The 57,333-nt window shown below is 60.5% G+C and carries 49 protein-coding genes and 2 tRNA genes (2 of these 51 only partly in view); 32 read left to right on the top strand and 19 right to left on the bottom strand.

All coding sequences use genetic code 11. From position 1 onward, the window contains the following. From carA to ACP7E3_RS22235, 4 genes are all read left to right on the top strand, one after another. On the top strand, positions 1-500 hold the 3' end of the coding sequence (carA, locus tag ACP7E3_RS22220; RefSeq protein WP_108525435.1) for a glutamine-hydrolyzing carbamoyl-phosphate synthase small subunit. It extends 637 nt beyond the left edge of the window; only the last 500 of its 1,137 coding nucleotides appear in the window; its start codon lies off the left edge, out of view; the stop codon is at positions 498-500. A gap of 105 nt (positions 501-605) precedes the next feature. Beyond that, positions 606-3,827, top strand: coding sequence for a carbamoyl-phosphate synthase large subunit (gene carB / locus ACP7E3_RS22225; protein ID WP_017847414.1), 3,222 nt, complete (start codon positions 606-608; stop codon positions 3,825-3,827). Further along, positions 3,824-4,300 (top strand): transcription elongation factor GreA, encoded by a 477-nt coding sequence (gene greA, locus ACP7E3_RS22230; RefSeq protein ID WP_017847415.1) that lies wholly within the window; start codon positions 3,824-3,826, stop codon positions 4,298-4,300. Before carB ends, greA begins: the two co-directional genes overlap by 4 nt. Before the next feature lie 28 nt (positions 4,301-4,328). Beyond that, positions 4,329-4,733 carry a hypothetical protein gene (locus tag ACP7E3_RS22235; protein WP_017847416.1) on the top strand — a complete coding sequence of 135 codons (405 nt, stop codon included), beginning with the start codon at positions 4,329-4,331 and terminating at the stop codon, positions 4,731-4,733. Between the two features lie 9 nt (positions 4,734-4,742). Here ACP7E3_RS22235 and ACP7E3_RS22240 read toward each other — a convergent pair whose 3' ends face one another. Continuing rightward, positions 4,743-5,051 (bottom strand): YhbY family RNA-binding protein, encoded by a 309-nt coding sequence (locus tag ACP7E3_RS22240; protein WP_017139256.1) that lies wholly within the window; start codon positions 5,049-5,051, stop codon positions 4,743-4,745. Positions 5,052-5,156: 105 nt separating this feature from the next. Here ACP7E3_RS22240 and rlmE point away from each other — a divergent pair, with 105 nt between their 5' ends. The 16 genes from rlmE to ACP7E3_RS22320 all read left to right on the top strand — a co-directional run bounded on the left by rlmE (position 5,157) and on the right by ACP7E3_RS22320 (position 21,412). Next, a complete protein-coding gene (gene rlmE / locus ACP7E3_RS22245; protein ID WP_017847417.1) occupies positions 5,157-5,807 on the top strand; it encodes a 23S rRNA (uridine(2552)-2'-O)-methyltransferase RlmE in 651 nt (216 codons plus the stop codon). Positions 5,808-6,007: 200 nt separating this feature from the next. Then, the gene (gene ftsH, locus ACP7E3_RS22250) at positions 6,008-7,918 is read left to right on the top strand and encodes an ATP-dependent zinc metalloprotease FtsH (RefSeq protein ID WP_017847418.1); all 1,911 of its coding nucleotides are present in this window, start codon (positions 6,008-6,010) and stop codon (positions 7,916-7,918) included. An 8-nt stretch (positions 7,919-7,926) separates the two neighbouring features. Then, the gene (gene folP / locus ACP7E3_RS22255; RefSeq protein ID WP_026140085.1) at positions 7,927-8,778 is read left to right on the top strand and encodes a dihydropteroate synthase; all 852 of its coding nucleotides are present in this window, start codon (positions 7,927-7,929) and stop codon (positions 8,776-8,778) included. Positions 8,779-8,794: 16 nt separating this feature from the next. After that, complete coding sequence (glmM, locus tag ACP7E3_RS22260; RefSeq protein ID WP_017847420.1) at positions 8,795-10,132, top strand: phosphoglucosamine mutase; 1,338 nt, start codon at positions 8,795-8,797, stop codon at positions 10,130-10,132. 66 nt (positions 10,133-10,198) lie between these two features. Further along, positions 10,199-10,954 carry a triose-phosphate isomerase gene (gene tpiA / locus ACP7E3_RS22265; RefSeq protein ID WP_046382042.1) on the top strand — a complete coding sequence of 252 codons (756 nt, stop codon included), beginning with the start codon at positions 10,199-10,201 and terminating at the stop codon, positions 10,952-10,954. 4 nt (positions 10,955-10,958) lie between these two features. Next, entirely contained in the window at positions 10,959-11,342 is a 384-nt protein-coding gene (secG, locus tag ACP7E3_RS22270; protein WP_010206600.1) for a preprotein translocase subunit SecG, read from the top strand. A 22-nt stretch (positions 11,343-11,364) separates the two neighbouring features. Beyond that, a tRNA-Leu gene (locus tag ACP7E3_RS22275) sits at positions 11,365-11,450 on the top strand. Positions 11,451-11,546: 96 nt separating this feature from the next. Then, positions 11,547-11,623: transfer RNA gene (locus ACP7E3_RS22280), tRNA-Met, on the top strand. 141 nt (positions 11,624-11,764) lie between these two features. Continuing rightward, positions 11,765-12,223 carry a ribosome maturation factor RimP gene (rimP, locus tag ACP7E3_RS22285; RefSeq protein WP_026140087.1) on the top strand — a complete coding sequence of 153 codons (459 nt, stop codon included), beginning with the start codon at positions 11,765-11,767 and terminating at the stop codon, positions 12,221-12,223. Between the two features lie 47 nt (positions 12,224-12,270). Next, positions 12,271-13,752 (top strand): transcription termination factor NusA, encoded by a 1,482-nt coding sequence (gene nusA, locus ACP7E3_RS22290; protein WP_008057419.1) that lies wholly within the window; start codon positions 12,271-12,273, stop codon positions 13,750-13,752. A 27-nt stretch (positions 13,753-13,779) separates the two neighbouring features. After that, a complete protein-coding gene (gene infB / locus ACP7E3_RS22295) occupies positions 13,780-16,308 on the top strand; it encodes a translation initiation factor IF-2 (RefSeq protein WP_046382043.1) in 2,529 nt (842 codons plus the stop codon). Between the two features lie 159 nt (positions 16,309-16,467). Next, positions 16,468-16,863 (top strand): 30S ribosome-binding factor RbfA, encoded by a 396-nt coding sequence (rbfA, locus tag ACP7E3_RS22300; RefSeq protein WP_017847424.1) that lies wholly within the window; start codon positions 16,468-16,470, stop codon positions 16,861-16,863. A 3-nt stretch (positions 16,864-16,866) separates the two neighbouring features. Continuing rightward, entirely contained in the window at positions 16,867-17,784 is a 918-nt protein-coding gene (gene truB / locus ACP7E3_RS22305) for a tRNA pseudouridine(55) synthase TruB (protein WP_014719950.1), read from the top strand. 159 nt (positions 17,785-17,943) lie between these two features. Beyond that, a complete protein-coding gene (gene rpsO / locus ACP7E3_RS22310; protein WP_003176135.1) occupies positions 17,944-18,213 on the top strand; it encodes a 30S ribosomal protein S15 in 270 nt (89 codons plus the stop codon). A gap of 195 nt (positions 18,214-18,408) precedes the next feature. Then, on the top strand, positions 18,409-20,514 hold the full coding sequence (pnp, locus tag ACP7E3_RS22315; RefSeq protein ID WP_017847425.1) for a polyribonucleotide nucleotidyltransferase: 2,106 nt from the start codon (positions 18,409-18,411) through the stop codon (positions 20,512-20,514). 295 nt (positions 20,515-20,809) lie between these two features. Continuing rightward, positions 20,810-21,412 carry a BON domain-containing protein gene (locus tag ACP7E3_RS22320; protein WP_046382044.1) on the top strand — a complete coding sequence of 201 codons (603 nt, stop codon included), beginning with the start codon at positions 20,810-20,812 and terminating at the stop codon, positions 21,410-21,412. A 194-nt stretch (positions 21,413-21,606) separates the two neighbouring features. Here the strand turns inward: ACP7E3_RS22320 and ACP7E3_RS22325 are convergent, their stop codons facing one another. From ACP7E3_RS22325 to dksA, 14 genes are all read right to left on the bottom strand, one after another. After that, positions 21,607-24,540, bottom strand: a complete 2,934-nt coding sequence (locus ACP7E3_RS22325; RefSeq protein ID WP_057005458.1) for a DUF748 domain-containing protein — start codon at positions 24,538-24,540, stop codon at positions 21,607-21,609. 88 nt (positions 24,541-24,628) lie between these two features. Continuing rightward, positions 24,629-25,645, bottom strand: a complete 1,017-nt coding sequence (locus tag ACP7E3_RS22330; RefSeq protein ID WP_046382046.1) for a class I SAM-dependent rRNA methyltransferase — start codon at positions 25,643-25,645, stop codon at positions 24,629-24,631. A 57-nt stretch (positions 25,646-25,702) separates the two neighbouring features. After that, on the bottom strand, positions 25,703-26,572 hold the full coding sequence (locus tag ACP7E3_RS22335) for an oxygenase MpaB family protein (RefSeq protein ID WP_046382047.1): 870 nt from the start codon (positions 26,570-26,572) through the stop codon (positions 25,703-25,705). Between the two features lie 16 nt (positions 26,573-26,588). Then, positions 26,589-28,526 carry an acetate--CoA ligase gene (gene acs, locus ACP7E3_RS22340; protein WP_177030499.1) on the bottom strand — a complete coding sequence of 646 codons (1,938 nt, stop codon included), beginning with the start codon at positions 28,524-28,526 and terminating at the stop codon, positions 26,589-26,591. A gap of 105 nt (positions 28,527-28,631) precedes the next feature. Continuing rightward, positions 28,632-30,296 carry a glucose-6-phosphate isomerase gene (pgi, locus tag ACP7E3_RS22345; protein WP_017847431.1) on the bottom strand — a complete coding sequence of 555 codons (1,665 nt, stop codon included), beginning with the start codon at positions 30,294-30,296 and terminating at the stop codon, positions 28,632-28,634. Positions 30,297-30,509: 213 nt separating this feature from the next. Continuing rightward, positions 30,510-31,361 carry a pantoate--beta-alanine ligase gene (panC, locus tag ACP7E3_RS22350; protein ID WP_057005455.1) on the bottom strand — a complete coding sequence of 284 codons (852 nt, stop codon included), beginning with the start codon at positions 31,359-31,361 and terminating at the stop codon, positions 30,510-30,512. After that, positions 31,358-32,158: a 3-methyl-2-oxobutanoate hydroxymethyltransferase gene (panB, locus tag ACP7E3_RS22355; protein ID WP_046382049.1), complete on the bottom strand. Its 801-nt coding sequence runs from the start codon at positions 32,156-32,158 to the stop codon at positions 31,358-31,360. The genes panC and panB overlap by 4 nt, the downstream gene beginning before the upstream one ends. Positions 32,159-32,398: 240 nt before the next feature. After that, positions 32,399-32,896: a 2-amino-4-hydroxy-6-hydroxymethyldihydropteridine diphosphokinase gene (gene folK, locus ACP7E3_RS22360; RefSeq protein ID WP_017847434.1), complete on the bottom strand. Its 498-nt coding sequence runs from the start codon at positions 32,894-32,896 to the stop codon at positions 32,399-32,401. A 2-nt stretch (positions 32,897-32,898) separates the two neighbouring features. Continuing rightward, positions 32,899-34,302 carry a polynucleotide adenylyltransferase PcnB gene (locus ACP7E3_RS22365; RefSeq protein WP_046382050.1) on the bottom strand — a complete coding sequence of 468 codons (1,404 nt, stop codon included), beginning with the start codon at positions 34,300-34,302 and terminating at the stop codon, positions 32,899-32,901. Positions 34,303-34,999: 697 nt separating this feature from the next. Beyond that, the gene (locus ACP7E3_RS22370) at positions 35,000-36,439 is read right to left on the bottom strand and encodes a sigma-54-dependent transcriptional regulator (RefSeq protein ID WP_017847436.1); all 1,440 of its coding nucleotides are present in this window, start codon (positions 36,437-36,439) and stop codon (positions 35,000-35,002) included. Between the two features lie 22 nt (positions 36,440-36,461). Continuing rightward, positions 36,462-39,416, bottom strand: coding sequence for a sensor histidine kinase (locus ACP7E3_RS22375; RefSeq protein ID WP_164887002.1), 2,955 nt, complete (start codon positions 39,414-39,416; stop codon positions 36,462-36,464). Then, on the bottom strand, positions 39,400-39,576 hold the full coding sequence (locus tag ACP7E3_RS22380; protein WP_003176118.1) for a hypothetical protein: 177 nt from the start codon (positions 39,574-39,576) through the stop codon (positions 39,400-39,402). Before ACP7E3_RS22380 ends, ACP7E3_RS22375 begins: the two co-directional genes overlap by 17 nt. 62 nt (positions 39,577-39,638) lie before the next feature. Beyond that, positions 39,639-40,526 (bottom strand): tRNA glutamyl-Q(34) synthetase GluQRS, encoded by an 888-nt coding sequence (gluQRS, locus tag ACP7E3_RS22385; protein WP_017847438.1) that lies wholly within the window; start codon positions 40,524-40,526, stop codon positions 39,639-39,641. Positions 40,527-40,610: 84 nt separating this feature from the next. Further along, positions 40,611-41,054 (bottom strand): RNA polymerase-binding protein DksA, encoded by a 444-nt coding sequence (dksA, locus tag ACP7E3_RS22390; protein ID WP_017847439.1) that lies wholly within the window; start codon positions 41,052-41,054, stop codon positions 40,611-40,613. Positions 41,055-41,375: 321 nt separating this feature from the next. On the opposite strand from dksA, the gene ACP7E3_RS22395 reads away from it, so the two are divergent. Both ACP7E3_RS22395 and sfsA read left to right on the top strand, forming a co-directional pair. Next, positions 41,376-42,548, top strand: a complete 1,173-nt coding sequence (locus ACP7E3_RS22395) for a pyridoxal phosphate-dependent aminotransferase (RefSeq protein WP_426124410.1) — start codon at positions 41,376-41,378, stop codon at positions 42,546-42,548. Beyond that, complete coding sequence (gene sfsA / locus ACP7E3_RS22400; protein WP_017847441.1) at positions 42,548-43,261, top strand: DNA/RNA nuclease SfsA; 714 nt, start codon at positions 42,548-42,550, stop codon at positions 43,259-43,261. Before ACP7E3_RS22395 ends, sfsA begins: the two co-directional genes overlap by 1 nt. On the opposite strand, the gene ACP7E3_RS22405 is transcribed toward sfsA, so the two are convergent. Further along, positions 43,258-43,575: a Rieske (2Fe-2S) protein gene (locus tag ACP7E3_RS22405; protein WP_046382054.1), complete on the bottom strand. Its 318-nt coding sequence runs from the start codon at positions 43,573-43,575 to the stop codon at positions 43,258-43,260. The genes sfsA and ACP7E3_RS22405 overlap by 4 nt on opposite strands. A gap of 156 nt (positions 43,576-43,731) precedes the next feature. Here ACP7E3_RS22405 and ACP7E3_RS22410 point away from each other — a divergent pair, with 156 nt between their 5' ends. The 3 genes from ACP7E3_RS22410 to ACP7E3_RS22420 are packed head-to-tail and all read left to right on the top strand — an operon-like array spanning position 43,732 to position 46,411. Next, positions 43,732-44,610: a heme/hemin ABC transporter substrate-binding protein gene (locus tag ACP7E3_RS22410; protein WP_426124413.1), complete on the top strand. Its 879-nt coding sequence runs from the start codon at positions 43,732-43,734 to the stop codon at positions 44,608-44,610. Positions 44,611-44,660: 50 nt separating this feature from the next. Then, entirely contained in the window at positions 44,661-45,644 is a 984-nt protein-coding gene (locus ACP7E3_RS22415; RefSeq protein WP_164887008.1) for a FecCD family ABC transporter permease, read from the top strand. Continuing rightward, a complete protein-coding gene (locus ACP7E3_RS22420) occupies positions 45,644-46,411 on the top strand; it encodes a heme ABC transporter ATP-binding protein (protein ID WP_046382057.1) in 768 nt (255 codons plus the stop codon). Before ACP7E3_RS22415 ends, ACP7E3_RS22420 begins: the two co-directional genes overlap by 1 nt. 220 nt (positions 46,412-46,631) lie before the next feature. On the opposite strand, the gene ACP7E3_RS22425 is transcribed toward ACP7E3_RS22420, so the two are convergent. From ACP7E3_RS22425 to ACP7E3_RS22435, 3 genes are all read right to left on the bottom strand, one after another. Further along, complete coding sequence (locus ACP7E3_RS22425; protein ID WP_017847446.1) at positions 46,632-46,904, bottom strand: TfoX/Sxy family protein; 273 nt, start codon at positions 46,902-46,904, stop codon at positions 46,632-46,634. 204 nt (positions 46,905-47,108) lie between these two features. Continuing rightward, complete coding sequence (locus ACP7E3_RS22430; RefSeq protein ID WP_017847447.1) at positions 47,109-47,453, bottom strand: pentapeptide repeat-containing protein; 345 nt, start codon at positions 47,451-47,453, stop codon at positions 47,109-47,111. A 92-nt stretch (positions 47,454-47,545) separates the two neighbouring features. Then, a complete protein-coding gene (locus tag ACP7E3_RS22435) occupies positions 47,546-49,102 on the bottom strand; it encodes an AAA family ATPase (protein WP_017847448.1) in 1,557 nt (518 codons plus the stop codon). A gap of 117 nt (positions 49,103-49,219) precedes the next feature. Here ACP7E3_RS22435 and mrcB point away from each other — a divergent pair, with 117 nt between their 5' ends. The 7 genes from mrcB to pssA form a co-directional block, all read left to right on the top strand. Beyond that, positions 49,220-51,544, top strand: a complete 2,325-nt coding sequence (mrcB, locus tag ACP7E3_RS22440; protein WP_026140090.1) for a penicillin-binding protein 1B — start codon at positions 49,220-49,222, stop codon at positions 51,542-51,544. A gap of 16 nt (positions 51,545-51,560) precedes the next feature. Next, complete coding sequence (locus ACP7E3_RS22445) at positions 51,561-52,295, top strand: tetratricopeptide repeat protein (RefSeq protein WP_046382058.1); 735 nt, start codon at positions 51,561-51,563, stop codon at positions 52,293-52,295. Then, a complete protein-coding gene (locus tag ACP7E3_RS22450; protein ID WP_128191749.1) occupies positions 52,295-52,624 on the top strand; it encodes a YqcC family protein in 330 nt (109 codons plus the stop codon). Before ACP7E3_RS22445 ends, ACP7E3_RS22450 begins: the two co-directional genes overlap by 1 nt. Positions 52,625-53,055: 431 nt before the next feature. Beyond that, positions 53,056-54,780 (top strand): acetolactate synthase 3 large subunit, encoded by a 1,725-nt coding sequence (locus tag ACP7E3_RS22455; protein ID WP_046385175.1) that lies wholly within the window; start codon positions 53,056-53,058, stop codon positions 54,778-54,780. Between the two features lie 2 nt (positions 54,781-54,782). Further along, a complete protein-coding gene (gene ilvN / locus ACP7E3_RS22460; protein WP_003176102.1) occupies positions 54,783-55,274 on the top strand; it encodes an acetolactate synthase small subunit in 492 nt (163 codons plus the stop codon). A gap of 47 nt (positions 55,275-55,321) precedes the next feature. Beyond that, on the top strand, positions 55,322-56,338 hold the full coding sequence (gene ilvC, locus ACP7E3_RS22465; protein WP_003212125.1) for a ketol-acid reductoisomerase: 1,017 nt from the start codon (positions 55,322-55,324) through the stop codon (positions 56,336-56,338). Between the two features lie 144 nt (positions 56,339-56,482). After that, on the top strand, positions 56,483-57,333 hold the 5' portion of the coding sequence (pssA, locus tag ACP7E3_RS22470; protein ID WP_017847454.1) for a CDP-diacylglycerol--serine O-phosphatidyltransferase. 7 nt of this gene lie beyond the right edge of the window; the window shows 851 of its 858 coding nt (coding positions 1-851); it begins with the start codon at positions 56,483-56,485; the stop codon falls past the right edge of the window.

Consider the following 57,333-nt stretch of genomic DNA (forward strand, 5'->3'; position numbering starts at 1 on the left):
GTTGCCGCGTGACCGTGGTGCCGGCGCAAACCCCTGCCAGCGACGTCCTGGCGTTGCAGCCGGACGGCGTGTTCCTGTCCAACGGCCCGGGTGACCCTGAGCCATGCGACTACGCCATCAAGGCGATCAAGGACGTGCTGGAGACCGAGATCCCGGTGTTCGGTATCTGCCTGGGCCACCAACTGCTCGCTCTGGCCTCCGGCGCCAAGACCCTGAAAATGGGGCACGGCCACCACGGCGCGAACCACCCTGTACAGGACCTGGACACCGGCGTAGTGATGATCACCAGCCAGAACCACGGTTTTGCGGTGGATGAAACGACCTTGCCAGCCAACGTCCGTGCGACCCACAAGTCGCTGTTCGACGGTTCCCTGCAAGGCATCGAGCGCACCGACAAGAGCGCGTTCAGCTTCCAGGGCCACCCTGAAGCCAGCCCGGGCCCGAACGACGTAGCGCCGCTGTTCGACCGTTTCATCAATGAGATGGCCAAGCGACGCTGACTGAGCGGCCTGCGGGCGGCCCCGACTGTCGGTGGCCCCCGCAGGCTCTTCAAAGATTGTTCAAGACGGCTTGCCGACTGACCTGCGGATTTGAGTGACAAACCCATGCCAAAACGTACAGACATAAAAAGCATCCTGATTCTCGGCGCTGGCCCGATCGTGATCGGCCAGGCCTGCGAATTCGACTACTCCGGCGCCCAGGCCTGTAAAGCCCTGCGCGAGGAGGGTTACCGCGTCATCCTGGTGAACTCCAACCCGGCCACCATCATGACCGACCCGGCCATGGCCGACGCCACCTACATCGAGCCGATCAAGTGGCAGACCGTTGCCAAGATCATCGAGAAAGAGCGTCCGGACGCACTGCTGCCGACCATGGGCGGCCAGACCGCCCTGAACTGCGCCCTCGACCTGGAGCGCGAAGGCATTCTGGAAAAATTCGGCGTTGAGATGATCGGTGCCAACGCCGACACCATCGACAAGGCCGAAGACCGTTCGCGCTTCGACAAGGCGATGAAATCCATCGGCCTGGCGTGCCCGCGTTCCGGTATCGCCCACAGCATGGAAGAAGCCAATGCGGTTCTCGAGACCCTGGGCTTCCCGTGCATCATCCGTCCGTCCTTCACCATGGGCGGTACCGGTGGCGGTATTGCGTACAACCGTGAAGAGTTCGAAGAAATCTGCGCCCGCGGCCTGGACCTGTCGCCGACCAAAGAGCTGCTGATCGACGAATCCCTGATCGGCTGGAAAGAATATGAGATGGAGGTTGTCCGCGATAAGAAGGACAACTGCATCATCGTCTGCTCCATCGAGAACTTCGACCCGATGGGCGTGCACACCGGTGACTCGATCACCGTTGCTCCGGCACAGACCCTGACCGACAAGGAATACCAGATCCTGCGTGACGCCTCCCTGGCGGTACTGCGCGAGATCGGCGTGGAGACTGGCGGTTCCAACGTGCAGTTCGGTATCTGCCCGAACACCGGCCGCATGGTCGTGATCGAGATGAACCCGCGTGTGTCCCGTTCGTCGGCCCTGGCCTCGAAAGCCACCGGTTTCCCGATAGCCAAGGTCGCGGCCAAGCTGGCTGTGGGTTACACCCTGGACGAACTGTCGAACGACATCACCGGCGGCAAGACCCCGGCGTCCTTCGAGCCGTCCATCGACTACGTCGTGACCAAGCTGCCACGTTTCGCCTTCGAGAAGTTCCCCAAGGCTGACGCGCGCCTGACCACCCAGATGAAGTCGGTCGGCGAAGTCATGGCCATTGGCCGGACCTTCCAGGAATCCCTGCAGAAAGCCCTGCGCGGCCTCGAAGTCGGCGTTTGCGGCCTGGACGAGAAGCTCGACCTGAGCAATCCGGAAAGCATGAGCGTGCTCAAGCGCGAGCTGACCGTGCCGGGTGCCGAGCGTATCTGGTACGTTGCTGACGCGTTCCGCGCCGGCATGACCGTCGAAGACATCTTCGGCATGAACATGATCGATCCGTGGTTCCTGGTGCAGATCGAAGATCTGATCAAGGAAGAAGAGAAGGTCAAGACCCTGGGTCTGGCCAGCATCGACCGCGACACCATGTTCCGCCTCAAGCGCAAAGGTTTCTCCGACCAGCGCCTGGCCAAGTTGCTGGGTGTGACTGAGAAAAACCTGCGCACTCATCGCCACAAGTTGGACATCTTCCCGGTCTACAAGCGCGTTGACACCTGCGCCGCCGAGTTTTCCACCGACACCGCCTACCTGTACTCCACCTACGAGGAAGAGTGCGAAGCTGCACCGTCGGGTCGCGACAAGATCATGATCCTGGGGGGCGGTCCGAACCGTATCGGCCAGGGCATCGAGTTCGACTACTGCTGCGTACACGCCGCCCTCGCCCTGCGCGAAGACGGGTACGAGACCATCATGGTCAACTGCAACCCGGAAACCGTTTCCACCGACTACGACACTTCCGACCGCCTGTACTTCGAGCCGGTCACCCTGGAAGACGTGCTGGAAATCGTGCGCGTCGAGAAGCCTAAAGGCGTGATCGTCCAGTACGGCGGCCAAACCCCGCTGAAACTGGCCCGTGCCCTGGAAGCCGCTGGCGTGCCGATCATCGGCACCAGCCCAGACGCCATCGACCGTGCCGAAGACCGTGAGCGCTTCCAGCAAATGGTCGAGCGCCTGAACCTGCGTCAGCCGCCGAACGCTACCGTGCGCAGCGAAGACGAAGCCCTGCGTGCGGCCAGCAAGATCGGCTACCCGCTGGTGGTGCGTCCGTCCTACGTACTGGGCGGCCGGGCGATGGAAATCGTCTACGAAGAAGAAGAACTCAAGCGTTACCTGCGTGATGCGGTGAAAGTGTCCAACGACAGCCCGGTGCTGCTGGACCACTTCCTCAACTGCGCCATCGAGATGGACGTGGATGCGGTTTGCGACGGTACTGACGTGGTCATCGGCGCAATCATGCAGCACATCGAACAGGCGGGCGTTCACTCCGGTGACTCCGCGTGCTCGCTGCCGCCTTACTCGCTGCCGCTGCACATCCAGGACGAGATGCGCGAACAGGTCAAGAAAATGGCCCTGGAACTGGGTGTGGTCGGCCTGATGAACGTACAGTTGGCGCTGCAAGGCGAAGACATCTACGTCATCGAAGTCAACCCGCGCGCCTCGCGTACCGTGCCGTTCGTGTCCAAGTGCATCGGTGTGTCCCTGGCCATGATCGCTGCCCGCGTGATGGCCGGTAAGACCCTGAAGGAAATCGGCTTTACCAAAGAAATCATTCCGAACTTCTACAGCGTGAAAGAGGCGGTGTTCCCATTCGCCAAATTCCCTGGCGTGGACCCGATCCTGGGCCCAGAGATGAAGTCCACCGGTGAAGTGATGGGCGTGGGCGATACCTTCGGTGAAGCGTTCGCCAAGGCCCAGATGGGCGCCAGCGAAGTGCTGCCGACCGGCGGTACTGCTTTCATCAGCGTGCGCGACGATGACAAGCCACTGGTTGCAGGCGTGGCCCGTGATCTGATCAACTTGGGCTTCGAGATCGTGGCCACCGCCGGGACCGCCAGGCTGATTGAGGCGGCGGGTCTGAAAGTGCGTCGCGTGAACAAGGTGACGGAAGGCCGTCCGCATGTGGTCGATATGATCAAGAATGACGAAGTCACACTGATCATCAACACCACTGAGGGTCGTCAGTCGATTGCGGATTCTTACTCCATTCGTCGTAATGCCTTGCAGCACAAGATCTACTGCACCACGACCATTGCTGCTGGCGAAGCTATCTGCGAAGCGCTCAAGTTCGGTCCGGAAAAGACCGTGCGTCGCTTGCAGGATCTACACGCAGGATTGAAGGCATGATCAAATACCCAATGACCGTTCGGGGCGCCAAGGCCCTGGAAGAGGAGCACGCCCATCTGACCAAGGTCGTACGTCCAAAGCTGAGCCAGGACATCGGTACGGCCCGCGAGCTGGGTGACTTGAAGGAAAACGCCGAATACCACGCTGCCCGCGAGCAGCAGGGTATGGTCGAGGCGCGGATCCGTGACATCGAAGGCCGTATGCAGAATGCGGTCATCATCGACGTCACGACCATCCCGCACACCGGCAAAGTGATTTTCGGCACCACGGTGGAAATCGCCAATGTCGAAACCGACGAAAGCGTGGTGTACCACATCGTCGGTGAAGACGAAGCTGACTTCAAACTCGGCAAGATCTCCGTCGGTTCGCCACTCGCCCGTGCCTTGATTGCCAAGGAAGAGGGTGATGTGGTGGTTGTGAAAACGCCCGGTGGCGTGATCGAGTACGAGATTGTTGAAGTTCGCCATGTCTGAAAGGCGGCGCCCGCTTCGTGCGGGCGCCATGCTTTGGCAGTTTGCCCAGATGCTGTGGGTGGGCGGCCTGTGGTTGTTGCATATTGGCGTGTTACCGGCGTTGGGCCTGATTGGCCTGGCGCCGTTGTTGATCGATGAGATCGATGGATTACTGAGTGCGCTGCTGGTGGGTTTTGCGGCGGCGTGCGTGACGCTTCAGGCGCTGGTGCTGATCAAGGCCGAAGGCTTGGGGAGTTTGTGGCGGGATATTCGCGGCCAACTGCTGTTGATGGCGCTGTATGCGTGTGCAATGTATTGCATCGTGCATGTGTGGCTGCCGGAAGCGTTGCGCTGGCAGCTATTCAGCTATCTTGTGCTAGGGTTTTCCGGCCTGGTGCTGGTGATGCAACCGGCGCCTGGGTGGAGTGGCGGGGCGCGCGAAGCACGCCCGTGACCCTTGTTGTCATTTGAAGCGATGAACGTTCGACAGTTGCTTGTTGACGCTGAAGTTCTTGCGATACAGCAGTGCCATCTTGCCGATGACCTGAACCAGGTCTGCCTTGCCAACCTTGCACAGTTCTGCAATGGCGGCCAGGCGCGCTTCGCGGTCAAGGATGTTGACCTTGATCTTGATCAGTTCGTGATCGCCCAATGCGCGTTCAAGTTCGGCTAACACACCTTCAGTCAAACCGTTGTCGGCCACGATCAAAACTGGTTTCAGATGGTGGCCAATGGATTTGTACTGTTTCTTCTGCTCTTGAGTGAGCGGCATAATCTGACCCCTGCGTCTGATCTTGTAAAAAGCGGCGGCCAGTTTACCCGAGCGAGTCCGGGACCGCCCAGTTAATCACGACCCGTTTTATTTTCGAGGTGGCCCGTGGCCCGTTCCAAAACTAGCCTTAAGTGGCTGCAAGAGCATTTCAACGACCCTTACGTCAAAAAGGCGCAAAAGGACGGCTACCGTTCCCGGGCCAGCTACAAGCTGCTGGAGCTTCAGGACAAGGACAAACTGTTCCGTCCCGGCATGAGCGTGATCGACCTGGGCGCCGCCCCGGGTGGCTGGTCCCAGGTGGCCAGTCGTCTGATTGGCGGGCAAGGCCGGTTGATCGCTTCCGACATCCTGGAGATGGACAGCATCCCGGATGTGACCTTCGTCCATGGTGACTTTACCCAGGATGCGGTGTTAGCTGAGATCCTGCAGGCTGTGGGAAATTCGCAGGTGGACCTTGTGATTTCCGACATGGCCCCCAATATGAGTGGATTACCGGCTGTTGATATGCCGCGAGCCATGTTCCTGTGCGAGTTGGCGCTGGATCTGGCGGGGCGGGTATTGCGTCCGGGTGGTGATTTCCTGGTCAAGGTCTTCCAGGGCGAAGGTTTCGACGAGTACCACAAGAACATCCGCAAGCTGTTCGATAAGGTGCAGATGCGTAAACCGGACTCCTCACGGGACCGGTCTCGCGAGCAATATCTGCTGGCGCGGGGGTTCCGCGGTATCGAAGGTGCAGCGAGTGATGAGCGCCTTTGAAGGTTTGAGGGGAGTCGATAGGTTTTTTTATATCGCTTTCGTCACGAAGCTTTACGAATATTGTGTAGTCAAAGTTTCACAAAGGGTTACAGACGGCGCCTGCCAGAGTTGTAGGTAATGTAGTAAGTTAGGCCGGTGAATATCATGCGAAGCGCGCGCCAGTAGCGGAGCTTGCTTCAGAGGGTAGTTAATTGAACGATATGGCAAAGAATCTGATCCTGTGGTTGATCATCGCGGCTGTCCTGGTGACGGTGATGAACAACTTCTCCAGCCCTAACGAGCCGCAGACCCTCAACTATTCCGACTTCATCCAGCAAGTTAAGGATGGCAAGGTCGAGCGCGTAGCGGTTGATGGCTACGTGATTACCGGCAAGCGCAACGATGGCGACGGCTTCAAGACCATTCGTCCGGCAATCCAGGACAACGGTCTGATCGGCGACCTGGTGGATAACCACGTGATTGTCGAAGGCAAGCTGCCTGAGCAGCAGAGCATCTGGACTCAACTCCTGGTGGCAAGCTTCCCGATCCTGGTTATCATCGCCGTGTTCATGTTCTTCATGCGCCAGATGCAAGGTGGTGCAGGAGGCAAGGGCGGGCCGATGAGTTTCGGCAAGAGCAAGGCGCGCCTGCTCTCTGAAGATCAGGTGAAGACCACCCTGGCTGACGTCGCCGGTTGCGACGAAGCCAAGGAAGAAGTGGGTGAGCTGGTCGAGTTCCTGCGTGATCCGGGCAAGTTCCAGCGCCTGGGTGGCCGCATTCCACGCGGTGTGCTGATGGTCGGCCCGCCGGGCACCGGTAAAACCTTGCTGGCCAAGGCGATTGCCGGTGAAGCCAAGGTGCCGTTCTTCACCATTTCCGGTTCGGACTTCGTCGAAATGTTTGTCGGCGTCGGTGCCAGCCGTGTTCGCGACATGTTCGAGCAGGCCAAGAAGCACGCGCCATGCATCATCTTCATCGATGAAATCGACGCCGTTGGTCGCCATCGTGGTGCTGGCATGGGCGGTGGTCACGATGAACGTGAGCAGACCCTCAACCAGTTGCTGGTGGAGATGGACGGCTTTGAAATGAATGACGGCATCATCGTCATTGCCGCAACCAACCGTCCGGATGTGTTGGACCCTGCATTGCTGCGTCCAGGCCGTTTCGACCGTCAGGTTGTGGTGGGCTTGCCGGATATCCGTGGTCGTGAACAGATCCTGAAAGTCCACATGCGTAAAGTACCCATGGGCGACGACGTGGCTCCGGCCGTGATTGCCCGCGGTACGCCTGGCTTCTCCGGTGCCGACCTGGCCAACCTGGTGAACGAGGCTTCGCTGTTTGCGGCCCGCACCGGCAAGCGCATCGTGGAAATGAAAGAGTTCGAACTGGCCAAAGACAAGATCATGATGGGCGCCGAGCGCAAATCCATGGTCATGTCCGAGAAAGAGAAGCAGAACACCGCTTATCACGAAGCCGGTCACGCTATCGTAGGGCGCGTCGTGCCTGAGCATGACCCGGTCTACAAAGTGTCGATCATTCCTCGTGGTCGGGCGCTGGGTGTGACCATGTTCCTGCCGGAAGAGGATCGCTACAGCCTCTCCAAGCGTGCGTTGATCAGTCAGATCTGCTCGCTGTACGGCGGCCGGATTGCTGAAGAGATGACCCTGGGCTTCGACGGTGTCACCACCGGCGCTTCCAACGACATCATGCGTGCCAGCCAGATTGCGCGGAACATGGTGACCAAGTGGGGCCTGTCGGAAAAACTCGGTCCTTTGATGTACGCCGAGGAAGAAGGCGAAGTGTTCCTGGGACGTGGTGGTGGCGGTCAAAGTGCCAGCTTCTCAGGTGAGACAGCCAAGCTGATCGACTCCGAAGTGCGCAGCATCATTGACCAGTGCTACGGCACGGCCAAGCAGATCCTCACCGACAACCGCGACAAGCTGGATGCCATGGCGGATGCGCTGATGAAGTACGAAACCATTGATGCCGATCAGATCGACGACATCATGGCGGGCCGTACACCGCGTGAACCTCGCGATTGGGAAGGTGGTTCGGGCACCTCTGGCACGCCGCCAGTGGTTCAGAACGAACGCCCTGAAAACCCGATCGGCGGTCCTGCAGCTGACCACTAAGGTTTGAAATGACTTTTGCGTCGTCCTCCACCCGGTTGCCTTGCGGCAGCCGGGTTCTTGATTTGGCCCATACGCATGTCATGGGCATTCTTAATGTAACCCCCGATTCCTTTTCCGATGGTGGTCGCTTCAATCAGCTCGATGCTGCGTTGCGTCACGCCGAGGCGATGGTGGCGGCGGGTGCGACCTTGATCGATGTCGGCGGCGAGTCGACCCGGCCCGGTGCTCGCGTGGTTTCTCCCGTGGAGGAACTGGAGCGGGTGGCGCCGATCGTCGAGCGCATCGCTCGCGAGCTGGATGTGATCATTTCCGTGGATACATCGACCCCGGCGGTGATGCGCGAAACGGCGCGCCTGGGTGCGGGGCTGATCAACGATGTGCGTTCGTTGCAGCGTGATGGCGCGCTGGACGCCGCCGCAGCGACCGGCCTGCCGGTGTGCCTGATGCATATGCTGGGCGAGCCCGGCACCATGCAGGACAATCCGCACTACGATGATCTGGTTGGCGAAGTGAGCGGGTTCCTGGCTGATCGCATTGCTCAATGCGCCGCCGTAGGGATCGCTGCCGACAAGATCATCCTCGATCCGGGGTTTGGTTTCGCCAAGACCCTGCAGCACAATCTAAGTCTGTTCAAGCATATGGAAGCCTTGCATGCCCTGGGTCGACCTTTGTTGGTCGGCGTTTCGCGCAAGAGCATGATAGGTCTGGCGCTGAATCGCCCGGTGGGCGAGCGGCTTTATGGTGGGTTGGCGCTGGCGGCACTTGCTGTGACCAAGGGTGCGCGTATCTTGCGTGTGCATGATGTCGCTGAGACCGTGGATGTTGTCCGCATGATTGCCGCAGTAGAATCGGCCGAATAAGAATGATGGAGCACTTATGACAAAGAAATACTTTGGCACCGACGGTATCCGTGGTCGGGTCGGCGAGTTTCCGATTACCCCCGATTTCATGCTCAAGCTGGGTTGGGCGGCAGGCATGGCGTTCCGCAGCATGGGCGCGTGCCGCATCCTGGTGGGCAAGGACACGCGTATCTCAGGCTATATGTTTGAGTCTGCGCTGGAGGCCGGTTTGTCCGCCGCCGGTGCCGATGTAATGCTGCTGGGCCCGATGCCGACCCCGGCGATCGCTTACCTGACGCGTACCTTCCATGCCGAAGCCGGCATTGTGATCAGTGCTTCGCACAATCCTCATGATGACAACGGCATCAAGTTCTTCTCGGGGCAGGGCACCAAGCTGCCGGATGAGATCGAGCTGATGATCGAAGAGCTGCTGGATGCGCCGATGACGGTGGTCGAGTCCAGCAAGCTGGGCAAGGTGTCGCGGATCAACGACGCCTCTGGCCGTTATATCGAATTCTGTAAGAGCAGTGTGCCAAGCAGCACCAATTTCGCCGGGCTGAAGATCGTCGTCGACTGTGCCCATGGTGCGACCTATAAAGTGGCGCCGAGCGTATTCAAGGAGCTGGGTGCGGAAGTGACGGTGCTGTCGGCCCAGCCTAACGGGTTGAACATCAACGAAAACTGCGGCTCCACGCATATGGAGCAATTGCAGGCTGCCGTCCTGGCCGAGCATGCCGACCTGGGTATTGCCTTTGATGGCGACGGCGACCGCGTGCTGATGGTGGATCACACCGGCGCCGTGGTTGATGGCGATGACTTGATGTTCATCATTGCCCGCGACCTGCATGAGCGTAACCGCTTGCAGGGTGGTGTCGTCGGTACGCTGATGAGCAATCTCGGGCTGGAGTTGGCACTGGGCGAGCTGGGCATTCCTTTTGTGCGTGCCAATGTCGGGGATCGTTATGTGATTGCGGAACTGCTGGAGCGCAATTGGCAGATCGGTGGCGAGAACTCCGGGCATGTCGTGTGCTTCCAGCACACCACCACGGGCGACGCGATCATCGCCGCGCTGCAGGTGCTGTTGGCGTTGCGCCGTCGCCAGGAAAGCCTGGCCCAGGCGCGTCAAGCCCTGCGTAAGTGCCCGCAAGTGCTGCTCAATGTGCGCTTTGCCGGTGGCGACAACCCGATCGAACACCCGGCTGTCAAAGCGGCCTGCGAGCGCGTGACCCTGGCAATGGCGGGGCGTGGGCGCGTGTTGCTGCGCAAGTCCGGCACAGAGCCGCTGGTGCGCGTCATGGTCGAAGGTGAGGACGAAACCCTGGTTCGCGGGCATGCCGAAGACCTGGCAAAACTAGTAACTGAAGTTTGCTCCTGAATTCGGCTTGCCAGTGATGGTGTGGTTGGGTAACATCTGCGCCCACTTTGACCGACGAGGTACAGCATGCGTCGCACTATGGTAGCTGGTAACTGGAAGATGCACGGTACCCGCGCCAGTGTCGCTGAGCTGATCAATGGCCTTCGTCACTTGGCCTTGCCGAGCGGTGTTGATGTCGCGGTTTTTCCATCTTGCTTGCATATCAACCAAGTGGTTGATGGCTTGAAAGGTAAGTCGATTCAGGTCGGCGCGCAGAATTGCGCAATGGAACCCATGCAAGGTGCGCTGACAGGTGAGATTTCGCCAAGTCAGTTGGTTGATGCGGGTTGTTCCTACGTGCTTGTCGGGCACTCCGAGCGCCGTCAGTTGATGGGCGAGCGGGATGGGACACTCAATCGCAAGTTCGCAGCGGCACAGGCTTGTGGCTTGATTCCGGTGTTGTGCATAGGGGAGACCCTTGAACAGCGCGAATCGGGCAAGACTCTTGAAGTTGTCTCGCGTCAGCTGGGCAGCATCATCGAGGAGCTGGGTGTTGGTGCGTTTGCGAAGGCAGTCATCGCTTACGAGCCGGTCTGGGCCATTGGCACCGGGCTGACTGCAACACCGCAACAGGCGCAGGATGTGCATGCAGCTATCCGCGCGCAGTTGGCGGCAGAGAATTCTGAGGTCGCACAAGGTGTGCGGCTTCTATACGGCGGCAGCGTGAAGGCGGCCAATGCGGTCGAACTGTTCGGCATGCCGGATATCGATGGGGGGCTCATTGGTGGAGCTTCCCTGAATGCAGATGAGTTCGGTGCGATTTGTCGCGCCGCGGGAAACTGAAAAAATGCTGGAAACAGTCGTAGTCGTTTTTCATCTGTTGGCTGCCCTGGGCGTAGTTGCCCTGGTTTTGTTGCAACAGGGTAAAGGTGCGGATGCTGGTGCGTCTTTCGGTGCAGGTGCTTCAAATACTGTGTTCGGAAGCCAAGGTTCCTCTACCTTTCTTAGTAAGTTTACTGCTATACTTGCCGCAGGTTTCTTCATAACCAGCTTAGGGTTAGGTTACTTTGCTAAAGAGAAAGCTCATGTGCTGACTCAAGTAGGTTTGCCAAACCCAGCAGTGTTGGAAGTACCAAAAGCAAAACCGGCTTCTGATGATGTCCCGGTGCTTCAAGAGCAAAAGTCGGCTACTCCAGCGACTGACGTGCCTCCAGCTCAAGAGCAGAAGTAAGAAGGGTTGTAAACGCTGTATTGCCGAGGTGGTGGAATTGGTAGACACGCAACCTTGAGGTGGTTGTGCCCATAGGGTGTAGGGGTTCGAGTCCCCTTCTCGGTACCAATTATCAGGAGAGCCCGCTGTTGCGGGCTTTCTTGTAGGTGGAAGGTTACATTGACCCTGTAAGGGATCGGTCGTATACTTCCGCCCCAGCTTTGTCGCGGGGTGGAGCAGTCTGGTAGCTCGTCGGGCTCATAACCCGAAGGTCGTCGGTTCAAATCCGGCCCCCGCAACCAGTTTTAGCGGAGCCCCTTATTAAGGGGCTTTTTGTTAGCTGGACACTTTCAACGCCGCTATTCGACGGCGTTTCAAGGATGGGCGTTTCGCCCATTTTTTTATTTTGCACAGCATGCACATACATGCACGAGGGGGTTCAGGTGTCGAGCAAGCTAGAAGAGTTGCAGGCCTTGCTGGCCCCGGTGGTCGTGGCCCTGGGCTATGAATGCTGGGGTATTGAGTTTTCGGCTCAAGGTCGCCACTCAATGTTGCGCGTTTATATTGATAAAGAGGGCGGCGTGCTGGTGGACGATTGTGCCATTGTCAGCCGTCAGATCAGTGGTGTCCTGGATGTTGAAGATCCAATCGCCGTTGAGTACACCCTCGAAGTTTCCTCGCCTGGCATGGAACGCCCACTGTTCACTCTCGAGCAGTTTGCAAAATTTGCCGGTGGACAAGTGAAAATCAAGCTGCGATCTCCCTTTGAAGGGCGACGCAATTTTCAGGGCCTTCTGCGCGGTGTAGAAGAGCAGGATGTCGTGGTGCAAGTAGAAGACCATGAGTTCCTGTTGCCGATCGATATGATCGACAAGGCCAACATTATTCCCAGTTTTGACTGAGACGCGGATCCCGCGGATCCAATGGCTTGCGAAAGGCGAGGCGTACGATGAGCAAAGAAGTACTGCTGGTTGTTGAGTCGGTATCCAATGAAAAGGGCGTACCGGCAAACGTGATTTTTGAAGCGCTGGAGCTGGCCCTGGCCACTGCGACCAAAAAGCGTTTTGAAGACGAAGTTGATCTGCGTGTGGAAATCAACCGCCACACCGGTGCCTATGAAACTTTCCGTCGCTGGACGGTCGTTGAAGAAGCCGATCTTGATGATCCGGCCATCGAAACCTGGCCGAGCAAGGTCGCTGAAACGCACCCTGGCGCCAAGGTCGGTGATGTTGTCGAAGAAAAGATCGAATCGATCGAGTTCGGCCGTATTGCTGCACAAACTGCCAAGCAGGTCATTGTGCAGAAGGTTCGCGAGGCCGAGCGCGCTCAAGTCGTTGACGCCTATCGCGAGCGCCTGGGTGAAATCATCTCCGGCACCGTGAAAAAAGTTACCCGCGACAACGTGATCGTCGACCTGGGCAACAACGCCGAAGCGTTGCTGGCCCGCGAAGACATCATTTCTCGCGAAACCTTCCGTGTCGGCGTGCGTCTGCGTGCGCTGCTCAAGGAAATCCGCACCGAGAACCGCGGTCCTCAGTTGATCCTGTCGCGTACCGCGCCGGAAATGCTGATCGAACTGTTCCGCATCGAAGTGCCGGAAATCGCCGAAGGCCTGATCGAAGTCATGGCTGCGTCCCGCGACCCGGGTTCGCGCGCCAAGATCGCGGTCCGTTCCAAGGACAAACGCATCGACCCGCAGGGCGCTTGCATTGGTATGCGCGGTTCGCGCGTCCAGGCAGTGTCGGGCGAGTTGGGCGGTGAGCGTGTGGATATCGTCCTGTGGGACGATAACCCGGCGCAGTTCGTGATCAACGCCATGTCGCCGGCTGAAGTGGCGGCAATTATCGTTGACGAAGATGCCCATGCCATGGACATCGCCGTTGGCGCAGACAATCTGGCTCAGGCCATTGGTCGTGGTGGTCAGAACGTGCGTCTGGCCAGCCAACTGACCGGCTGGACCCTGAACGTGATGACCGAATCGGACATCCAGGCTAAGCAGCAAGCTGAAACCGGTGACATCCTGCGCAACTTCATCGACGAGCTGGAAGTCGACGAAGACCTGGCGCAGGTGCTGGTAGATGAAGGCTTCACCAGCCTGGAAGAGATTGCCTACGTACCGTTGGAAGAAATGCTCAACATCGATGGCTTTGACGAAGACACCGTCAACGAGCTTCGCGCTCGGGCCAAGGATCGTTTGTTGACTAAAGCCATCGCTACTGAGGAAAAGCTGGCAGACGCCCATCCGGCCGAAGACCTGCTCTCGCTTGAGGGTATGGACAAGGATTTGGCGATGGAACTGGCGGTGCGCGGCGTAATTACCCGCGAAGACCTGGCCGAGCAGTCTATTGACGATCTGCTCGACATCGACGGCATTGACGATGATCGTGCCGGCAAGTTGATCATGGCCGCCCGAGCCCATTGGTTCGAGTAATTAGGCGCGGCCTGAGGAGAGAAGTGCATGACGCAAGTCACGGTGAAACAACTGGCCGATGAGGTCAAAACACCGGTAGAGCGCCTGTTGCAGCAGATGCGTGAGGCAGGTCTGCCGCACACCGCCGCCGATGAAGGTGTGAGCGATAGTGAGAAGCAGTCTTTGCTGACTCACTTGAAGAGCAGCCACAAGGCGAAAGTGGAAGAACCGCGCAAGATTACATTGCAGCGCAAAACCACCAGCACCCTGCGTGTTGCTGGTAGCAAGAGCATCAGCGTTGAAGTACGCAAGAAGAAAGTCTTCGTACAGCGCAGCCCGGAAGAAATCGAAGCCGAGCGCAAACGCGAACTGGAAGAACGTCGCGCAGTAGAAAATGCTGCTCGTCAGAAGGCTGAAGAAGAAGCCAAGCGTCGCGCCGAAGAAGAAGCGCGTCGCCAGCCTGCTGCTGCGCAACCTGCTGCCACTGATGCGGTCGCTGCTCCTGCTGCCGCGCCTGTAGAAGCTGTGCGTGAGGCCGCTCCGGTGGCCGCTGCACCAGCACCTGCTGCTGATGCGCGTAAACGCGACGAACCTCGTCGTCCGGACAAACCACGTGCCGACGATAACAGTCGTCGCGGTGGCGGCGGTGATGGTGAGCGCAAAAACGCTCCGCATCGTGCTTCGGTCAAAGAGAAAGCGCCTGCGCCACGCGTTGCCCCACGTACCACCGACGAAGAAAGCGACAGCTTCCGTCGTGGTGGTCGCGGCAAGGCCAAGCTGAAAAAACGCAACGCCCACGGTTTCCAGAGCCCAACCGGCCCTGTCGTGCGTGAAGTGAAGATCGGCGAGACCATCACTGTGGGCGATCTCGCCCAGCAGATGTCGGTCAAGGCAGCTGAAATCATCAAGTTCATGTTCAAGCTGGGCACTCCGGCCACCATCAACCAGGTACTGGATCAGGAAACTGCCCAACTGGTTGCCGAAGAGCTGGGCCACAAAGTGACCCTGGTCAGCGACACCGCCCTGGAAGATTCCCTGGCCGAGTCCCTGAAGTTCGAAGGTGAAGCCGTTTCCCGTGCGCCGGTCGTGACCGTAATGGGCCACGTTGACCACGGTAAGACTTCCCTGCTCGACTACATCCGTCGTGCCAAGGTTGCGGCAGGCGAGGCTGGCGGTATTACCCAGCACATCGGCGCCTACCACGTTGAAACCGATCGCGGCATGGTGACGTTCCTCGACACCCCTGGTCACGCCGCGTTTACCGCGATGCGTGCCCGTGGTGCCAAGGCGACCGACATCGTGATCCTGGTCGTTGCGGCAGACGACGGCGTGATGCCACAAACCATCGAAGCCGTTCAGCATGCCAAGGCAGCTGGCGTACCGTTGGTGGTTGCGGTGAACAAAATCGACAAGCCGGGCGCCGATCTCGATCGCATCCGTAGCGAACTGTCGGTTCACGGCGTGACTTCCGAAGAATGGGGTGGCGACACTCCATTCGTACCGGTTTCGGCGAAAGTCGGTACTGGCGTTGACGAGCTGCTCGAAGCTGTTCTGTTGCAAGCCGAAGTCCTGGAACTGACCGCTACGCCATCGGCTCCTGGCCGTGGTGTTGTGGTTGAGTCCCGCCTCGACAAGGGCCGTGGCCCGGTGGCGACCGTTCTGGTTCAAGACGGTACCCTGCGCCAAGGCGACATGGTGCTGGTCGGTTCGAACTATGGCCGTGTACGTGCCATGCTCGACGAGAACGGCAAGTCCATCAAGGAAGCCGGTCCGTCCATCCCTGTCGAGATTCTCGGCCTGGACGGTACCCCGGACGCTGGCGACGAGATGAGCGTGGTTGCCGACGAGAAGAAAGCCCGTGAAGTGGCTCTGTTCCGTCAAGGCAAGTTCCGCGAAGTCAAGTTGGCCCGTGCTCACGCCGGCAAGCTGGAAAACATCTTCGAGAACATGGGCCAGGAAGAGAAGAAGACGCTTAACATCGTCCTCAAATCTGACGTCCGTGGTTCCCTCGAAGCGTTGAACGGCGCCTTGAACGGCCTGGGTAACGACGAAGTGCAAGTGCGTGTCGTCGGTGGCGGTGTCGGTGGTATCACCGAGTCCGACGCCAACCTGGCACTGGCTTCCAACGCTGTACTGTTCGGCTTCAACGTGCGTGCCGATGCTGGCGCTCGCAAGATCGTCGAGCAGGAAGGCCTGGACATGCGTTACTACAACGTCATCTACGACATCATCGAAGACGTCAAGAAAGCCCTCACCGGCATGCTTGGCAGCGACGTCCGGGAGAACATCCTGGGTATCGCCGAGGTGCGTGACGTGTTCCGCTCGCCGAAATTCGGCGCGATCGCCGGCTGCATGGTTATCGAAGGCACCGTTCACCGTAACCGTCCTATCCGTGTACTGCGTGAAGACATCGTTATCTTCGAAGGCGAGCTGGAATCCCTGCGCCGCTTCAAGGATGACGCTTCCGAAGTACGTGCCGGCATGGAATGCGGTATCGGCGTCAAGAGCTACAACGACGTCAAGGTTGGCGACAAGATCGAAGTCTTCGAGAAGGTTCAGGTTGCTCGCAGCCTCTAACTCGCGCACTTCAGGAGCCACGCCGCGTGTGGGCATGCAAATGCCCCGCGCAACGTCCGGACTCTAAACGCAACGCCCGGTCTGGCTTTTGTCAGGCCGGGCGTTTGCCGCTTTCAGACCCCACGGGTTTCACCGTGTGGCAGTAACAGGTAACAAGACATGGCAAAAGAATACAGCCGTACCCAACGTATCGGCGATCAGATGCAGCGCGAGCTGGCCCAACTGATCCGTCGCGAAGTCAAAGATCCTCGTGTTGGCCTGGTCACCATCACCGCCGTTGAAGTGAGCCGTGACGTAGGTCACGCAAAAATCTTCATCACCGTGATGGGTGAGGACAGCAGCGAAGAAATCGCGCAAAGCATCAAGGTGCTCAACTCGGCCGCAGGTTTCCTGCGCATGCAGTTGGCCCGCGAAATGAAGCTGCGCAGCGTGCCTCAGTTGCACTTCCACTACGACGAAAGCGTCGTGCGTGGCGCGCACCTGTCGGCACTGATCGAGCGCGCCGTGGCTGAGGATAATCAGCATCCGTCCACACCTGAAGACGCCAAGGAGTAAGCGGTGGCTCAGGTCAAACGTATCCGTCGCAACGTCAGCGGCATCATTCTGCTCGACAAGCCCATTGGCTTTACCTCCAATGCCGCCTTGCAGAAGGTCCGCTGGCTGCTCAATGCCGAGAAAGCCGGGCACACCGGCAGCCTCGACCCCCTGGCCACCGGTGTGTTGCCGTTGTGCTTTGGCGAGGCCACCAAGTTCTCGCAATACCTGCTCGATTCCGACAAGGGTTACGAAACCCTGATGCAACTGGGCAAGACCACCACCACGGCCGATGCCGAGGGTGATGTTTTGCAGGTTCGCGACGTGACCGTTGGTCGTGCTGATATCGAGGCTGCTTTACCCGCTTTTCGTGGGCAAATCAGTCAGATACCGCCGATGTACTCGGCGCTCAAGCGCGATGGGCAACCACTTTACAAGCTGGCTCGTGCGGGTGAAGTAGTGGAGCGCGAACCGCGTTCTGTTACTATTGCGCGCTTGGAATTGCTCGCCTGTGAAGGCGACACCGCACGCCTGGCCGTGGACTGCAGCAAAGGCACCTATATCCGTACCCTGGTGGAAGATATTGGTGAAAAGCTCGGTTGCGGCGCGTATGTCGCAGAACTGCGACGCACCCAGGCCGGCCCTTTCAGCCTGGCCCAGACGGTGACGCTGGAAGAGTTGGAAGCGGTACACGCCGAAGGCGGCAATGAAGCGGTCGATCGCTTCTTGATGCCATCGGACAGCGGTTTGCTCGATTGGCCATTGCTGCACTTCTCGGAGCACAGCGCGTTCTACTGGCTCAACGGCCAGCCGGTACGTGCCCCGGACGCGCCGAAATTCGGCATGGTGCGGGTACAGGATCATAACGGTCGCTTTATCGGTATCGGTGAAGTGAGCGAAGACGGGCGCATCGCGCCGCGTCGACTGATTCGGTCAGAATGACCGAAACCAGTTTGTGGTAAAAGCGTATCAGCCTTTACGCAAACTGGAACGAGGGTGGCTGTTAACAGGCACGGTCACTACTCATTTTTAGATACAGGGATTTGTCCCTGGCCTGTTGAAACTGCCCTTTGGGTGGTTTCCTGAAAAAAGGATTGCCTCATGGCTCTCGACGTTCAAGAAAAAGCACAAATCGTAGCTGACTATCAGCAAGCTGTTGGTGACACTGGTTCGCCAGAAGTGCAAGTTGCACTGCTGACCCACAACATCAACAAACTGCAAGGTCACTTCAAGGCCAACGGTAAAGATCACCACTCCCGTCGTGGTCTGATCCGCATGGTAAACCAGCGCCGTAAGCTGCTGGACTACCTGAAAGGCAAGGATCTGGGTCGTTATCAGGCTCTGATCGGTCGCCTGGGTCTGCGTCGCTAATAAGCGATTGCGCTAGAGGTTGGTTGTTTGCCGTGTGTCAGTGGGATTCCCGCTGGCCCATGGCAGGCTTCCAGCCTCAAGTTTTATCTGGATACACGTTTTACCCCTGGACAAGGGTTGGGCCGATTCCCGACATTGCCCAAGAATTTCGCAAGAAGACAAGTTCCCCAAGAGCCACAAAGAAGGTAGGACACCGTGAACCCGGTTATCAAAAAATTTCAGTTCGGTCAGTCGACCGTTACCCTCGAGACAGGCCGTATCGCCCGTCAAGCCTCCGGCGCAGTGCTGGTTACCGTTGACGACGACGTTACCGTACTGGTGACCGTTGTAGGCGCCAAGACTGCAGACCCAAGCAAGGGCTTCTTCCCTCTGTCTGTTCACTACCAGGAAAAGACTTACGCTGCCGGTAAGATCCCTGGCGGTTTCTTCAAGCGCGAAGGCCGTCCTTCCGAGAAAGAAACCCTGACTTCCCGACTGATCGACCGTCCGATCCGTCCGCTGTTCCCAGAAGGCTTCATGAACGAAGTGCAGGTTGTCTGCACCGTCGTCTCCACCAGCAAAAAGACCGATCCGGACATCGCTGCGATGATCGGTACCTCGGCTGCCCTGGCTATCTCCGGCATTCCTTTCGATGGCCCGATCGGCGCCGCGCGCGTGGCTTTCCACGAAAGCACCGGCTACCTGCTGAACCCGACTTACGAGCAACTGAAAGCCTCGAGCCTGGACATGGTCGTTGCCGGTACCTCGGAAGCCGTACTGATGGTTGAATCGGAAGCCAAAGAGCTGACCGAAGACCAGATGCTGGGCGCGGTACTGTTCGCTCACGACGAGTTCCAGGTTGTGATCAACGCCGTTAAAGAACTCGCTGCCGAAGCCGCCAAGCCAACCTGGGCCTGGGCTCCGCAAGCCGAAGCCACCGAACTGCTGGGCGCGATCCGTGCCGAGTTCGGCGAAGCGATCTCCCAGGCCTACACCATCACCGTCAAGGCCGACCGTTACGCTCGCCTGGGCGAGCTGAAGGATCAGGTCGTTGCCAAGTTGTCCGGTGAAGAAGGCCAGCCTTCTGCCAGCGACGTCAAAGCAGCATTCGGCGAAATCGAATACCGCACCGTTCGCGAAAACATCGTTAACGGCAAGCCACGTATCGACGGTCGCGACACCCGCACCGTGCGTCCGCTGAACATCGAAGTCGGCGTTCTGCCGAAGACTCACGGTTCCGCGCTGTTCACCCGTGGCGAAACCCAGGCCCTGGTCGTTGCGACCCTGGGTACTGCCCGCGACGCACAGCTGCTGGACACCCTGGAAGGCGAGAAAAAAGACCCGTTCATGCTGCACTACAACTTCCCGCCGTTCTCGGTGGGCGAATGTGGTCGCATGGGTGGCGCCGGTCGCCGCGAAATCGGTCACGGCCGTCTGGCCCGTCGTTCGGTTCAGGCCATGCTGCCAGCCGCCGACGTGTTCCCGTACACCATCCGTGTAGTGTCGGAAATCACCGAGTCCAACGGTTCCAGCTCCATGGCTTCGGTCTGCGGTGCTTCCCTGGCACTGATGGACGCTGGTGTGCCGATGAAGGCGCCGGTTGCCGGTATCGCCATGGGCCTGGTCAAAGAAGGCGAGAAGTTCGCCGTCCTGACCGACATCCTGGGTGACGAAGACCACCTGGGCGACATGGACTTCAAAGTAGCCGGTACCGCTAAAGGTGTTACCGCGCTGCAGATGGACATCAAGATCAAAGGCATCACCGAAGAGATCATGGAAATCGCTCTGGGCCAAGCCCTGGAAGCGCGCCTGAACATCCTCGGTCAGATGAACCAGATCATTGGTCAGTCCCGCACCGAACTGTCGGAAAATGCTCCGACCATGATCGCGATGAAAATCGACACCGACAAAATCCGTGATGTCATCGGTAAAGGCGGCGCGACCATTCGTGCGATCTGTGAAGAGACCAAGGCTTCGATCGATATCGAAGACGACGGCTCGATCAAGATCTTCGGCGAAACCAAGGAAGCTGCAGAAGCGGCGCGTCAGCGCGTTCTGGGCATCACTGCCGAAGCCGAGATCGGCAAGATCTACGTCGGTAAAGTTGAGCGCATCGTCGACTTCGGCGCATTCGTCAACATCCTGCCGGGCAAAGACGGTCTGGTTCACATCTCCATGCTGAGCGACGCTCGTGTTGAGAAAGTGACCGACATTCTGAAAGAAGGCCAGGAAGTGGAAGTGCTGGTACTGGACGTGGACAACCGCGGCCGTATCAAGCTGTCCATCAAAGACGTGGCAGCAGCCAAGGCTTCGGGCGCTTAAATACCCGCAGGCTTCACGCTGAAAAAAGGACTCTTCGGAGTCCTTTTTTTATGCGTGCAGGAAAATGCCGAAAAATCAGACGCTTAATCACAGCCAAAAGCCGCAACTTGCATGCAGGCACGCTCTGCTTCATGCAAATTGCACGAATCCGAAAATTCGCTCAATCTATAACTCATTGTTTTTAAATGGTTTATTTGAAGAGTTCGACTTGGCACAGTGCCTGCAATAGTCCTGTTAATGCTGCAGCATCAAGGTTCACACACTGCAGACTTTTAATAAAACAGGAGTTACTCGTATGAAGAAGTTCGCTCTCGCTACCGCAACTGCTACCGCCCTGACCCTGGCCATGGCCAACGTTGCCTTCGCTCAAACCGCGCAGGCGCCGATGACGCTGGCAGCTGGCGAAATGACCAAAGCCAAAGAGTCCACCTCGGACACTTGGATCACCACCAAAGTCAAAGCTGACCTGCTGACCGAAAAGGGCATTCCAGGTTCGGACATCAAGGTTGAGACCAACAAAGGTGTGGTTTCCCTGTCTTCGACCGTTGCCATCTCTGACTCGCAGAAAGCTACCGCTGTCGCCATCACCAAGCGTATCAAAGGTGTGACCGCTGTATCCGCTGACGGCCTGCTGGCTGGCGGTGCGGTAAAAGCCGACAACATCGACAAATCCAAAGAGGCCACTTCGGACACTTGGATCACTACCAAGGTGAAGGCTGACCTGGTTACCGAGAAAGGCATTCCGGGTACCGACATCAAAGTCGAAACCAACAAGGGTGTAGTTTCCCTGTCTTCTTCCGTCGCAGTGACCGAAGCGCAGAAAACTACCGCGGTGAACATCACCAAGAAAATCAAAGGCGTGAAAGCTGTATCGGCCGATGGCCTGAAAGCAGAGTAACGCCCAACCAATCGCTGAACTAGGCGGCGGCGGCAACGAGTGAGTTAGATATCCACTCAATGCACCTCACGGGTTCATGCGACCGACCATAGGGATGTGGTCATTACAGGCCCCGGCACACATGTGTCGGGGCCTGTTCTATTCCGGCCAGGAATGCTTTCGAAGTGGGCGCCAGCTTGCGCTGGCGCGTGGGGTCATTCGGCGTCCAGATGCATCTGCGTTACCACCCGGCCATCCTTCTCGGCCTGGCCCAGTTTGGCGTCGACGAAGTACACCCGGTCATCTTCCAGCTGCCCTTTGTCGACCAGGTAGTCCTTGATGGTGCTTGCGCGGTCCTGACCGAGCTGGCGCAACAGCACGTCGCTGCTGCTCCAGAACGTGATCACGCCGCCCTTGAGTTTGGCCGTGCGTTCATCGTCGCTCAGGTTTTTCCACTCCGCCGGCGGTTGTTGTTTCAGGCGGGTGCGGTAGATACCTTCGAGCAAGGGGGCTTTTTCCTTTTCCGGTACTTGCAGCAAGGACGCCTGGGCCGGAACCTTGTCGCCACGGCGCTGCAGGATCTTGTAATAGTTATATTGGTATTCGCGCTCCAGACGCTGCTCGGCGAGGAACTTGCCGTCACTGTCGGCCGCTGCCGTGCCTTCGATTTCCAGGCGCAGGGTAGGGCGTTCTTTGAGGGCCTTGGCCAAGGTGTTCAGGGCGCCCTCGGCGTCTTTGTTCAGTTCGCTGGAGCCTGCGGCGAACGAGACATTGCCGAGGTCTTCCGAACCGCCGCCGCTCACCAGCCCACCGATAAACTTGAACGGCGCCGTTGCCGCGCGCACCACCAGGTTGCGCAGGGTCTGCCAGACGATCGGCATCACGCTGAATTGCGGGTTGTTCAAGTCGCCGCTGATGGGCAGTTCAATCGAGATCTTGCCGTCAGAGTCCTTGAGCAGGGCGATCGCCAGGCGAATCGGCAGGTCTACCGCATCGGCACTGTCGACTTTCTCACCCAGTTGCAGTTGCTCGACCACCACTTTGTTCTCGGCCTTCAGCTGGCCTTTGGTGATCACGTAATGCAGGTCGAGGTTGAGGCGGCCCTTGCGAATCCGGAAACCGGCGAACTTACCCGAGTAGGGCGTCAGGGTCGTCAGCTCGACACGTTTGAAGCTGGTGGCGATATCCAGTGCCGCCATCGGATCAAACGGGTTCACGCTGCCTTTGATGGTCACCGGTGCATAGCGATCCACCTTGCCCTTGATGTCGACAGCTGCCGGTTTGGCCTGGCGGCTGTCAATGGTGCCGATCTGCCCGTTGAGCTGTTGGATCGCGGTGGCGAAGTTGGGCGTGAGGCTGAAGTCGGCGAAGTTGGCCGAACCGTCGTTGATCGCGATCTGCCCGATATGAATGCCCAGCGGTTTTTCTTTGCTTGCGGCCGGCTTGGCCGCTGGCTTGGCGCCGCTGTCGGCCGGCTGGGGAATCAACAGGTCGTCGACGTTGGTGGTGCGATCATCGTTGATCATGAAGCGCACATAGGGCTGTTGCAGGTTGACCTTGTCGATCGACAGGCTGTCGCCATGCTGGTAGTTCAGCCCTTCCAGCACCAGGCGCTGCCATTTGAGGAAGTCGCGGGTCTTGAGGGTGTCGAGGGTATGCAACTGATCGACCTGCGCCCGGCCGGTGATCTGTAGGGCCAGCGGCTCGGTGCTTTTGAGGTTCACATCGAGGTTGCTGCCGAGCATGCCGCTACGCAGTTCCAGGCGGATGAACGGGCTGATATAGGACTGCGCGACCCGCAGATCGATGTCCTGGGTATTCACTTTCAGCTTGGCGCTGACCGGGTTGAGGTTGACCTCGCCGGTTGCCTGGATCTTGCCTTGCTTGCCCAGGCCGGTGTCGACCTTGAGGGTGAAGGGGCTGCCGTTGAGGCTGTCGAAGTTCTGCACATCGACGTTCAGCGGGCCGAGTTCCAGCGCGACCGCAGGTTGGGCCTGGCGGTCGGCCAGGTGCACCTGATAGTTGCGCAGTTGCACATCCTTGAGCAGCACTTGCCAAGGCTTGCTCGGCGCTGCGGGCGCGGCTTTGGGCGAGTCGGCAGCTGCTGGCGCGCTGGCGGCTTCCGGCGCCTTGGCTGGCTTGCCCGGCTGGCTGGCGAACAGTTTCTGCCAGTCCAGTTGGCCATCGGCTTCGCGGGCGGCCCAGGTTTCCAGCTTGTTGCTGCGGATCTTGCCGACTACTACCTGCTGCTTGGCCAGGTCGATCGTGGTTTCGCTGACGTCCAGGCGTTCCAGGCGCACCAGCGGCCGGCCATCCGGCGCCTTGATGGCGAACGGCGCGATGCTGGCGGCGGTGTTGGTCAGGTTCAGTTCGGTTTCTTTGGCCAGGCTGAACGTGTAGTCCGTGCTGAAGTTGAGCACGCCGTTTTCGAGGACCAGGGGCAGGGCGTCGCGCACATAGGGCCACCAGGCTTTCATCTTGCCATCGGTGATTTTCAGGGTGCCTTTGGACGTGATCGGCACCAGGCTGACGTTACCCTTCCAGTCGATCTGCCCGCCTTCCGGGCCGGCGGCGACCAGGGTCATGTCGGCATTGTCTTCCGGCAGGGTGCTGAGGTTTTTCAGCTCGAAGTCGAGTTTGTCGTAAAGGAACTCGATCGGCTCGCTGGGGCGCAGGTCTTCAAAGTGCAGATAACCGCCCGCCAGCTTGATCCGCTCGATCCGCAACGGGAACGGCTTGGCGTTGGGGTCTGCCGGTGTCGGTTCGCTGGGTGGCAGTTTGAACAACTGCGCCAGGTTCAACTGGCCGGACTTGTCGAACAGCAACTCGGTCTTGGGTTTGTCGAGTTGCACATCGGCCAGGTGCAGGGCGCGGGTCCACAGGCTGTCGAGCTGCAGGTTGGCGTAGAGCCGCTCGAAACCCACTTGTTCCTTGCCGGGATCGCCGATCTTGAGGCCCCACAGCGTCACTTCCAGGCTGAATGGGTTGAGCTCGATACGCTCGATGCGGGCCGGCACCGTGGCGTAGTTGGCCAACTGTTGGTTGGCTATGCGAAGGGCAATGCCGGGCAAAATCAAAAAGCCCAGCAAGCTGTACAGGGCAACGGCAGTCAACAAGGCGCCAGTGGCGCGAATCAATCCTTTGGGCATGGGGCGGCGCCATCTATGTCGAACAGGAGTGCCTTGGAGTATGGCACGGGTTTTCGGTTCCGAAGAGCCACCCTCTTTCAGAAAATTCCTATAACTGCAGGATCAGAGTCTTCAACGGAGGTTGCTGGTCTTGCGACGGAAAGTCGGCGCCAGGAGGCATGATTTGCCAGTCGCGCACCGGACGCCCGGCTTTCTCGGCGCAACGTAGAACCTGCTCACGCCAATCGTCCATGCTCACTTTTGCCAGGTTGTTGCAGCAGATCAGCACGCCGTCATCGGCGGTTGCCAACAGCGCCGGCTTGAGCAGGCTTTGATAGTCGCGCAACAGGTCGACGGTGCCGAAGGCGCTCTTGGCCCAGGCCGGCGGGTCAAGCAACACCAGGTCATATTGACGCGGTTCCAGGCGCGGATAGCTCGGCAGTTTCTGCCCGCGCCGCTGGGTGATCGGCAGGCCGGCCAGCTGGCGAATCGCCGGGAAATAATCGGATTGCACGAACGTCATGGGTGCCAGTTGCGGGTTGAGCAGGCCGTTTTCGCGGCCGACCGCCAGGTTGCCTTCGGCAAAATCCAGGTTGCACACGTCACGGGCACCGCCGGCCGCGGCGCTCAGGCCCACGCCACAGGTGTAGGCGAACAGGTTCAGTACGCTTTTGCCGGCACTGTGTGTCTTGACCCAGCCGCGGGTGTTGCGCAGGTCGAGGAACAGCAACGGGTCTTGCCCGGCATGGCGCCCGCGCACGCGGTAATTGAGGCCCCATTCGTGGCCGACCAGGTCCTGCAGCGCTTGCGGTGTGGCGCGGTAGACCGTGTCTTCGCGGTCGATCCGCGAGTTGCCACGGGAACGGTCGTTGTACACCAGCAGCAATTCCAGGCCCATGTACTGGCTGATCAGTTGATGCAGGTCCAGCAAGTCTGCGCTTTCCAGCGGTTGGTGGAAGCTCTGCACCAGCAATTGCGGGCCATAGCGGTCGATGGTCAGGCCTCCGGCGCCTTCCTGGCTGCCGTGGAACAGCCGGTAACAGTCGGTGCCTTGGGCATGCAACTCGCTGATCAGGCCTTGACGATGATCGAGGGCGGCGCGCAGCGCCTGGTTCAGGGGAGACATGGAGCGCGCCTTGCTGGGTAAATGTGGGCGCGGAGTTTAGCAGTTATGGAGCGTCGCCTACATCAACCCCATCCGCCGATGCGCGCGCTGCACCGAGCCATTGCGCATCGCCCAACGCAGCACCGGCGCGCTACGCTTGACCCCGGCACGCACCAGCTGGCGTTGCAGCGGGCTCGGGTGTTGCCCCAGCATGTCGGCGGCCCAGGCCGGCAGCAGGTCGATCCCGGCCTGCATCATCAGGGCGCCAAAGGGTTTGGCCAGGGTGCTGGGCGCCGGGGCTTCGAGCAGCAGGCGCAGCACTTCGCGGCTGCGCGCGTCGCACAACAATTGTGGACGGATACGCGCCAGATAATCCGCAATTTCCTCGCGTGAGCGCGGCACATTCCGCGCGCCCAGGCGTTCGGCGACCAGGGCGATTTCGTTGTAGTAACGATCCTGATCGCGCCCCGAGAGCTGCGGGTTGCGATAACGCACGTGCGCGGCGAGGAAGCTGCTGACCTCCGCCACATGCACCCAGGTCAGCAACTGCGGGTCGCTGGCCGCGTAGGCGCGGCCGTCGGGCGCATGGCCGACAACCTGCAGGTGAATGGTGCGTACTTTCTCGATCAGCCAATCGGCGTCTTTGCGTGAACCGAAGGTGGTGCCGGAAATGAACTGCGACGTGCGGCGCAGACGCCCGAGCATGTCCTGGCGAAAGTTCGAATGGTCCCACACGCCAGCCAGCGCCAATGGGTGCAAGGCTTGCAGCATCAAGGCGCTGATGCCGCCGATGAGCATGCTGCTGAAATCGCCATGCACTTGCCAACTGACCGAGTCCGGGCCGAACAGGCCGGGGTCGCCCTTGGGGTTTTCCAGGTCCAACTGGCCCAGCGACAAGCCGGTGAGGCTCATCAACTGGGTTTCGATACGGCTGCGGATAAATTCCATGGCGACGCGCGGGTTCCTATCGGTTCAGGCGTTTGTCGATCAGGCCGGCGACCACGCTGGGGTCGGCCAGGGTGGAGGTATCTCCGAGGCTGTCCAACTCGTTGCAGGCTATTTTGCGCAAAATGCGTCGCATGATCTTACCCGAGCGGGTTTTCGGCAAGGCCGGGGCCCATTGGATCAGTTCCGGTTTGGCAAAGCTGCCGATTTCCTTGCTGACCAGTTCGAGCAGATGTTTCTTCAGTGTCTCGCTGGGCTCCACGCCATTCATCGGGGTGACGAACGCATAGATGCCTTGGCCTTTGACGTCATGGGGATAGCCCACCACCGCAGCCTCGGCGACCCAGTCATGCAACACCAGGGCACTTTCCACCTCGGCGGTGCCGATACGGTGGCCGGAGACGTTGATCACATCGTCGATGCGCCCGGTGATCCAGTAGTCGCCGTCTTCGTCACGCCGCGCGCCATCGCCGGTGAAGTAATAACCGGGGTAGGGTTTGAAATAGGTGTCGATCATGCGCTGCGGGTCGCCATAGACACTGCGGATCTGCCCCGGCCAGCTGGATTTGATCGCCAGCACGCCGCTGCCCGGGCCGTTGATTTCCTTGCCGTGCTCATCGAGCAGCACCGGCAGCACGCCGAACATCGGTTGGGTCGCGCAGCCGGGCTTGATGCGCTGGGCGCTGACCAGCGGGCTGAGCATGATGCCGCCGGTTTCGGTCTGCCACCAGGTATCGACAATCGGGCAGCGTTGTTCGCCGACGGCGTTGAAGTACCAGTCCCAGGCTTCCGGATTGATCGGCTCGCCGACGCTGCCGAGCAGGCGCAGGCTGGCGCGGGAGGTGTTCTCCAACGGAGCGTGGCCCTCGCGCATCAATGCGCGCAGGGCCGTCGGCGCGGTGTAGAAGATATTGACCTGATGCTTGTCGATGACCTGCCAGAAGCGCGAGCTGCTCGGGTAGCTGGGCACGCCTTCGAACATCAGCGAGGTGGCGCCATTGGCCAGCGGGCCGTACACGATGTAGCTGTGGCCGGTGACCCAACCCACATCGGCGGTACACCAGAACACTTCGCCGTCGCGGTAGTCGAGCACGTACTTGAAGGTCATCGCGGCTTGCAGCAGGTAGCCGCCGGTGGTGTGCAGCACGCCCTTGGGTTTGCCGGTGCTGCCGGAGGTGTAGAGGATAAACAGCGGGTCTTCGGCGTCCATCGGCTCGGGTGGGCAGTCATCGCTGGCGGCATCCACGGCCTGTTGATAGTTGAGGTCGCGGCCTTCGCTCCAGTTCACGGCGGCCCCGGTGCGCGCTACCACCAGCACGGTGCTGACGTTCGGGCAACTGGCCAGGGCCTTGTCGACATTTTGTTTCAACGCCACCGGCTTGCCGCCGCGCACGCCTTCATCGGCGGTGATCACCGTGCGGCAGTCGGCGTCGAGAATGCGGTCGCGCAGGGCGTCGGGTGAAAAACCGCCAAACACCACCGAATGCACCGCCCCAATCCGCGTACAGGCGAGCATGGCGTAGGCCGCTTGCGGAATCATCGGCATGTAGATGCACACCCGGTCGCCTTTTTTCACGCCACGGCTTTTCAGCACATTGGCCAGGCGGCTGACGTTTTGATGCAGTTGGCGGTAGGTGATGGTGGAAGACGCTGTCGGATCATCGCCCTCCCAGATGAAGGCCGGTTGCTCGGCGCGTTGCGCCAGGTGGCGGTCGATGCAGTTGTAGCTGACGTTCAATTGGCCGCCGGCAAACCATTGGGTGGCGCCGGTCTGGATGTCCGAGGTATTGACGGTGTGCCAGGGCGTGGTCCAGTCGAGAAAGCGCCTGGCCTGTTCGGCCCAGAACGTGTCCGGCTGTTCGATGGATTGGCGATAGAGGCGCTGATAGTCCTCTTGACTCAGTTGCGCAGCCCGGCGGACGGCATCGGCGATGGGAAACATGCTGATATCGAACATGAGCGATCCTTATTCTTGTTTTTGCGACAAGTCATAAAGATGCACCCAGTCGGGGGCGGGTTCAAGGCCGACGTCCGAATGGACGCCGGCCCTGTGTGACCGACATCAGCCGCGGTGACGACCGCGGAAGTAGTTGATCAGGCCCTGGGTCGACGCATCGTCGGCCAGGCTTTCTTCGGCGCCGGTCAGGCGGTTGTAGACGCCCTTGCCCAGTTCCTTGCCCAGCTCCACGCCCCATTGGTCGAAGGCGTTGATGCCCCAGATCACGCTTTGCACGAACACTTTGTGTTCATACATCGCGACCAGTGCGCCCAAGCGCCGCGGGCTGATGCGCTCGACCACCAGGGTGTTGCTCGGACGGTTGCCCGGGATCACCTTGTGCGGGGCCAGCTTCTGCACGTCGGCTTCCGGCAGGCCCTTGTCGCGCAGCTCGGCTTCGGCTTCGCTGCGGGTCTTGCCGAGCATCAGCGCCTGGCTCTGGGACAGGCAGTTGGCGTACAGCCACTGATGGTGGTCGGAGACCGGGTTGAAGCTGACGATCGGCACGATAAAGTCGGCCGGGATCAGTTGGGTGCCCTGGTGCAGCAACTGGTGGTACGCGTGCTGACCGTTGCAGCCCACGCCGCCCCAGATCACCGGGCCGGTATCGGTGGACACCGGCGTACCGTCCTGGCGCACGCTCTTGCCGTTGGATTCCATGTCCAGCTGTTGCAAGTGTTTGGTGATGTTACGCAGGTAGTGGTCGTAGGGCAGGATCGCATGGCTCTGCGCGCCCCAGAAGTTGCCATACCACACACCCAGCAGGCCGAGCAGCACCGGCATGTTCTGTTCGAACGGCGCGTTCTGGAAATGCTGGTCCATGGTGTAGGCACCGGACAGCAGCTCCTTGAAGTTCGACATGCCGATGGCCAGGGCGATGGGCAGGCCGATGGCCGACCACAGCGAGTAACGGCCGCCGACCCAGTCCCACATCGGGAAGATGTTTTCTTCGCGGATACCGAAGGCCACGGCGGCCGCGTTGTTGCTCGATACGGCGATGAAGTGGCGATACAGCTCGGCTTCCGAGCCGCCCTGGGCCAGGTACCAGGCGCGGGCGGCCTGGGCGTTTTTCAGGGTTTCGAGGGTGTTGAAGGATTTCGACGAGACGATGAACAGCGTGGTCTCGGCGCGCAGCTTCATGGTCAGCTCGTGGAACTCGCTGCCGTCGATGTTCGCCAGGTAGTGGCAGCGCACGCCTTTGTGGGCGTAGGACAGCAACGCTTCGGAGACCAGCTCCGGGCCGAGGAACGAGCCACCGATGCCGATGTTCACCACGTCGGTGATCGGCTTCTCGGTGTAGCCGCGCCACAGGCCGTCGTGGATGCGGCCCACGAGGTCGGTGATCTGGTTCAACACCTTGTGTACGTCCGGCATGATGTTCACGCCGTTGACCGACAACTTGTCGCCCACTGGGCGGCGCAGGGCGGTGTGCAGGGCAGGGCGACCCTCGGACGAGTTCACCGGCTCGCCGGCATACAGCGCGTCGATCGCGGCTTTAAGGTCGACTTCCTTGGCCAGGTCCACGAGCAGGTTGCGGGTTTCGCTGGTGATCAGGTTTTTCGAGTAATCGAGGAAAAGCCCGCAGCTGCTCAAGGTGAATTGGGAAAAACGCTGAGGATCGGCATTGAACGCGTCGCGCATGCTGAAATCCTGCATGGCTTGGCGATGTTGATTGAGCGCTCGCCAGGCGGGCAGAGCGGTAACGTCATGAGGGGTGCGGTAGTACGCCATCGCTGCGGGTTTCCTTTTATTACGGGGACTGCCTTTAGGACACTTCAAAGCCCGAAACATCCAGTCTTTCATCAAGCAATGGGTTCCGGACAGCGCTAACCATAGCGCAGGGCGAATACATTAAACCTAGCGTGTCGATATGTCTTGGCTTTGTCTGCGCTGTGGCCGGTACTTTTTTATACCGGCGCATCAGGCTGGGCAACGGGCAGGGGGTCAGTCGAGGGTCAGATGCAGGTTGTCGATCAGACGCGTCGCGCCCAGGTAGGCCGCGACCAGGATCACTACATCGCGATCCTCGGCCATAGCCGGGCGCAGGTGGACGCCTTGGCGCACTTCGAGGTAATCCACGCGCATGCCGGCGGCTTCGATCTGCTGGACCTGTTCGGCACGCAGTTTGGCGAAGTCGCGGTCGCCGCCTTTGATGGCGGCGGCAATCTGACTCAGGCTGCGGTACAACGTCGGCGCGACGGCCCGCTGCTCGGCGGTGAGGTAACCGTTGCGCGATGACAGCGCGAGGCCATCCTCGGCGCGCACGGTCGGTTCACCGATGATCTGGATCGGCATGTTCAGGTCATGGACCATGGCGCGAATCACGGCCAGTTGCTGGTAGTCCTTCTGGCCAAACACGGCCATATCCGGCTGGACCATGTTGAACAGCTTGTTGACCACCGTGGCCACACCTTCAAAGTGCCCGGGACGGCTGGCGCCGCACAGGCCTTCGGACAATTGCGGCACGCTGACGCGGGTCTGGCCGGTCATGCCGCTGGGGTACATTTCCTCGACGCTTGGCGCGAACAACAGGTTGCAGCCGGCTTGCAGGAGTTTTTCCTGGTCGGCGGCGAGGGTACGCGGGTACTTGTCCAGGTCTTCGCCGGCGCCAAATTGCAGCGGGTTGACGAAGATGCTCGCGACCACGAAATCCGCCTGTTGGGCCGCTTTGGCCACGAGGGCCGCGTGGCCGCTGTGCAGGTTGCCCATGGTGGGCACAAAGCCGATACGTTTGCCGGCGCTGCGGGCATGGGTAACGGCGGCCCGCAGTTCACGTAGGGTTTTTACGGTGTTCATGCAGAGAATCCGTGTTCGGCGCCTGGGAAGGTCACGCCTTTGACTTCGGCGACGTATGCGCTCAACGCGGCGTGGATGCTGTCCTGGCCGGTCATGAAGTTTTTCACGAACTTCGGTACCCGGCCGGTCATCGACAGGCCGAGCATGTCGTGCAGCACCAGGACCTGGCCGTCGGTGGCCGACCCGGCACCAATGCCGATCACCGGCACTTTGACCGCATGGGTGATCTCCGCGGCCAGTTCGCTGGGCACGCATTCGAGCACGATCATCGCGGCGCCCGCTTGTTCCAGGGCGATGGCATCGGCACGCATCTGGCGCGCCTGGGCTTCGTTGCGGCCCTGGACTTTATAGCCGCCGAGGATGTTCACGGACTGCGGTGTCAGGCCCATGTGCGCGCACACCGGCACGCCGCGTTCAGCCAGCATGCGGATCGAGTCGGCGAGCCAGGCGGCCCCTTCGAGCTTGACCATGTGCGCGCCGGCTTGCATCAATTTGCCGGCGTTGTGGAAGGTCTGTTCGACGGTGGCGTAACCCATGAACGGCAGGTCGGCGATGATAAAGGCGCCGTCGTTACCGCGCTTGACGCTGGCGGTGTGGTACGCAAGTTCATCCGTGGTGACGGGCAGGGTGCTGTCATGCCCTTGAAGCACCATGCCGAGGGAGTCGCCCACCAGTAACACCTCGACACCGGCTTGGCAGCAGGCGTGGGCGAAGGTGGCGTCATAGCAGGTCAGCATCGTGATTTTTTCACCTTTGAGCTTGAGGCTCTGCAAGGTGGTCAGGGTAACGTCTGGCATGAAAAGGGTCCTCGTTCAGGCGCATGGAAACAGCGAGTAACGCGCGTGAGTCTTCGTTTATACAGGCGCACTTTCTTGAGAGCAGTGCTTATAAGGCCTGGATTGCGCCCTTTAGCGCCGGTTGGCGGCAGCGGGACGCCTATAGTCGTGAGGAGGACACGGGAAGTCAATTGCATGTGTTACCGCATTGTTACGACGGTGGTGTTACCGCTGTTACTGATGCGATTCAGCAGTGACTGATCAACGCTGGGTGCTGAGCGCAGGCATGCGTTCCAGGCCGACAAACGGGCAGGCTGCGAGCAGGTCGCTGAGGCGCCGGCCATCGGGCAATTGCAGGGTGGCTGGGGCCAGTTCGGCCAGCGGGTACAGCACGAAGGCGCGCAGGTGCATCTGATAGTGCGGCACTTGCAGGCGTGGTTCGTCGATCAGGCGGTCGCCGAACAGCAGGATATCCAGGTCGAGCGTGCGTGGGCCCCAACGCTCAAGGCGCTCGCGGCCTTGGTCGTTCTCGATGGCTTGCAGCGCATCAAGCAGTTCCAGTGGCGCCAGGCAGCTGTCCAGGGCCGCGACCGCATTGGTGTAGCGCGGTTGGCCGGGGAGCAGGGAGTCGCTTTGATAGAAGGCCGACACCCCTGCGACGGTAGTGCCCGGCAATTGCGCCAACGCCTCGATAGCATTGCGCAATTGTTGCTCCGGGGCCGCCAGGTTGCTGCCCATGCCGATGTAGATGCGTTCCACGTTTATTCGCCTGCGGCGCCCGAGGCATCGGCGGCGCTGCGCTTGCGTTTGCTCCCGCTGCGACGGCGCTTCTTGGGCCCTTCGCCGACGCCATCGCCTTTGCTGCCGAGTTCACGAATCATCTCGCGGCGCTCGCTGTCATTGGCGTCCTGGTAGTCGGTCCACCATTCGCCCAGGTCGTCGGTCTGCTCGCCGGCGCTTTCACGCAGCAGCAGGAAGTCGTAGCCGGCACGGAAGCGCGGGTTCTCCAGCAACAGGTCGGCGCGCTTGCCGCTGCGACGCGGCAGGCGTTCCTGCATGTCCCAGATCTCGCGGATCGGCAGGGTGAAGCGTTTCGGGATGGCGATGCGCTGGCACTGTTCGGCGATCAACTCGTGGGCGGCTTCCTGCATGGCCGGGATCGGCGGCATGCCACGGTCTTGCAGGCGCAGTACGCGTTTGGGCAAGGCCGGCCACAACAGGGCGGCAAACAGGAACGCCGGGGTGACCGGTTTGTTCTGTTTGATGCGCAGGTCGGTGTTGATCAACGCTTCGCTGATCAGGGTGTGGGTATACGTCGGGTTGTATTCCAGTGCTTCGGCGCTCGCCGGGAACAAGGGATCGAACAACTGCAGGTCGACGAGCATTTCGAAGGTATCGGCGGCGTAGCCCGAGAGGAACAGCTTGAGCACTTCTTCGAACAGGCGCGCCGAGGGGATTTCCCGCAGCATCGGCGCCAGTTCGCGAATCGGTGCAGCCGTGTGGCGCTCGATACCGAAGTTCAGCTTCGCGGCGAAACGCACCGCCCGCAGCATGCGTACCGGGTCTTCCTGGTAGCGCTGCGTCGGGTCGCCGATCAGGCGGATCAGGTTGTTGCGAATATCGTGTACGCCGTTGGCGTAATCGAGGATGCGCTCGCTGACCGGGTCGTAATACAAGGCGTTGATGGTGAAGTCGCGGCGCTGCGCGTCTTCTTCCAGGGTGCCGTAGACGTTGTCGCGCAGGATGCGTCCGCTTTCGTTGCGGGAAGACTGATTGGTGTCTTCTTCCTCATCGTTTTGCGGATGACCGGCACGGAAGGTCGCGACCTCGATGATTTCGCGGCCAAAGTGAATATGCACCAGCTTGAAGCGGCGGCCGATGATGCGCGCATTGCGAAACTCGGCGCGCACTTGCTCGGGCGTGGCGCTGGTGGCGACGTCGAAGTCCTTGGGTGTGATATTGAGCAACATGTCGCGTACACAGCCGCCCACCAGATAAGCCTGGTAACCGGCGTTCTGCAAACGTTCGACGATGTTCACTGCATAACGGCTGAACTGAGCGCGTTGCAGCGAATGTTGGCTGCTGTTGAGCACTTCAGGCGTGCTGCGTTTGTGTTGCGTTCGACGCAAGGGAGAACGGAATGACTGGAACAACTTCTTCAGCATGGGATGCACTGTTTGAAGGAATGTTCGGCCATAACGAAGAATGACCGCATGATGGGCCGGGATTCTAGCATTTAGTCGGGGGATGGTGTAGGAACAAGCTACAGGCCTTGCGCCATAAGCCTAAAAACGTCAAATACCGGAAACTACAAGGGGAGCCGAAGCTCCCCCAGAAGTAGTTGCGTGCTCTATTTTTATTATTGGTTTCGGGCTTTTTGTTTTTGTTGATCGCCCTCGCCATGAAGTGTGACCTTCATGACACTCCCAATCGGGAGTCAAGAGCAAACGGATTGCTTTGGTCGCTGTGTTGCTGATCTACGATCCAACCAGTTCAGGCTCTGCCTTAGGGCAGTTTTTGTTGTTCTCGGCCTGGTTGCGGGGCAAGCCCCAAATGCAACGCCTCTCCAAAAGAATCAGTTAGCTGCGCCTCCGCCGTGTTGTTTTTATTGTGCGTGAGTCGATTCGTCTTATTTTTATTGTCTTGTACAAAGCTTGTTATTGTTTTTGTACTAAGCATATAGCAGGGTGCGTGCCAACTTTTGCGCCGACCAGCAAAACCAGGGGGTTGAGGGGGTTTTGGCTGTTTGGCGGCGAAAAAAAAGCCGGGGCTTCGTTACCGTAAGCCCCGGCTTTTGTTACGCGAAATATCCGCGGTAACAGTTTTTTCACATTGGCGGGTGTTACCTGTGGGCGCGCGCCCTCAGCTTTCGCTGGCCACTCCGGTCTTGCGCCGTGGAATGCCCAGGCGTTGGCGCCGTTCCCACAGGCACTTGCGGCTTACGCCCAGCTTGCGCGCCAGTTCGGTCTCGGTCATGTGGTCCTGGTGCTCGAGGACGAAATGCTGGAAGTAGTCTTCCAGTGACAAATCTTCCGTCGGTTCATGGCTGGTATTGCCGGCGGCGCCCTGTTGCGGGGCCAGGCCGATGAAGTCGTCGTCTTCCAGGTCACTGAGCTCTATATCGATACCCAGCAGTTCGGCGGAAATTTCCGGACTCTCCGACAGAATCACCGCACGCTCGACCGCGTTCTCCAACTCCCGCACGTTACCCGGCCACGAGTAGTGCCGAATCGCCTGCTCGGCGTCTGCGGCGAACCGCAGGTCGGTACGGTTGATGCGCGCGCTCTGGCGCAACAGGAACGCATTGGCGATCTCGTTGACGTCGGCACCCCGTTCCCGCAGGGCCGGCAGCTTGAGTGCGATCACATGCAGGCGGTAATACAAGTCTTCACGGAACTGGCCGATCTTGGCCAGGCTCTTGAGGTCGCGGTGAGTGGCCGCGATCAGGCGCACATCGACCTTCTGCGATTGCACCGAGCCCACCCGGCGGATTTCGCCTTCTTGCAGTACACGCAGCAGGCGCGCCTGGGCTTCCAGGGGCAGTTCGCCGATTTCGTCGAGGAACAGCGTGCCGCCGTCCGCCGCTTCCACCAGGCCCGCACGCCCGGCGCTGGCGCCGGTAAACGCGCCTTTCTCGTGGCCGAACAGTTCGGACTCGATCAGGGATTCGGGGATTGCCGCGCAGTTCACCGAGATCATCGGTGCCTTGGCGCGCTTGGACAGGTTGTGCAGGGCGCGGGCCACCAGTTCCTTACCGGTCCCCGATTCGCCCTGGATCAGCACATTCGAGTCCGTCGGCGCCACTTTGCGGATCTTGCTGTACAGGTCCTGCATCGGTGGGCAGGAGCCGATGATGCCGATCTCGCCATTGCTGTTGTCGACGCCCGGCTTGTCGGCGCCGTTGGCCGCCTTGCCAGCGGGACGCTGTTCGGCCGTAGCGCTGCTGGCCGACTGGCGGTCACGCAGGATGCGGGCCACGGCCTGGAGCATCTCATCGTGGTCGAACGGCTTGGCGATGTAGTCCACCGCGCCCATCTTCATGGAGTCCACCGCCGAGCGCAGGCTGGCGTAGCTGGTCATGATCAGCACCGGGGTGCCCTGGCCGAGCTTGATCAACTCGGTGCCCGGCGCGCCGGGCAGGCGCAGGTCGCTGACAATCAGGTCGAACGTGGGAATACTGAACCGCTCTTGGGCTTCCTGCACCGAGCCGGCTTCGCTGACCTGGTACTGATTACGTTCAAGCAGGCGACGCAAGGCAGAGCGGATAATGGTTTCGTCTTCGACGATCAAAATGTGCGGCATTGATTCAATTCTCTCGACGGTCTCAGTTCACAGCGGACGTCGCTTCGACATGACGCGGCAAGGTCACCCGAATACGGGTGCCGCGTTGGCTTTCTGTGTCAGCCGGGCTGTCGATGGTGATTTGTCCATAATGCTCTTCAACGATGGAATAGACCAGTGCAAGGCCCAGACCGGTGCCTTCACCGGGGTCCTTGGTGGTGAAGAAGGGTTCGAACAAGCGGTCCTTGATGTTCTGTGGAATGCCGCTGCCTTCGTCCTCCACGATCAGGTCGACCGTGTGCTCGAAAGCCTCGCTCTTGACGCGTACCGCACTGCCGGCCGGGGACGCGTCGCGGGCGTTCGACAGCAGGTTGATCAACACCTGCGCCAAGCGCTGGGAGTCACCGTCGACCCAGTGGTCCGGATCGCATAGGTTGAAGAACTGTACTTCGAAATTGCGCCGATTCAAGGCCAGCAGCCCAATGGCATCCTGTGCCACTTCGGCCAGGCACACCGCTTCGTCGTGGTTCTGATGGGCGCCGGCGTGGGCGAAGCTCATCAGCGACTGCACGATGCGCGACACGCGCTTGGTCTGTTCGAGGATCTGCCCGCTGATCTCGGTGATTTCGCCGTCTTCCTCGCGCTCTTCGCGCAGGTTCTGCGCCAGGCAGGCGATACCGGTGATCGGGTTGCCGATTTCATGGGCCACGCCGGCCGCCAGGCGACCGATACTGGCCAGGCGCTCGGAATGCACCAGCTTGTCTTCGAGCATCTGGGTTTCGGTCAGGTCTTCGACGAGCAACACCAGGCCGCTGTTACCGGGGGCCAGGGGCTCGTCGATCGCCGCCTTGTGCAGGTTGAGCCAGCGGGTCTGGCCGTCGAGGGCCAGGTGCTGCTTGTGCAAGTGTTCGTCGGGCAGGTTGATAAAGCCTTGCAGCAGTTCCTTCCACGGGTCGCCCAGGGTATTGAGGCGCGAGCCCACGACCCGTTGCGCGGCAATGCCGGTGAGTTCTTCCATGGCCTTGTTCCACATCAGAATCTCCTGGTCCTTGGCCAGGGAGCAGACCCCCATCGGCAGTTCCTGCAAGGTCTGGCGGTGGTAGCGGCGCAGGGCATCGAGTTCGGCGGCCAGGCCAGTGAGGCGTGAGTGATAATCCTCGAGCCGGCTTTCGATGAAGTGGATGTCTTCAGTGACGTAGTTTTCGCCGCTCGCCTTGTAGGGCAGGAACGTTTCCACCATGTCCTGCGACACGCTGGGGCCCATCAGCCCGGACAGGTTGGCTTCGATTCGGTCGCGCAGGCGGCGCAGGGCGTAGGGGCGGCGCTCGTCGAACGGCAGATAGAGGTCGCGCAGCGCTTGTTCGACTTCCTTTTGCGCGGCCTTGGCGCCCAGGGGCTTGGCCAGTTGCGTGGCGAACTCTTGGGGCGAGGCGGCATGCAGTTCACGGCGTTGCGGGCGGCGCACGTTGTCCACCGCGCAGGCTTCGGCGGCGCTGGTTTCTTCCGGGCTGGCGTTGGTGAACAGCGAGATCAGGGTGAACATCAGCACGTTGGCGGCCAGCGAGGCGATCGCCGCCATGTGCCAGCTGGTGTCGTCGAGCACGTAGATCATGTTCAGTAGCGGGATGTAGAAACCCTGCAGGTTGCCGACCAACGGCAGCAACATGGTCACCAGCCACACCAGAATCCCGGCGAGCAACCCGGCGATAAAGCCGCGTCGATTGGCCGTCGGCCAGTACAGCACCGACAACACCCCCGGCAGGAACTGCAAGGTGGCGACAAACGCGACGATCCCCAGGTTGGCCAGGTCTTGCCCGGCGCCCAGCAGCAGGTAGAAACCGTAGCCGGCCATGATGATCGCGACGATCAGCGCGCGGCGGGTCCATTTCAGCCAGCGGTAGATATTGCCTTCGGCCGGCGGCTGGTACAGCGGCAGCACCAGGTGATTGAGCGCCATGCCCGAGAGCGCCAGCGTGGTGACGATGATCAGGCCACTGGCCGCCGACAACCCGCCGACATAGGCCAGCAGCGCCAGGGCCGGGCTGTTGGCGGCGATGCCGACGCCGAGGGTGAAATATTCGGGGTTGGTGGTGGCGCCCAACTTCAGGCCGGCCCACAGGATCAGCGGCACCGCCAGACTCATCAACAGCAGGAACAGCGGCAAGCCCCAACTGGCGCTGACCAGCGAGCGCGGGTTGAGGTTCTCGGTGAACGTCATGTGGTACATGTGCGGCATCACGATGGCCGAGGCGAAGAACACCAGCAGCAACGTGCGCCACGGGCCTTCCTGCAGCGGGGTGTGCAGCGCGGCGAGGGCGGTCTGGTTTTGCAGCAGCCACAACTCCAGCTGTTGCGGGCCGTCGAATACGCCGTAGAGCGCATACAGGCCGACGCCACCGATGGCGATCAGCTTGATCACCGACTCGAAAGCAATCGCGAAGACCAGGCCTTCGTGTTTCTCACGGGTGGCGATGTGGCGTGAGCCGAAGAAAATCGTGAACAGGCTGATCAGCGCGCAGAAGGCCAGGGCCACGCGATACTGCACCGGCTCACGGGTCAGGATGCTGATGGAGTCGGCCACTGCCTGGATCTGCAGGGCCAGCAAGGGCAGCACGCCGATCAGCATGAAAATCGTGGTCAGCGCGCCGGCCCAGGTGCTGCGAAAGCGGAAGGCGAACAAGTCGGCCAGGGACGACAACTGATAGGTGCGGGTGATCTTCAGGATCGGGTACAGCAGCACCGGCGCCAGCAAGAAGGCCCCGGACACCCCGAGGTAACTGGACAGAAAGCCATACCCATACTGATAGGCCAGGCCCACCGTGCCATAGAACGCCCAGGCGCTGGCGTAGACGCCCAAGGACAAGGTGTAGGTCAACGGATGGCGAATGATCGCCCGCGGAATCATTCCGCGCTCACTGATCCAGGCGACACCGAACAGCGCGGCCAGGTAGGCGGCGCTGATCAGCAGCATCTGGGTGAGGCTAAAGCTCATCGGCATCTTTTTGGCTCTGCAGGATGAAAGTCACGACGATCAGGATCAGCCACAGCAGATAGGGGCGATACCAGGCGCCCGTGGCGTCGATCCACCAATCCATGATGGCGGGGGAAAACAGGTAGATCCCGACGACCAGCAGCAGGACCAAGCGATAGATGTACATGTTGGCCTCTGATTGAATAACTGCGGCGATGGTAACGGATGCCTGGCCGGCTGCAAGCGCCTTCAGCGCAACTGCGCTTCGGCCAGCGTGAGTGTGCGCGGGATCAGCTGCGCATCCCAGTGGGCAATGCCCCAATCCAGCAGTTCCCGTGGGCTGGCGTGCAGCAGTTCGTCGCCGGGTTGCTGGCCGAGGGCGCGCAGGGCTCTCAACAGCAAAGGCGTGGCCTGGTCCGTGGTCAAGGGCGGGGAACGATAGGATTTGCCCAACTTGTTACCGTCCGGCTGGACGATCAGCGGCACGTGCAGGTAACGAGGTTGGCGCAGCCCCAATAATTCTTGCAGGTACAGCTGGCGCGGCGTGGAGTCGAGCAGGTCGGCGCCGCGCACGATGTCGGTAACACCTTGCCAGGCGTCATCGAGCACCACGGCCAGTTGGTAGGCGTAGAGGCCGTCACGGCGACGGATGATGAAGTCACCCACTTCGCGGCCCAGGTGTTGTCGGAATTCGCCTTGTACGCGGTCGGTAAAGTGGTACTCCAGCTCCGGGACGCGCAGGCGGATGGCCGCATCGTGCTGCTCATGACCGGCATTACGGCACAAGCCAGGGTAGATCCCGTGGTAGGGCTCCAGCTGTTTGCGCGAGCAGGTACAGGCGTAGGCCAGGCCGTGGTTGAACAGGTCGTTCAGCACCTTGGCGTAGGCATCGTGCCGGTCGCTTTGTCGGACCAGTTCACCGTCCCATTCGAAGCCATAGCTTTCCAGGGCATGCAGGATTGCCGCCTGGGCGCCGGGTTCTTCGCGGGGAGGGTCGAGGTCTTCCATACGCATCAGCCAGCGGCCATGGTTGGCGCGGGCGTCAAGGTAAGAGGCGAGGGCGGCGACCAGCGAGCCGAAGTGCAGGTGGCCGCTGGGCGTGGGGGCGAAACGCCCGATATAGGGAGAGGCTGTCATGGGCCGGATACTACTGGAAAATCGCTAAACGCCAGAAACAAAAATGGGGCGTTTGTACGCCCCATTCGTTCAGCTCGGCAGGGGTTACTTGCCGACCTGTTTTTCCTTGATTTCTGCCAGGTTCTTGCAGTCCACGCACATGTCGGCGGTAGGACGTGCTTCCAGGCGGCGAATACCGATTTCGATGCCGCAGCATTCGCACCAGCCGTATTCTTCGTCCTTGATCAACTGCAGTGTCTTGTCGATCTTCTTGATCAGCTTGCGTTCGCGATCACGGGCACGCAGTTCAAGGGCGAACTCTTCTTCCTGGCTCGCACGGTCGGCCGGATCAGGGAAGTTGGCTGCTTCGTCCTTCATATGGTCAACGGTGCGGTCGACCTCCTGCATCAAGTCTTGTTTCCACTTGTTAAGGATCTTGGTGAAGTGCTCGCGCATGGGCTCGCCCATGTACTCCTCACCTTCCTTCGTGACGTAAGGTTCGAAGCCGCTGAGGCCTGGGGATTGCTGTTGCTTTGCTTGGGTGGACATGAATAGACCGCCTCTCACTCTTCTAATCCATTGCGCAGGATTGCAACGTCACCGACACCTGCCGGCCCTGCGGCTGCAAGCGGGCGAACTTACCAGATAGATTCAGGGTGCGCCACTCCCGGTTGTCGAGGCCCATCACGCAGGGGTTGCAAACAGCAGCAACCCGCTGTGGCTGGGTATGAATCGTCTCGAAGGTTGATTTTAGTCGTTTTGCAAGCGCTTGCCGGGTTCATCGTGGACGGCCTGGCAGGCAATAGAGCATGTTTTACCGCGAGGGTTCGGTAGAATCGCTGTTTTTGTCCTCACCGTTAAGGAAGGCTAATGGCTCAGCCCTACAGTGCGCGCAGTCGCGCCATCGAACCTTTTCATGTCATGGCGTTGCTGGCGCGAGCCAATGAGCTGCAAGCGGCAGGCCATGATGTCATCCATCTGGAAATCGGCGAACCGGATTTCACCACCGCCGAGCCGATCATCCAGGCCGGCCAGGCCGCGCTGGCCAATGGCAAGACCCGCTATACCGCAGCCCGCGGCCTGCCGGAACTGCGCCATGCCATCAGCGGTTTCTACCAGCAACGCTACGGCCTGAGCGTGGACCCCGAGCGCATCCTGATCACCCCGGGCGGCTCCGGCGCGTTGCTGTTGGCCAGCAGCCTGCTGGTGGACCCTGGTAAACACTGGCTGTTGGCCGACCCGGGTTACCCGTGTAACCGCCACTTCCTGCGCCTGGTGGAAGGCGCGGCGCAGTTGGTGCCCGTGGGTCCGGACGTGCGTTATCAATTGACCGCCGACCTGGTGGCCAAGCACTGGAACCAGGACAGCGTGGGCGCGCTGGTCGCATCGCCGGCCAACCCCACCGGCACCATCCTGACGCGGGACGAACTGGCCGGGTTGTCGAGTGCCATCAAGGCGCGTAACGGCCATTTGGTGGTGGACGAGATCTACCACTGCCTCACTTACGGCACCGAGGCGGCCAGCGTGCTGGAAGTCGACGATGATGCGTTTGTCCTGAATAGTTTTTCGAAGTATTTCGGCATGACCGGCTGGCGCCTGGGTTGGCTGGTGGCACCGCCCGATGCGGTCGGTGAGTTGGAGAAGCTCGCGCAAAACCTCTACATCAGCGCTCCGAGCATGGCGCAGTACGCGGCGTTGGCCTGCTTCACCCCGCAAACCCTGAGCATCCTGGAAGCGCGTCGTGCCGAGTTCGGGCGCCGTCGCGACTTCCTGCTGCCGGCCCTGCGCGAGTTGGGCTTCGGTATTGCCGTCGAACCGGAAGGGGCGTTCTATTTGTACGCCGATATCAGCGCGTTCGGCGGTGATGCCTTCGCGTTTTGCCGTCATTTCCTTGAGACCGAACATGTGGCGTTCACCCCCGGGCTGGATTTCGGTCGTTATCAAGCCGGCCACCATGTGCGCTTTGCCTACACGCAAAACCTTGATCGGCTGCAAGAGGCGGTAGAGCGCATCGCCCGTGGGCTGCGGAGCTGGCAGGGCTGATGCGCTTCCATCCTCCCCTCGAAGAGGCGCGGCTGATTCGCCGCTACAAGCGTTTTCTCACCGATATCGAAACCGTTACCGGCGAGTTGTTGACCATTCACTGCCCCAATACCGGCTCGATGCTCAATTGCATGGTCGAGGGCGGGCAGGTCTGGTTCAGTCGCTCCACTGACCCCAAGCGCAAGTTGCCCGGCACCTGGGAAATTGCCGAGACCCCTCAAGGCCGCCTCGCGTGCGTCAATACGGCGCGTGCCAATCAACTGGTTGAGGAGGCGTTGCATGCCGGGGTCATCACCGAACTCAACGGCTTTAGCGCGTTGAAGCGTGAAGTGCCTTACGGTCAGGAGAACAGCCGCATTGATTTTCGCCTGGATTACCCCGAGGGGGCGGCCTATGTCGAAGTCAAAAGTGTGACGCTGGGGTTCGATGGCACCTCGATTGCGGCGTTTCCGGACGCCGTGACCCAGCGCGGTGCCAAGCATCTACGCGAGCTGGCGCACCTGGCCCGGGATGGTGTGCGGGCGGTGCAGCTGTATTGCGTCAACCTGTCCGGGATCGAGGCCGTGCGCCCGGCCGTGGAAATCGACGCGGCCTACGCTGCCGCCCTGCGCGAGGCCAAGGCCGCGGGCGTGGAAGTGCTGGCGTATGGTGTGCGTGTCACGGCCGAGGAAATTTACGTCGAACGCCGCTTGGACGTGCTGCTCGGCGACTAGAGTTCTACCCACAGGCCCTGTTCGTCTTCGCGGCCGGGCAGGGCAGTGAGGCTTTGACCCGCGCAGGGGCCGGCGATGCATTCGCCGCTCTCGATCAGGAACAACGCGCCGTGGGTGGCGCATTGGATCAGGCTGGCGCTGGCGTCGAGGAAGTGATCGGGCTGCCATTCCAGGGGGACGCCGCGATGGGGGCAGCGATTGCGATAGAAGTAGGCGATGCCATCCCGGCGCACGGCCAACAGTTTGTGCCCGTCGATATCAAAACCACGGCTGCTGTTGGGGGCGAGGGTGTCGGAGGGGCAGAGAAACTTCATTCCAATCCTTAAGTGCCTTGACGTTCAAATGCAAACAATTATCAAATGCAGGCTTCGCCCGTTAGCTGACTGGGCGCTCAGTACGATGCCCGGCAAGAGGTATCTGTCACATCCATGAGTGTTTCAGCAGCCCCGCCCCTGGAAGGAAACCCTGTTATGCGCTTGAGTGCCAGCGCTATCGCGCTTGTTGTCGGACTGATGCTCAACCCTGGGGCGCACGCCTCGGAACTGCCGCAACGCTGGGTGAGTGCTGGCGGCGCGTTATCGGAGTGGGTGACGGCCCTGGGCGGTGAGTCGAAGTTGGTGGGCGTCGACACCACCAGCCAGCATCCGGCTTCGCTCAAGGCATTGCCGAGCGTCGGTTATCAGCGGCAGTTGTCGGCCGAGGGCATTCTCAGTCTGCGCCCGCAGGTCCTGGTGGGCACCGAGGAAATGGGGCCGCCGCCAGTGCTGGCGCAGATTCGCAACGCCGGGGTGCAGGTGGAAATGTTCTCGGCGCAGCCGGATTTGCCGACGTTGAAAGGCAACCTCGAACACCTGGGGAGGTTGTTGGGCAGTGAGGCCAAGGCCCATGCATTGTTTACCGCGTATGAACAGGCGCTTGACCGGCAGAAACGTTGGGTTACCACAGCCCAGGCCACACACAAGGCCCCGGGGGTGTTGATGCTGCTCGGCAATGCCGGCGGCAAGCCGCTGATCGCTGGCAAAGACACGGCGGCTGACTGGATGCTGCGGCAGGCGGGCGGGCGCAACCTGGCGACCCACAGCGGTTATAAGCCGTTTTCCATGGAGTCGTTGGCCGGGTTGAGCCCCGAGGTGCTGGTGTTTGCCGACCGTGCGCTGAGCGGCGAGGCGGCGCGTGCGGCCTTGTTCAAGGAGAACCCGATCCTGGCGTCCACGCCGGCGGCTAAACAGGCACGGGTGTTTGAGGTGGACCCGACGCTGCTGGTCGGCGGGCTCGGGCCGCGTCTGCCGCAAAGCCTGGTGCAGTTGTCGGCCGACTTCTATCCGTCCCAGGCCACGTCTGCCCCATGAGTACGCTGGTGAAACCCCGAACGCTGTTTATCAGCCTGACGCTGTTGTGTGTGCTGGCGATCTGGCTTTCATTGGCGCTGGGGCCGGTCAGCCTGCCGTTGCTGGATACGCTCAGGGCGGCCTTGCGCCTGATGGGCGTGCCGATCGAGGCCAGTGGCCTGGAGCAGGCGGAGCTGATTCTCGGGCAGATCCGTTTGCCGCGGACCTTGCTGGGGCTGGCGGTGGGCGGTGTATTGGCCTTGTCGGGCGTAGCGATGCAGGGGTTGTTTCGCAACCCGCTGGCTGATCCGGGGTTGGTCGGGGTATCCAGCGGCGCGGCACTCGGTGCGGCCTTCGCCATTGTCGGTGGCTCGTTTCTGGGTGGGTTGCCGGAGGTGTTCGGCCCGTATCTGTTGTCGTTGTGCGCGTTTCTCGGTGGGTTGGGGGTGACGGCGCTGGTCTACCGGCTGGGGCGGCGCAACGGCCAGACCCATGTCGCGACCATGCTGCTCGCCGGCATCGCCCTCACGGCGCTCGCCAGCTCGGCGGTGGGCTTGTTTACCTACCTGGCCGATGACGCCACCCTGCGCACACTGACGTTCTGGAACCTGGGCAGCCTCAATGGCGCCAGCTATTCGCGCCTGTGGCCGTTGCTGCTGGTGAGCGCTGGCGTGGCGCTGTGGCTGCCGCGGCGGGCGAAGGCATTGAATGCACTGTTGCTCGGCGAATCCGAGGCCGCTCATCTCGGGGTCGATGTTGAGCGGCTCAAGCGCGAATTGGTGTTCTGCACCGCATTGGGCGTGGGCGCGGCGGTGGCGGCAGCGGGGATGATCGGCTTCGTCGGCCTGGTGGTGCCGCACCTGGTGCGATTGTTGGCCGGGCCGGATCATCGCGTGCTGTTACCCGCCTCGGTGCTGGCGGGGGCGAGCTTGCTGCTGTTGGCGGATCTGGTCGCGCGCCTGGCCTTGGCGCCGGCGGAGTTGCCGATCGGTATCGTCACCGCGTTGATTGGTGCACCATTTTTTCTTTACCTGTTGTTGCGAGGGCGCGCCTGATGCTGCGAGTGGAAGGGCTGAGGATTCGTCGCGGTCGCAAAACCGTACTGGCGGATGTCACGTTGGACCTGTTGCCCGGCCAGGTGCTTGGCGTGCTGGGCCCGAATGGCGCGGGCAAGAGCACGTTGCTGGGCGCGTTGTGCGGGGAACTGCACCCGGATCAAGGTCAGGTGTGGCTGGATCAGCACGAACTGAAAGACTGGAGCGGGTCGCAACGCGCGCAACGCCTGGCCGTGTTGCCGCAGGCTTCAACCCTGGATTTCGCCTTTCGTGTCGAAGAGGTGGTCGGCATGGGCCGCTTGCCCCATCAGACCGGGCGCGTGCGGGATGACGAGATTATCGATGCCGCGTTGCAGGCCGCGGATGTCGGGCACTTGAGCGGTCGCAGTTACCTGGCCTTGTCGGGTGGCGAGCGGCAGCGCGTTCACCTGGCGCGGGTGCTGGCGCAGTTATGGCCCGGGCAGGCGGGGCAGACGTTGCTGCTGGATGAGCCGACCTCGATGCTTGACCCTTTGCATCAACACACGACCTTGCAGGCGATACGCCGCTTTGCTGACCGTGGCGCAGCAGTGCTGGTGATTCTGCACGACCTGAACCTGGCGGCGCGTTACTGCGACCGGATTCTGTTGCTCGACGCGGGCCGCCCCCATGCGCTGGATACCCCGGCACAGGTTCTGCGGCCTGAGCCGCTCAAAGCGGTCTTCGGGCTGGATGTGCTGGTGCAGCCGCATCCGGAGCGCGGGCATCCGTTGATCATTGCGCGCTGAGGCTTTTTACCGGCAAAAAAAGACCCGGCAAGAGCCGGGTCAAATAACCGTGATTAGCCTGATGAGGAGATAATCTGAGAGTCCGAACCAATGGTCTTTCAGTTATCGGCTGATCTCGCGATCAGTTGTGATAATCATAACGATTCTCATTTGAGAGTCAAGATTTGTTTTCACAGGCCCTTGTCCGGAATCTTTGTCCGCGGCGGGTGGGGTCGTCGATCTAATTCTTCTGGCGCGCCGAGATAGCATCCAATTGGCGGTTCAGCGCCTCCTTGCGTTCGGCTGGGATGTCGTTCCAATGCACATCCATCAATGCCCCTTCGATTGCATACAGCAAGACTTTCGAGGCACGGAAGCCACGCGTGCGAACGGCTCGATAAGCATCGACCGCGCCCAGGCGCCGCAGGTCTGACGCACTGTGGATACCCGCCGCATGCAGCCATTGCGCCGAGGTCTTGCCAAGGTTTCTCAGGTGTTGCAGCTCATCGTTCATCGAGCCTCCTTGCGACGGCCGAATGGTGCGGTGGGTGTCGTGACCAGGCAAGCCTGAAAAGGAGTGTAGCGCTCAGTAGGAAAAGCGTAGTTCTTTGGTCAGGAATGGCGCAAAAGCTTATAAGGATGGCGTCGACGTTTTATTGCGGGCAGGCGCGAAGTCCCCGGTCCGTATTGCACGAGACCGGGGGCTTGGGAGGGCGTGTTACTTGGTGCGGTAGCGCAGGCGCGTGCCGAAATTGACCGACATGAGGATCTCGTCGGCCGTCAGTTCCGGCGGGAAGTAGGTGCCCGATATCTGCGCATGGGCCAGGCTCGCGCCTTCCAGTGAGCAGTCGCGCAAGTCCAGCCCGCGCAAATCGGCGGAACGGAAGTACGCATCGGTGAAGTCCACGCCGCTGGCGTTCAGATCGCGCAGATCCAGCCCGCGGAAGTCGCCACCGCGCATGTCGATGACGCCGTCTTTGGGGCGTTCCTGGTTGAAACCGCGGATATCGTCTTTATGCAGAAGCGAATAGAGCGGGGTATCAAGAAGCTTGGGCTGACTCATGATAGCGACACCTGTTGGATTTATGGCGCCATTATAGTGCCACTATTGCTTGGCCGCTCGCCTAAGGTGACGACGCGACCAAGAAGTTTTTCTTACAGACCAGGCATGCGCTGGCGAATTTGCTCGACCAGTGCATCGAGGGTTCCGCTTTGATTGGTCTCGACGCGCTTGCTCAGCAACAGCTCTTCGGCTGTCAGCGGTTCGCGTTGGGCCTGCTGCTCTTCAATGATCGTCAATGTAGCGTCAGACGGATCGTTCTTGTCTGCCTGACGTTGTGCCAGCCAACTGGCGATAACGGCCTGCGGCGCATTGCAGTCCAGGATCAGGAACGGCGCGCCCGTCGCTTCGGCGACTTTGGCGGCGGCATCGCGTTGTGCGCGTTTCAGGAAGGTCGCATCCAGTACCACCGGGAACCCGGCGCGCAGCACGGTCTCGGCGATCTCGTTCAGGCGGGCGTAGGTTTTCGCGCTGGCGTCGGCAGCATAGATGCCGGCCTGGGGCGTGTTTTCCACCTGTTGTTCACCAAACAGGCGCTTGCGCTCCACGTCCGAACGCAGGCGAACGGCGCCCAAGGCTTCCACCAGGCGCATGGCCACGTGGCTTTTGCCTACAGCGGAAACGCCGTGGGTAATCGCCAGGAAGCGCGACGGAATAATGCTGTAGCTCTCCGCCAGGTTGGCGTAGTTGCGGTACTGGCGCAGGGTGGTGGCGCGCTGCACCGGGCTCGCTTCGCTGGGCATGCTGAACAGCGCGACTTTGGCCCTGACCAGTGCGCGGTAGGCTTTATAGAAGTTCAGCACTTCCAGGCCCTGGTAGTCGCCGGTCAGTTCGAGGTACTGGCTGATGAACCGGCGTGCCAGGGATTTGAGGCCGCGGTCTTCCAGGTCCATGGCCAGGAAGCCGGTGTCGGCGTACACGTCGGTGAAGCGAAACGGTTCGTTGAACTCGATGCAGTCGAAGATCACCACGTGGCCATCGATCAAGGTGGCATTGCCCAGGTGGATATCGCCGTGGCACTCGCGGGTGAAACCATCGTGCTTGCGCTGTGCCAGTAGCGGCTTGAGGCGTTCGAAGCTGCTTTCGGCCCAGGCTTGCAGGGCTTCGAGTTGCAGCAGGTCGGCTTTGTCGCTGAGGAACGGGCGGATCTGATCGAAGTTCTGGCGTACCGGTGCCATCACTTCGTCGGGGGTGCCGGCCGGGTGCTCTTGCGGCACTTTCGGTGCGGTGAGGTGGAAGTGCGCGATCTGTTTGGCCATCTCGTCGATGTGCGCGCTGGTCAGCTCACCGTTGGCTTGCAAGGTGCTGAGCAACTGGCTTTGCGGGAATTGACGCATTTTCAGCGCGTATTCGATGACCGGGCCGTCACCGCCCAATTGCGGCGCTTCGGCCGTGCCGGTGATCGGCAACACTTCAAGATACAAATCTTTGGTCAGGCGCTGGTTCAGGCGCAGCTCTTCGTTGCAGAAATGCCCGCGATCTTCCAGTTTGGTGAAGTCCAGGAAGCCGAAGTTCACCGGTTTCTTCAGTTTATAAGCGTAAGGGCCGGTCAGTATGACCCAGGAAATATGGGTCTCGATGACTTGGAACGCTTCAACCGGATGGGGGTATAAAGCCGGGTTCTGCAGGGCGGCAATCAGGGGCTGGCTCACGGGCGATCCTTCAAAGTCAGGGGAAATCATGGCGGGCATTATGGCTGCTGACGCCTGCTGTGCAAACCGCTGTCCGGCTCATGTTGATCATCGATAAAGTGCGTATAATCCGCCGCCATGACTCGAACCCGATCTCCCCGTTCCCGTAAAAAACCTCCTTCCCGCGGCCTGCGCCCGTGGCTGGGCTGGGCGCTCAAGCTCAGCCTGGTGGGTCTTGTGGTGCTCGCTGGCTTTGCGGTGTACCTCGATGCCGTGGTCCAGGAAAAATTCTCCGGCAAGCGCTGGACCATTCCGGCCAAGGTGTACGCCCGTCCGCTGGAGCTGTTCACCGGCCAGAAGCTGAGCAAGGATGACTTCCTCACCGAACTCGACGCCTTGGGCTACCGCCGCGAACCTGTGAGCAACGGCCCCGGCGCTGCGGCCGTCAGCGGCAATACCGTGGACTTGAACACCCGCGGCTTCCAGTTCTATGAAGGCCTGGAAAAACCCCAGCCGGTGCGCGTGCGCTTCTCCGGCGACTACGTGGCCGAGCTATCGTCGCTGAATGGCTCGAAGCTGCCCGTGGTGCGCCTGGAACCGTTGATGATCGGCGGGATTTACCCGAAGAACCTGGAAGATCGCATCCTGATCAAGCTCGATCAGGTGCCGCCGTATCTGCTTGAAACCCTGGTTGCCGTGGAAGACCGCGATTTCTACAGCCACTGGGGCGTGTCGCCGAAGTCCATTGCCCGTGCGATCTGGGTCAACACCTCCGGCGGCAAAATGACCCAGGGCGGCAGTACGCTGACCCAGCAATTGGTGAAGAACTTCTACCTCACCAACGAGCGCAGCCTGACCCGTAAACTCACCGAAGCCATGATGGCGATGCTGCTGGAGCTGCATTACAGCAAGCAGGAAATCCTTGAGGCCTACCTCAACGAGGTGTTCGTCGGCCAGGACGGCCAGCGCGCGGTCCACGGTTTCGGGCTGGCCAGCCAGTTCTTCTTCGGCCAGCCGCTGTCCGAGCTGAAGTTGCATCAGGTCGCGTTGCTGGTGGGCATGGTCAAGGGGCCGTCCTACTACAACCCGCGGCGCAATCCTGAACGCGCGCTTGAGCGGCGTAACCTGGTGCTCGACGTGCTGGAGCAGCAGGGCGTGGCCACGGCGGAACAGGTTGCTGCGGCGAAGAAAATGCCACTGGGCGTGACCACCCGCGGCAAGCTGGCGGACAGCTCCTTCCCGGGCTTTATCGACCTGGTCAAACGCCAGTTGCGTGAAGACTACCGCGACGAAGACTTGACCGAGGAAGGCCTGCGCATCTTCACCAGTTTCGACCCGATCCTGCAGATGAAAGCCGAAGCGTCGGTCAACGACACCTTCAAGCGTCTGGCGGGGCGTAAAGGCTCCGACGAAGTCGAAGCAGCCATGGTGGTGACCAACCCGGAAACCGGTGAAGTCCAGGCCATGATCGGCAGCCGCCAGGCCAGTTTCGCCGGCTTCAACCGTGCGCTGGATGCGGTGCGGCCGATCGGCTCGCTGGTCAAGCCGGCGGTGTACCTGACGGCGTTGGAAAAACCGAGCAAATACACCCTGACCAGTTGGCTGTCGGACGACCCGCTGTCGGTCAAAGGTGCTGACGGCCAAGTCTGGACCCCGCAGAACTTCGATCGTCGTTCTCACGGTACGGTGTTCCTGTACCAGGGGCTGGCGCATTCCTACAACATCTCGACCTCGCGCCTGGGGCTCGAAGTGGGCGTGCCGAACGTCCTCAAGACCCTCGCGCGCCTGGGCATCACCCGCGAATTCCCGGCCTTCCCATCGATGCTTCTGGGCGCCGGTGCCATGACGCCGATGGAAGTGGCGACCATGTACCAGACCCTCGCCAACGGCGGTTTCAACACGCCGATGCGCGGCATTCGCAGCGTGCTGACGGCCGAAGGCGAGCCGCTCAAGCGCTATCCGTTCCAGATTCAGCAGCGTTTCGACGCGGGCTCCATCTACCTGATCCAGAACGCCATGCAGCGTGTGATGCGTGAAGGTACCGGTAGCTCGGTGTACAAGGTCCTGCCTTCCAACCTGACACTGGCGGGCAAGACCGGTACCAGTAACGATTCGCGTGACAGTTGGTTCGCCGGCTTCGGTCAGGATGTGCTGGCCGTGGTCTGGCTGGGGCGTGATGACAACGGCAAGACGCCGTTCACCGGCGCGACCGGTGCGTTGCAGGTCTGGACCAGTTTCATGCGCAAGGCCGATCCGTTGCCGCTGAGCATGCCGCAGCCGGACAACATCGTGCAGGCCTGGATTGATCCGCACACCGGCCAGGGCTCCGATGCCAACTGTCCGGGCGCGGTGCAGATGCCGTATATTCGCGGCAGCGAACCACCTCCCGGTGCCGCGTGCGGTGGCAGCGCCCCTGCAAGCGCGGAATCGGTGATGGATTGGGTCAAGGGCTGGATGAATTAAGCAAAGAGGGTTTCAAGTGAACAAGTGGTGGATTCCAGCTATTACAGCTCTGGCTTTGCTCGGCGGTTGCTCCAGCGTTCAGCGCGGCTCCATTCCCGTGGTGGACTCGAGCACAACCGTCTCCAATAACGATCGGATCTCGGCCAATGGCGGTTTCCGTCAGACCGTGACCAAGCGTCCTGCCCAGGCCGCGACCCGCGCCGTGCCGCAGGATTCGGGTGTGGTGGTGATGGTGCCGGGCGCCGGTGCCGCGACATCGGCGCCGATCAGCGCCGAGCCGTGGACGCCAGGGCCAAGCACGTCGGGGCCGATTGACTCCACGCCGGTCCAGGCCGCGCCGATCAACCAGAACACCTACACCATGCCGTCGACGCCAAGCGGCATTCCGTCGTCCTCCAGCGCGGGCGGCCTGTCGGCTGACGAGCAACTGGACGGCCCGGTACTGGCCTTGCTCACCACTGCCCAGCAACAGCAGGCTGGTGGCGACTTGAACGGTGCATCGTCGAGCCTCGAGCGCGCCCAGCGCGTTGCGCCGCGTGAACCGCAGGTGCTGTATCGCCTGGCCCAGGTGCGGATGGCCCAGGGCGATGCGCCGCAAGCCGAACAGTTTGCCCGTCGTGGCCTGACCCTGGCCAGCGGCCGTCCTGACCTGCAGGCCAGCCTGTGGGCCTTGATCGGTGATGCGCGTGCCGCACAAGGCGACGCTGCCGGTGCCGCCCAGGCTCGGCAGAAAGCCAAGGTCAGCCTCTGATGGATGCGCGTTTTCCAGCGATTGCCGAACAGCTGTTGCTGATTGAGCGCGAATTGCGCCTGCAGGGCTGGTGGGACGAGGTGTCCCCCAGCGCCGAGGCGCTCAGCAGCGTCGAGCCCTTTTCGGTCGACACCCTGGACTTCCACCAGTGGCTGCAGTGGATCTTCCTGGTGCGAATGAAGCAGATCCTCGAACAGAACCTGCCGTTGCCAAATGCTTCCGGGATCATGGAGATGGCCGAGATGGTCTACACCGACCGGCCGCTGGAAAGCCAGGGTTTGCGCAATGCGCTGAAAAAGTTCGACCAATTGATCGTCGACGCTCGTTAATTGCCTGGCTGCCGGTTTTTCCGGCAGTCTTGCGCACATTTCTACCGCTTGACGACATTCAGGCGAGTTTTATCCCTCCTCAAAGCCCTTTCTTCTACGTTCTCATGCGCTTAGTTGGAAAAAAGCGCAATTATTGCTTGACTTGAAGGGCCTGAAACAGAAGAATCCAAAGTCCGCTGTATCGGGACTGCCAGAAGCAGGCCCGCTCAGCAGATCATGAGGCGCACATCCGCGCCGACCTGTTACACCCGCAACGCGTTACCTCGCGCTGGGTGGGAAGAGCCCGCAACACTTGGGACGATCCCAATACTTGCTCAGTCAGTGCTGACGTAGTCGGCGACCACCGTCGCTCATGCTCTGTTGAGAAGTAAACCTATTAAGACCCGTCGGTTTTTAACGGACGGTATTCTGGCGTTTTAGAGGTGAACAACGTGGAGCTTTTATCTGGCGGTGAGATGCTCGTCCGCTTTTTGCGTGACGAAGGCGTTGACTATATCTACGGGTACCCTGGTGGTGCTCTGCTGCACGTCTATGACGCACTGTTCAAGGAACCGGCTGTTACCCACATCCTGGTTCGCCACGAACAGGCTGCAACCCATATGGCTGACGGTTATGCCCGTGCCACCGGTAAAGCCGGCGTGGTACTGGTAACGTCCGGTCCAGGCGCAACCAATGCCATTACCGGCATCGCGACTGCTTATATGGACTCCATCCCGATGGTGATCATTTCCGGCCAGGTCGCTAGCACCATGGTCGGTACCGATGCATTCCAGGAAACCGACATGATCGGTATCTCCCGGCCGATCGTGAAACACAGTTTCATGATCAAGCATGCCTCGGAAATCCCGGAAGTCATGAAAAAGGCGTTCTACCTCGCACAGTCCGGTCGCCCGGGCCCTGTAGTGGTCGATATCCCGAAAGACATGACCAACCCGGCCGAGAAATTCGAATACGTCTTCCCGAAGAAAGCCAAGCTGCGTTCCTACAGCCCGGCCGTTCGTGGGCACTCGGGGCAGATCCGCAAGGCGGCAGAAATGCTCCTGGCGGCCAAGCGTCCGGTGCTGTACTCGGGCGGTGGCGTGATTCTGGGCGGCGGTTCCGCACCATTGACCGAACTGGCCAAGCTGCTCAACCTGCCAGTGACCAACACCCTGATGGGCCTCGGCGCATTCCCGGGTACGGACCGTCAGTTCGTCGGCATGCTCGGCATGCACGGCAGCTACACCGCCAACCTGACCATGCACCACGCCGACGTGATCCTGGCCGTGGGCGCGCGGTTCGATGACCGAGTGATCAACGGCGCGAGCAAGTTCTGCCCGAATGCCAAGATCATCCATATCGACATCGACCCGGCGTCCATCTCCAAGACCATCAAGGCCGACGTGCCGATCGTAGGTCCGGTGGAAAGCGTGTTGACCGAAATGGTCGCTGCGCTGAAGGAAATCGGCGAGACGCCAAACAAAGAAGCTGTCGCCAGTTGGTGGAAGCAGATCGACGAATGGCGCGGTGACCGCGGTCTGTTCCCTTATGACAAGGGCGACGGCAGCATCATCAAGCCACAAACCGTGATCGAGACCCTGTGCGAAGTGACCAAGGGCGATGCCTTTGTGACCTCCGACGTGGGCCAGCACCAGATGTTCGCCGCGCAGTACTACAAGTTCGACAAGCCTAACCGCTGGATCAACTCCGGTGGCCTGGGCACGATGGGCTTTGGTTTCCCTGCGGCCATGGGCGTCAAACTGAGCTTCCCGGACAGCGACGTTGCATGCGTCACCGGCGAAGGCAGCATCCAGATGAACATCCAGGAGCTGTCGACGTGCCTGCAGTACGGCCTTCCGGTGAAGATCGTGTGCCTGAACAACGGCGTGTTGGGCATGGTTCGTCAATGGCAGGACATGAGCTACGGTAGTCGTCACTCCCATTCCTACATGGAATCGCTGCCCGACTTCGTCAAATTGGTCGAGGCTTACGGCCACGTCGGTATTCGCATCAACGATCTGAAAGATCTGAAGCCGAAGATGGAAGAAGCGTTCGCCATGAAGGATCGCCTGGTGTTCATCGATATTCAGGTGGATACCAGCGAGCACGTCTACCCGATGCAGATCAAAGACGGCTCTATGCGTGACATGTGGCTGAACAAGACGGAGCGTACCTAATCATGCGGCACATAATCTCCCTGCTTCTGGAGAACGAACCCGGCGCTCTGTCTCGTGTTGTCGGCTTGTTTTCGCAACGCAACTACAACATCGAAAGCCTGACCGTGGCACCGACCGAAGACCCGACCCTGTCGCGCCTGACGTTGACCACCGTGGGCCACGATGAGGTGATCGAGCAGATCACCAAAAACCTCAACAAGCTGATCGAAGTGGTCAAGCTGGTCGACCTGTCGGAAAGTGCCCACATCGAGCGCGAGCTGATGCTGGTTAAAGTCAAGGCCACGGGCGCCCAACGTGCCGAGATCAAGCGTACTACCGACATTTATCGCGGGCAGATCGTCGATGTGAGCGCCAGCGTTTATACCGTGCAATTGACCGGTACAAGCGACAAGCTGGACAGCTTCATCCAGTCGATCGGGACGGCCTCGATTCTGGAAACCGTACGCAGTGGTGTCACCGGGATTGCCCGTGGCGACAAAGTACTCAGCATCTAACCCAAATTAGTGAATGGCCTTAAGGCCTGGATATATAGAGGAACCTCATGAAAGTTTATTACGATAAAGATTGTGACCTGTCGATCATCCAGGGCAAGAAAGTCGCCATCATCGGCTACGGTTCCCAGGGCCACGCGCAAGCTTGCAACCTGAAAGATTCCGGCGTTGACGTGACTGTTGGCCTGCGCAAAGGCTCGGCCACTGTTGCCAAGGCTGAAGCCCACGGCCTGAAAGTGACTGACGTTGCTTCTGCCGTTGCCGCTGCCGACCTGGTCATGATCCTGACCCCGGATGAGTTCCAGTCCGCGCTGTACAAGAACGAAATCGAGCCGAACATCAAGAAGGGCGCCACCCTGGCCTTCTCCCACGGCTTCGCGATCCACTACAACCAAGTCGTGCCACGCGCTGACCTCGACGTGATCATGATCGCGCCGAAAGCCCCGGGCCACACCGTGCGTTCCGAGTTCGTCAAAGGCGGCGGTATCCCTGACCTGATCGCGATCTACCAGGACGCGTCGGGCAACGCCAAGAACGTTGCACTGTCCTACGCTGCCGGCGTTGGTGGCGGTCGTACCGGCATCATCGAAACCACTTTCAAGGACGAGACTGAAACCGACCTGTTCGGCGAACAAGCCGTTCTGTGCGGCGGTACCGTTGAACTGGTCAAAGCCGGTTTCGAAACCCTGGTTGAAGCCGGCTACGCGCCGGAAATGGCCTACTTCGAATGCCTGCACGAACTGAAGCTGATCGTGGACCTCATGTACGAAGGCGGTATCGCCAACATGAACTACTCGATCTCCAACAACGCCGAATACGGCGAGTACGTGACTGGCCCGGAAGTGATCAACGCCGAGTCCCGTCAGGCCATGCGCAACGCTCTGAAACGCATTCAGGACGGCGAATACGCCAAAATGTTCATCAGCGAAGGCGCTACCGGCTACCCTTCGATGACCGCCAAGCGTCGTAACAACGCCGCTCACGGTATCGAAATCATCGGCGAGCAACTGCGCTCCATGATGCCGTGGATCGGTGCCAACAAGATCGTCGACAAAGCCAAAAACTAAGTCGGATGCATCTAGAAAAAACGCGGCTTAGGCCGCGTTTTTTCGTTTGGGTGGCTGGTTCTGGTATAAAGCTGCATCGTTTGCGGGCGAACACTCGCCGCAAGTATCTGTCGAATTTTTTCACACCGTTGCAAGGTAAAGTCCATGAGCGAACGTCCCGAAGAGCCAAACCAGGCTTCTGACGCCGATAGCCTGCTACCGATCGATGAACATGTTGAAGAAGGGCATGACGCGGAAGGCCGCAAGGTCCGGCATCGTGGCATCTATCTCCTGCCCAATCTGTTCACTACGGCGAACCTGTTTGCCGGGTTCTACTCCATCATCAACTCCATGAGCGCCCAGAGCGCGCTGGCGGCGGGTGATGCGGTGAGTGCCAGCAAGTACTTCGGTTTTGCGGCGATCGCCATCTTCGTCGCCATGGTGCTCGACGGTCTCGATGGGCGCGTGGCGCGCATGACCAATACCCAAAGCGCCTTCGGTGCCGAGTATGACTCGCTGTCGGACATGGTTGCCTTTGGTGTCGCGCCTGCGTTGCTGGCGTTTGCCTGGGCCCTGGGTGACATGGGCAAGGTCGGCTGGATGGTGGCCTTCATCTATGTCGCGGGCGCCGCGTTGCGCCTGGCGCGCTTCAACACCCAGGTGGGGACCGCTGACAAGCGTTACTTCATCGGCCTGGCCAGCCCGGCTGCTGCGGGCGTGGTGGCGGGGATCGTCTGGGCGTTCAGTGACTACGGCATCCAGGGATCGAAGATGTCGTTCCTGGTGGCCTTGATGGTTGCGGCCGCCGGCATGCTGATGGTCAGTAACATCAAGTACAACAGCTTCAAGGAGCTCGACCTCAAGGGGCGCGTGCCTTTCGTGGCCATCCTTGCGGTGGTGCTGGTGTTCGCCGTGGTCTTCAGCGATCCGCCGCGTATTCTGCTGCTGGTGTTCCTGGTGTATGCCGCTTCCGGGCCGGTTCAGTATCTGCTGCAACTGCGTCGGGACAAAACATT

Source organism: Pseudomonas sp. PSPC2-3 (assembly GCF_049898265.1).
Lineage (GTDB): Bacteria > Pseudomonadota > Gammaproteobacteria > Pseudomonadales > Pseudomonadaceae > Aquipseudomonas > Aquipseudomonas veronii.

Bases quoted from the DNA above. Each gene is read 5' to 3' on its own strand.
- secG (WP_010206600.1), top strand. From the start codon at position 10,959: ATGCTGGAAACAGTCGTAGTCGTTTTTCATCTGTTGGCTGCCCTGGGC.
- infB (WP_046382043.1), top strand. From the start codon at position 13,780: ATGACGCAAGTCACGGTGAAACAACTGGCCGATGAGGTCAAAACACCG.
- carB (WP_017847414.1), top strand. From the start codon at position 606: ATGCCAAAACGTACAGACATAAAAAGCATCCTGATTCTCGGCGCTGGC.
- ACP7E3_RS22325 (WP_057005458.1), bottom strand. From the start codon at position 24,540: ATGCCCAAAGGATTGATTCGCGCCACTGGCGCCTTGTTGACTGCCGTT.
- ACP7E3_RS22365 (WP_046382050.1), bottom strand. From the start codon at position 34,302: ATGCTGAAGAAGTTGTTCCAGTCATTCCGTTCTCCCTTGCGTCGAACG.
- gluQRS (WP_017847438.1), bottom strand. From the start codon at position 40,526: ATGACAGCCTCTCCCTATATCGGGCGTTTCGCCCCCACGCCCAGCGGC.
- panB (WP_046382049.1), bottom strand. From the start codon at position 32,158: ATGCCAGACGTTACCCTGACCACCTTGCAGAGCCTCAAGCTCAAAGGT.
- ACP7E3_RS22375 (WP_164887002.1), bottom strand. From the start codon at position 39,416: ATGCCGATGAGCTTTAGCCTCACCCAGATGCTGCTGATCAGCGCCGCC.
- ACP7E3_RS22235 (WP_017847416.1), top strand. From the start codon at position 4,329: ATGCTTTGGCAGTTTGCCCAGATGCTGTGGGTGGGCGGCCTGTGGTTG.
- ACP7E3_RS22380 (WP_003176118.1), bottom strand. From the start codon at position 39,576: ATGTACATCTATCGCTTGGTCCTGCTGCTGGTCGTCGGGATCTACCTG.
- pgi (WP_017847431.1), bottom strand. From the start codon at position 30,296: ATGGCGTACTACCGCACCCCTCATGACGTTACCGCTCTGCCCGCCTGG.
- dksA (WP_017847439.1), bottom strand. From the start codon at position 41,054: ATGTCCACCCAAGCAAAGCAACAGCAATCCCCAGGCCTCAGCGGCTTC.
- ACP7E3_RS22240 (WP_017139256.1), bottom strand. From the start codon at position 5,051: ATGCCGCTCACTCAAGAGCAGAAGAAACAGTACAAATCCATTGGCCAC.
- ACP7E3_RS22370 (WP_017847436.1), bottom strand. From the start codon at position 36,439: ATGCCGCACATTTTGATCGTCGAAGACGAAACCATTATCCGCTCTGCC.
- ACP7E3_RS22335 (WP_046382047.1), bottom strand. From the start codon at position 26,572: ATGGAATTTATCCGCAGCCGTATCGAAACCCAGTTGATGAGCCTCACC.
- ftsH (WP_017847418.1), top strand. From the start codon at position 6,008: ATGGCAAAGAATCTGATCCTGTGGTTGATCATCGCGGCTGTCCTGGTG.
- ACP7E3_RS22405 (WP_046382054.1), bottom strand. From the start codon at position 43,575: ATGAAGTTTCTCTGCCCCTCCGACACCCTCGCCCCCAACAGCAGCCGT.
- folP (WP_026140085.1), top strand. From the start codon at position 7,927: ATGACTTTTGCGTCGTCCTCCACCCGGTTGCCTTGCGGCAGCCGGGTT.
- ACP7E3_RS22395 (WP_426124410.1), top strand. From the start codon at position 41,376: ATGGCTCAGCCCTACAGTGCGCGCAGTCGCGCCATCGAACCTTTTCAT.
- ACP7E3_RS22425 (WP_017847446.1), bottom strand. From the start codon at position 46,904: ATGAACGATGAGCTGCAACACCTGAGAAACCTTGGCAAGACCTCGGCG.
- glmM (WP_017847420.1), top strand. From the start codon at position 8,795: ATGACAAAGAAATACTTTGGCACCGACGGTATCCGTGGTCGGGTCGGC.
- ACP7E3_RS22420 (WP_046382057.1), top strand. From the start codon at position 45,644: ATGCTGCGAGTGGAAGGGCTGAGGATTCGTCGCGGTCGCAAAACCGTA.
- acs (WP_177030499.1), bottom strand. From the start codon at position 28,526: ATGTTCGATATCAGCATGTTTCCCATCGCCGATGCCGTCCGCCGGGCT.
- tpiA (WP_046382042.1), top strand. From the start codon at position 10,199: ATGCGTCGCACTATGGTAGCTGGTAACTGGAAGATGCACGGTACCCGC.
- sfsA (WP_017847441.1), top strand. From the start codon at position 42,548: ATGCGCTTCCATCCTCCCCTCGAAGAGGCGCGGCTGATTCGCCGCTAC.
- ilvN (WP_003176102.1), top strand. From the start codon at position 54,783: ATGCGGCACATAATCTCCCTGCTTCTGGAGAACGAACCCGGCGCTCTG.
- ACP7E3_RS22320 (WP_046382044.1), top strand. From the start codon at position 20,810: ATGAAGAAGTTCGCTCTCGCTACCGCAACTGCTACCGCCCTGACCCTG.
- rpsO (WP_003176135.1), top strand. From the start codon at position 17,944: ATGGCTCTCGACGTTCAAGAAAAAGCACAAATCGTAGCTGACTATCAG.
- rbfA (WP_017847424.1), top strand. From the start codon at position 16,468: ATGGCAAAAGAATACAGCCGTACCCAACGTATCGGCGATCAGATGCAG.
- mrcB (WP_026140090.1), top strand. From the start codon at position 49,220: ATGACTCGAACCCGATCTCCCCGTTCCCGTAAAAAACCTCCTTCCCGC.
- ACP7E3_RS22450 (WP_128191749.1), top strand. From the start codon at position 52,295: ATGGATGCGCGTTTTCCAGCGATTGCCGAACAGCTGTTGCTGATTGAG.
- ACP7E3_RS22330 (WP_046382046.1), bottom strand. From the start codon at position 25,645: ATGTCTCCCCTGAACCAGGCGCTGCGCGCCGCCCTCGATCATCGTCAA.
- ACP7E3_RS22430 (WP_017847447.1), bottom strand. From the start codon at position 47,453: ATGAGTCAGCCCAAGCTTCTTGATACCCCGCTCTATTCGCTTCTGCAT.
- ilvC (WP_003212125.1), top strand. From the start codon at position 55,322: ATGAAAGTTTATTACGATAAAGATTGTGACCTGTCGATCATCCAGGGC.
- nusA (WP_008057419.1), top strand. From the start codon at position 12,271: ATGAGCAAAGAAGTACTGCTGGTTGTTGAGTCGGTATCCAATGAAAAG.
- greA (WP_017847415.1), top strand. From the start codon at position 3,824: ATGATCAAATACCCAATGACCGTTCGGGGCGCCAAGGCCCTGGAAGAG.
- panC (WP_057005455.1), bottom strand. From the start codon at position 31,361: ATGAACACCGTAAAAACCCTACGTGAACTGCGGGCCGCCGTTACCCAT.
- ACP7E3_RS22410 (WP_426124413.1), top strand. From the start codon at position 43,732: ATGCGCTTGAGTGCCAGCGCTATCGCGCTTGTTGTCGGACTGATGCTC.